The following is a 57,003-nucleotide window of genomic DNA, read 5'->3' as shown; positions in this document are numbered from 1 at the left end:
TCCATAAATAAGCAGTATGAATTCTATCAAAAATAATATCCATACTGGAGTTTCAGGGAGTATCCATCGTTTCAAGGTATCCGCATATATAACGAAGATATAACTAATCATTGTGAGCAGGTAAATAATATATAAAAAATTTAATACAGTTCCAGAAGTTTCTCCCAAAATTACTTTAGAAAAATCAAATAAGGTAAGATTGGGGAAATTCCTGCAAAGTAACCAAATAAGCAGTACAATTAGTTGAATAAAAAATCCAGAAATTAAAATGGAAATCCATCCGTCACTACCTGCTGATTCATGTGTTTGATGAGGTAATGATAACAAGCCTACACCAATCATCGTTTGCACCAGCAGAAAAAATAAATTTACAGAACTAATACGGCTCTTCACTCTCATCTAGTTTCCACTTCCTTGATCGTTTTTCTTGCTTATAATGAGGAGAATTTTCTGAATTTTTATACATCATCCAAGAAGGAACACGAATGATAGTATCTTTAAACTCCTCCATGTTCAATGGAACAAAAGGTGAAAAATATGGAAGACCGAATGAAGTAAGGCGTGACAAGTGAATTAACACAAATAAAACTCCAATGACAATTCCTAAAAAACCAAATGTAGCTGCCAATAGCATTAAAGGAAATCCTAATATACGAATCGAGCTGCTCATTTCTAGATTTGGCTGAACAAATGATGAGACTGATGTTAATGCAACAACTATAAGACCACCATAGGAGACAATTCCTGCCTCAACCATTGCTGTTCCTACAACTAGCCCTCCGACGATCCCAAAAGTCTGGGCAACGGAAGGTGGCAGTCGAATGGAGGCTTCTCTAAGCAACTCTAAGGAAAGCTGCATAATCATTAACTCTATAAATGGCCGAAATGGTACGTAGCTCAACGAAGACTGCAGCGAATAAACAAGCTCCAAAGGAATTGCTTCATAATGGAATGAAACGAATGCAATATATAATGCCGGTAGAATAAGTGCAATGATATAGCTGATTAGACGTATAAATCTAAAAAATGAACCTAACCACCAACGGGTAATATAGTCATCCGGTGTTTGAAAGAAAGTCATAAATGTTGCTGGCAATATAATTACAGTAGGACTTCCATCTATAATTATAGCAACCCTTCCGTCCTTTAAATTTCCTGAAGCTCGATCTGGCCGTTCTGTTAGTAAAAGCTGTGGAAATGGAGTAACTGTATGATCTTCAATGCAATCCTGAATATCTCCTTCTGATCGGATGGAATCAAGCGTAATACTTTTTATACGTTGTTCAACCTTTTTGATTATTTCCGGATCTGTCACATGATCCAAATAGACTAGTGATACATTCGTTGTTGTTGAGGAACCCAATGTATATTTTTTAACCGTGAAATCGGGTGATTTTGTTAGAGTACGGAGTAAAAAAATGTTTTTGTCTAAACTTTCAACAAAACCTACTTTTGCCCCAAGAATTGTTTTTTCTACGATAGGCTCTGAAACATCTCTATCGGTTGATGCGTTCGTTTTCAACAGGAATCCTTCACTATTCCTGCCTTTTTTCATTAACAGACAATAACCGTCTAATAATCCGTTGATGGCTATTTTATTACTTTTGGCACTGCTGATTTCCTGGCAATATAGTTCATTTAAAATATTGTTGTTTTCCATTTTTGTAAGTGGTTTAATTATTTTCGACTCAAGCTTTTCCTGATCAACTAATGAATTGATGTAAAGGATAATATAAGTTTGATTATTGCTATGTATTTCACGGTCTTTTAAATCACTGGTATGATTTAATTGACTTTTGATATTCTCTATGGAGAGATTTGCCTGATTTTTCATAGATTTTTTGAATTTACTTCTTATAAGTCGCATCACTGCACACCCTTTTTACCGCCACTTCTTATTAGTAGTATGTGGAATTTGAATACAATTATGCAATTAGAAGATGGAAGTTTTCAAAGAGAATGCAAGGACATCAGTGGGACAAAACACTTGAACATCAACGCCTCCAAACCTGTTTTTAGGTGGGGATTAAACAAGAAGGGGATCGGTTGAATCAGTTCCTTTATCTCCATTATTTTATAATCCCTTTTGTGTCTGTTCTGTCTTTCCTTTATGTTTATTTTTATTCCAGATAATCTGTATGGAAAGCTTTCTCTTTCTTCGGTTTGCACAGAAATCCATTGGTCGGTAGTAAACACTTCAAGTGACCATTTTCCTACGAATCAGCCTTATCCAGATGCTTTCTCACCTCCGAACGCAATCAATGGCTCATCGTTAACGCTTTGGTCATTCACATAAACCATACCGGAAGTTACTGGTTTCAGTACAAACCCGTTACCGACAGCAAGTGCCGGTGATACCGAACGCATGGCAGGATATATTGGAAAGTTGAATAGCCCGATTACACCAACTAACCCTAAAGGACTTCGGTAAATTCTATTTTCCTTTCCTATTAATGTATTTTCTAGCATAGTAGCAGAAGGATAACAGCAGTGATCAAAGTTCTGCTATCCTATTGCCAAATAAAACTTACTGTTAATTTTAAACACTATTAAATTCGAAAATAAGAAAATTGAAGGGACTGTCCCCAAAGTATTACTTTGGGGACAAAACTCTTTAAGAGTTCAGTAAGGAAAAAATAAATCGGACGAGGTAAAGTGTAGGTTTATTTTAGATATTGAAAAATCACCTAAGAAAAATCGCTTCAGTCCTCTCCTTCATAGTTTAATTTAAGATAGCAATTTCCCTTATCGAATAAAACCAGACTCTCTCTTCTACAGACCAATCCCACTCGCTGGATTGTCTTCAAATAATGTTCCATATTGTTATATTATATTTTTTCCAGTCCTTCTAGACATCACCAATGGTGACTTTAAAGATAGTAATTCCTTTTTGGGTGAGGATATAGTTTGGTGTACATATTAATATATTGGGTTGATTGGGGCGAATTTTGGGGATAAATTCAAACTAAAATTATCAATATATATACAATAAAACATAAACAATATAAACATGATGTAAATAAAACTTATTAAATCAACTTCTTCAGAAAATATCCTGTTACAATCCTATAATTATGTATCCCTGGCAGTGCAAAGGTCAGCGGTTCGAGCCCGCTATGCTCCATTCTTTTCAAACCCTTGTCCAGTATAGGATTATCCACTTTATTTTTTCTCCCTCTTCTACTTAAAAACACTCCTATTCACACACGTACACATTTATTCTTGCTCATTTTCTGTCTCTTTGTTTTTCAGATATTGTTATTCTAAAATTTTACTGGCTTCTTGATCCGCTGTTGGCCACAAATGTCCATAAAACTTAAAAGTCGTCTCGATATCATGGTTAAATGATTTCTACCGGTATTTCTTCCGGTAACATCCTTTGATCAAATATACTATTCTTAGGGGGATTCTTATGAAAAAAAGTGGCTAATTTTAATTATTTTGTTTGTTTTAGGTAGCGCTTCATTTTTTATCTGGAAGAAGGAAAGTAGATGAAGTTATGGGGAACATTATTGATAGTGTTCCAATAATAGATTCTATTACAGCAAAAGATGGCAAAACAAAAGAAGAGATACTAACGGTTACAACTTCAGACGATTCTTTTGACAAAATGGTAGAAATTTATCATTTCTATTATGATTTAAAGTGGTCAGAAAAAGTAATACTGAAAGATGATCCATTTATTGAAATTGACTATATTGAACGCAATGATGTCAAGTTCACCGTAAGTATTTATCAAGTCGAAGATCATCATATTTCATTATTACCTAATGGTTTTTCGACAGAAGTTAGAAACGTTGAATACAGTTACTCACCGGAAGGAAGTAATTCTACATACATTTTTGTAATAGAAGAATTAAATCAACTAATAGATGTGAATGATGGCATGAAAGTACTATATAAATACATTAAATTAAATAGTGATGATTAAAGAAGATGCATTTCATTTAAAGATTTATAAATAACAACTCTGTAAACTCAGGAAGAGGGGAATGGGGATAGATTCATTGATACATTAGAATACGCCAATTTAACTTAATTAAACTTATTTAATTAACTTAAGTTCACTGGCAGTGCATAGGTATAAGATCTACCTTCTATGATAGTTTTTATGAAGGCAGAATCACTAAACATGCATTCTATGGGGCTCCATTCTAAAATAATTCCACCAATTTGGCAAGTAAAGGATGATAAAATGTATGAATTTCTAGAAGAAACAAAAGGGGAAAAATATAAAAATCTATTAGATTTTGCCTGTTCTATTTGTGATAGTTTTCAACTAGTTATCCGAACTGACATGGGAAATCCTAAAGAAATAAGAAAGATTTTAAGAGAAATAGAAGCTCATAAAATTAAAATGGAAGTAACTTCTGAATGGGCAAGTACTATGTTAGATGGTGAAACGGCAGAAGTTTATTTTTACAAAACAAATGAAGATACCCTTACGTTCTTAAAAAATAAGACTAATTCACTTCATGGGTGGATATATCCATATCTACCCGAGGATTTATCTTTCTTTAAAAATAACCAACCATGGTTAATAAATATTTCACATGAAAAAAGCACATATCTCAAAACTGAAAATCCTAGTGAAGTATCATGTATTAAAAATATAGGAATTAAACTTACTTTATGTTAATTGTTATCCTATATTTAATATATTTATATTAATTACTAGATGGGAGAGTCCATTTAATAAATATGGACTCTCCTTAATTTTTTTCTATAACAAAAACCCTACAATTATGAGCCGTACGTTCCTGTATTGGCTATATATTATAATTTACTAATCTATTGAATCCTTCTAATTCTTTTTGTTATGCCTTCTTTTTTGGAAATCAACTACTTAGATTTTATAAACATTAGTCAAAATGGTCAATCCAGAATAAAGGTTAAAGAAATAAATATTTACTAAGTAAATATTAACCTTAAAATATTCCCAATTTACATTCATATCCCTTATGATATAAAATTATATGTATAACAACCACGTGCAATACCTTTATTAAGTTCACAAAAATTCACATTTAACCCAGTTATGTTAAGTTTGCTTATTCAAATACATTAGAATACGCCAATTTAACTTATTTAAACTTATTTAATTGACTTAAGTTCACTGGCAGTGCAAAGGTCAGCGGTTCGAGCCCGCTATGCTCCATTCATCTTTTTTAATTTCCTTTAAAACAAACGTCTCCCGCTTCACCCAATCATTTTTCCCCAAACTTTTTAGTACTCTTTCATTTTGCTTTATCGCTTCATCTATTGGCACCCAAACAGGTGTAAAGTCCTGTTCATATTCATAATCATCTAATTTCTGATTCACTTTTTCATCACTAAATAATTTACATACATAATAATGCGATGTCATTTGAAATATGGCTTCACTATTATAATCATCTATTTTTCGCTCTACTATCGTTCCTATCTTGTCCTTAACTATGCAATGAATATAACCCGTTTCTTCTCTTATCTCACGAATTAAAGCTTCTTTGTGGTTTTCATTATCTTCAACTCCACCACCAGGGAACTTATAGTCGCCTAAATTAGAATGTATTAGTAATAGTTTGTTCTGGTGAAGAATGACCGCTCTAACTGCTATTCGCTCATTAATCAAAGTATGTTGTTCAGTTCCCATCTTTGTCATTACTTTATAAAACAAAATGTCACCTCATTTAATCATGAATAAAGAAAACGTCCAAGCATATACGCTTGAACGCCGTCTTACATTATTGCCTAATAAACCGTATAACCAACGGAATCCGAAATGTCTCCCCTTGATATGCTTTTACTGCTGCAATGATGGTTAATATAATTGCCGTAATTCCTACGATAAAAGCTAATAGGAAGCCGATTAAGATAATCATCAATATACTGCTAATAATCGTGTAAATCGTAAACGAAATAATAAAATTAAAATATTCCTTCCCGTGAAAATCCACAAACGCAGAATTATCTCGCTTAATCAACCAAATTAATAAAGGACCTAGAACTGGAAATGGAAAACTTAAAATATACAAGAGCATGGCAAACAAGCGATCATCTTCAGTAGTAGCCATTATAGTTCCCTCCGATACTGTTTATATATGTATATTCTATCCTTTAAATTGTATAACGTCTATAAATCATATAAGGTTTCATTTACTTCCATTACCGAAATATTTTTCCGAATATAAAAAGGATTTAGACCACATTTCCTCGAATATTATTAAGTATGACATTTTAAGGGGGATACTAGCGTGTTAACAGTTAAAAAGGATACGATTGTAGAAGATTATCATGGAACAAAAGTAAGTGATCCATATAGATGGTTAGAGGACCCAAATTCCACGGAGACAGTAGAGTGGAGTAACTGGATGGGTGAACAGTGTAAGGATTATTTTTCTCACATTAACTCTCGCAATACAGACAGAAAGCGACTAGAGGAACTATGGAACTTCCCTAAGTACTTTGTACCAAAGAAGATTAAAGATAAATTATACATTCAGAAAAATGATGGCTTGCAAAATCAAGCGGTTCTTTTCCTTAAAGACGGTGATGATGAAAAAGTCGTATTAGACCCGAACAAGTTAAGTGAAGATGGAACCGTTGCGATGACGAATTATGCTTTCAGTAAAGATGGAAGGTATTTAGCCTATGCAACGTCTACCCATGGAAGTGACTGGCAAGAGATTCGCCTACTTGACTTATCTACGGGGAAAAACTTAGAAGATCATATCCAGCATGTTAAATTTACAAGCATTACGTGGGCACCGGATAGCACTGGATTTTTCTATAGTCGTTTTCCAGAACCGGGTAGTGTAGCACCTGAAGATGAAAGTAATTATAATAAAGTATTTTTCCATAAAATTGGCGATAAGCAAACTAGTGACCAGCTTATTCATGAACAACCAGAAGATAAAGAATTGATGTTCTCATCCTTTATTAGTGATGATGACAAATACCTCTGTTTATACGTTTTCCTTGGAACAGCAACGGAAAACCAATTCTATTTAAGACCGATTAACTCGGATGAACCATTTACTCGTTTATTAGATAAGTCGGATGCTGAATATCAATATGTCACAAATACAGATACTACCTTTTATTTTAAAACGGACTTAAACACACCAAACGGAAAGATTATCTCAATTGATTTACATAACCCTGATCCGTCTAACTGGAAAGATATAATCCCAGAACCATCAGATGTTATCGATTTTGTTGTCGCACTAAATAACAAATTAGTAATTGGGTTATTGCATGATGCACATCACCAGTTGAAAGTCTACAATCTAGATGGAACTTTTTCTAATGATGTTGCTTTACCAATTCTAGGTTCTCTAACAGATATTTCACGTAGTAAAGAAGATAATGAGATATACTTCGGTCTTACTTCTTTCCTAAGCCCGACGGTTGTTTATAACTATAATCTAGATTCTAAAAAGCTTACTGTGTTTGCAGAGTCGGATATACCGTTTGATATTTCCGACTATGAGACGAATCAAATTTTCTATACATCTAAAGATGGTACTAAAGTACCAATGTTCTTAACGCATAAAAAAGGGTTAGCACTAAATGGGGAGAATCCGGTAATTTTATATGGATATGGTGGATTTAATATTAACATGACACCAGCATTCAACCCTGCCATTTTGCGTTGGCTAGAAAAAGGTGGCATTTACGCCGTAGCAAATCTTCGTGGTGGAACGGAATACGGAGAAGAATGGCATCGTGCAGGTATGTTAGAAAACAAACAAAATGTGTTCGATGATTTTATCTCTGCTGGGGAATGGCTAATTGAAAACAAATATACACGAAAAGAAAAGCTTTCTATTATGGGTGGTTCTAATGGTGGATTATTAGTAGCTGCTTGTATGGTGCAAAGACCAGACCTTTATGGTGCTGTAATCTGTCGCGTACCAGTGATTGATATGCTTCGTTATCACAAGTTTACGATTGGTAGATATTGGGTTCCAGAATACGGAAGTGCTGATAATCCAGAGCAATTCCCATTCCTTTATAAATATTCACCACTTCATAATATTGAAGAAGGGGTGAAATATCCGCCAGTGCTTATTGCCACTGCTGAGAGTGATGACCGCGTTGTTCCAGCACACGCGAAGAAGTTTGCTGCAACATTAATGGAAAAGGCAAACAAAGAGTCTACGGTCGTATTGCGCTTGGAAGCGAAAGCTGGGCATGGATTAGGAAAACCAACCTCTAAATTAATTGAAGAATGGGTAGATTTCTACGCGTTTTTAGATAAAGAATTACAGTAAACCTTATGAAAAGCTAGATCGCGTAGATAGTAGACCAAATCGCAAGGAGCGGTTTGGTTTACTTCTGCTTTCTTGTAATTTGAAAAAATTGAAAGGATGGTGTTCATGATTTATATTGCTTTACTTAGAGGAATTAATGTCGGGGGAAATAATAAGATTGACATGAAGTTACTTAAACAATCGTTTGAAAGAGTTGGGATGAAAAATGTAGTGACTTACATTAATACCGGTAACATAATTTTCACTCAAGATGGTCTATCTAAATCGGAATTGTCAGGTGCTTTAGAAGAAGTAATCTATACTGATTTCGGCTTTCAAATCAGGGTAATTGTTCGTAGCCTAAATGACATTAGGAATATTATTCAAGCTATCCCAGACTCTTGGAAAAATGATAAAGAAATGAAAAGTGATGTCATGTTTTTATGGGATGAAGTAGATAATCAATCTGTACTTGAGCAATTAGTCATCAAACCAGATGTCGACACAGTAAAATATGTTCCTGGTGCAATTCTATGGTCAATTGACAAGAAAAATTTAACCAAAAGTGGTATGTCAAAGATTATCGGAACAAAGTTATATAAACTAGTTACGGTAAGAAATGTCAATACAGCACGTAAAATCTATGAATTGATGCAAGCACAAAATAGCGAGTGAGACTCATCCCACCGATGTGTTGGAAAATATTTGAATAAGACCCGGCTAGTTTCAAAAACTAGACTGAGGTGATTGCTTATGAAAAGGTTAATACTCTGTGTTGTGTCTATTTTTATACTTGGTACATCTTCACCAGTCTATGCCAAAACAGTCAATGAAGCTGATACGGAATTATGCGATACATTTAAATATGCCCTAATCAACCGCTTAAGAGAACCAGTAGACAAAGCGATTACTGAAATTTATAAAGATGATCCAGAAGCACCAGAAGATCTCCACTGGGCAACCTATGATACAGAAATAGTAAAGATTAAGCAGATATATGGTATCGGAGGAGCTTATGAAATTACGCTAAAAGTAAACCCTTATTACCGAGCTCATAATCAATACGGGGAAGACATCGTTGTCGTGAACTCAGATGGAAGGCTAATAACGTACGAGCATCTGAAAACTTATCCAAGAGTGGATTTTTATTAGTTACATAAAAATGGAGTGTAGCTTGGTTCAATTACCTAAGCCACACTCTTCTTAACATGAAGTCTTATTAATCCATTTCCTTCCTCTTATAAACAAACGCCATCAAGATAGCTGTAACTATAGCCCATAGAAGCAGCACTAATAAGTTAACCCAAACATCCCCAAATCCTAATCCAGCTTCCACATCATAAGCAATCTCAACCAGCTGAATATTTGGTAAATACTCAATAAATGATAATGCCGGATACTGTTCAACTAATATCATTAACATCGAACCAAAACCGAATAGAAAAATTACTGGCAAAATAATAACAGATGCTTCTAACACCGATCTGGATAATAGTCCAAGAATCGTTCCTAACGCTAAATAAAACAACATCGATACAATTATCGCAACGGCAATAACCGTAATATTTGTAGGTTCATAGCCGGTAATCATTGCACCTATAACAATTGTAATCACCGTTAAAAAGAAACTAACTAAGCTTTTTCCAGTTAAAATCTCTGATAAAGAAGCTGGAGAGAGCATTAATCCTCGTAATGTATGCTTCTCCTTTTCCTCTGCAATCACAGCACATTGGATAAAAGCAGTAACAGAAGCTAAAGCAAGGTTAATAACCATAAAATGCAAATCAATCGTCGCTTCCCCCATATAACTATAAAGGAAAGCCATAATAATCGGCAAAATAACGATGGAGCTAACATACATGTTTTTCGATAAATCCTTTAAATCCTTATTAAAAATCGCATAAATTCGTTTCCATGAAAATGTCATACTAATTCCCTCCCAGTAATCTCTACGAAAATATCTCCTAATGTTGGCTCATTGGAATGAATAGAAACTATTTCATTTTTAGTCATATAGCTATGAATCTCATCTGCTCCCTCGGCCCCACTAGGAACTTGAACAACGCTACCGTCCTTTAATTCCACAATTAAAGTACCATCTGCAAACTGTCTACGCAGAGCTTTTGGTTCATCTAACAGCTGGATTTTCCCTTTATTTAAAAACGCCACTCGATTACAAAGTGTTTCCGCTTCACTCATGTCGTGCGTTGTTAGGAAAATGGTTATTCCTTTTTCATTTAGGCGACGTAGCCCCTCATGAATTTGTTTAGAGTTTGCGGGATCTAAAGCCGAAGTCGGCTCATCTAAAAACAATAATTCTGGTTCATGAAGTAATGTTCTAGCAAGTAGTACACGCTGCGTCATCCCTTTCGATAACTTCGAAACAATTTTCTTTTTTTCCCCAAGAAGGTTTACTAAATCTAGCATTTCATCTAGTCTCTTTTTCGGAACATCATACAACTCACAATAAAGCTTCAAGTTATCTTCAATCGAAAGTCGTTCATACAGACCACTATTATCTGAAAGTACACCAATTCGTTTGCGATAAGATCCTTTATTTAAGGCTGAATTTTTTACACCGAATACTTCCGCTTCACCAGAAGTTTGTAGTAACTGACCAGTTAAAATTTTTATAGTTGTTGTTTTACCAGATCCACTTGGTCCTAAAAATCCAAACGTTTCCCCTTTTTTTACTTCAAAGTTTACATTTTCTAATGCCATTTGATTCCCAAAAACCTTGGCTAAATTTTTTACTTGAATAATATTTTCCATTTTTCTCCCCCATGCCTGATTGTTTTTTTTGATACTTAAAGATTATTGAAAAATAAGGGTTTGTGCACTATTTTTTCTATGAAAAGAGTATTTTTAGGGTTGAATGGAGCTTATTTAAGTCCCAACATTTCATTAAGTAATGCCATTTTGGCTTTGGAAAGTGGAATCGTTGACTTCGGTTTATCATCTAAAACTAAGCTATAACTATTTCTCGTCCACGTTATAACTTCTCGAACTTTTTGCAAGTTAACAATATAAGAACGATGACATCGGAAAAATCCAAATGGCTTTAATCGTTCCTCTAATTCATTCAATGTAAAAATACTTGGAAATGATTCACCTTTAATAAAGACAATCGACTGCCCATCATTACTCTCAATGTAATCAATTTCGGGTGGGTCAAATAGAATGATTTTATCGTTAACTTTCGTAGGAACTTTATTGAATTTAACAGAGTAGGAGGTTTCTTCTAACTCTTCAACACGTTCACTTTCTTCAACTGGTGCAATGACCTCTTCATCCATTTCTACCTTATGTAAGCCACTATCTCCTAAACGAAAGACATCATTGGACATTGTTATCGCACTTTCCATGTTATTCGTTAACACGAGAACCGCTTTTTTCTTGTTCTTTAATTCCTCCAAGATATTTAGAAATACACGCTTTGTTTCCATATCAACATTTAAATCTGGCTCTTCAAATATAAAAACAGTCGGGTCTTGTATGCAAACACGGGCAAAATGAACCCGTCTCTTTTCAGAAAAGGACAGATGACTTATCTTCTTATTTTTCACCGATGCAAGTTGAACCATATTTAGAATCTCATCGTGTGTAAGAACAGATTGATAAAGCATTGTATAAAATTTAATATGGTCCATTACCGTTTACCTAGGATATAGCCCCTCTTCAAAGAAACATATTCCAACACTCTGATCATACAGTTTCTTGTCATTGGTAATCTTCTGCCCTAATACAGCGATTTCCCCTTTAAAAATCGGTTCCTTACCAAGAAACATTTCTAAAATGGTCATCCTTATATTAAGATTGGAATGAACACCAACTACTTGTCCTTCCGCAACCTCAAGGTCAAAAGCTGGAAATAATAGCAAATCTTTATCTTGTTTTTCTAGATTACGTATAGTTAGAACGCTCATGAAAGATTATCCCCCGTAATTTTTCTAGTTGTTTTATCTAATCTTAGCCTGACCAACCATAATTTTCTAGTTTTTTCTAACATAAAAAAGAAGGAAGCATTAAAATTCCCTTTAGTGCTTCCTTCTTTACTATTTATTTGCTATTCCATTAGTTAATACATCAATAATCCTTTCCACTTCCGCCTCTTCATCCCAATCATTATCAGGGAAAATCACTTGACTTACAATTACGTAAGAAAATATGGAAGAACCTACAATTCGGATAATTGTATCCGGATGCATATCTCTGATTTGGCCTTTCTTCTGAAAATGTCTCACAATTTCTCTTAGCTTTTCAAAAATATCTTTACCGATATGCTGGATAACTTGATTTTTCAATTCTTCATGAAAAGGAAGCTCTTGCACAATAATTCGCAATAGGTGAATATTATTTTTCACGAATTCAATTCGATTGGAAATCATCGCTCGTATAAAATCCTGAAATGTAGGATGATTGGTATCTAATACTTTGTTAATATCTTTCTTAATCAATGGGCTAATCACTTTTACAAGAGTTGGTGAAACAATAGTTAGTAATAAATCCTTTTTCGATTTATAGTGACGGAATATTGTTCCTTCTGCTACCCCAGCTTTTTTCGCAATTTCACTAGTTGATGTTGCGGCGTAGCCTTTCTCTGCAAATAGTTCTGTAGCAGCTTCCAATATTCCTTTTTGCTTTTCGGTTAAGTTCTGATCATCAGTAAACAAGTCTATCTCCTCTTATCTTCCGTTTAAATTGGATAAGCTTTACTGATATGATACGTTATTTCGAATATTTATGACAACTGAAACTCTAAATCTTTCGGTACTTTCGTAAAGCTATAATATTTAATATCATAAATAAAATAGAAAACCCTATTAATATGAGAATCTCTGGATAAATTTCCGCAAAACCATAGCCTCTTACCATGACATCGCGTAATGCCCCTGCAGCATAGTATAGTGGTGTCATTGGGCCAATCCAACTGAGCCAATTTGAAATAGTTTCTAAATTAAATAGTCCAGAAAAGAACACTTGCGGTACAACGATTAACGGAATGAATTGGATCATTTGTAGTTCGTTATTTGCAAATGATGAAATTAATATTCCAAGTGTAAGCGCAGTAAATGAGAGCGCTAAAATGATAAGGATTACATATAGAAACGATCCTTCCATCATCATATCGAGTACGTAAATCGTATAGCTTGCAATAATTGTAGATTGAATCATCGTTACAATGCCAAAGCCTATCACATAACCAATAACGATTTCCCATTTTCTAAGTGGTGTAGAAAGTAATCGCTCTAATGTTCCAGTTGTCCGCTCTCGGATGAAGGATACCCCGGCGATAATAAAGACAAAGAAGAACACAAAGAAACCTAGTAATACTGGACCAAAGTAATCAAATTGCCCCATTTCATCTGATCCATGTAAATAATGAACTTCTAGTTGTTGATTAGTCGTTCCCGCTAAAGAATTTTGCATCCATTTCATCGTATCTCCATTTACTGACGGATCACTACCTTCAAGATAAATCACAAGTTGTTGATTTTCAAATGTAATATAACCATCTAGTTTTTGCTCTGATAAAGCCTTCTTAGCATCTTGAATTTGATCATAGTACGTGATATCAGCATCCGATACATCCAAGTTTTCCTTTATTATCTCCGGACTCCCCACAAATCCAACCTTTGGTACATAATCATCTCCGTTAAAAACGAGGTGAAGCATGGTTAATACTAGAATTGGTGCAAATAGTAACATCCCTAAAGTTCGTTTATCCCTTATAATTTGACGTAATATACGGACCGTTAATGCTTTAATTCGCATTCCCTTCACCTCCAAAAATGAGAAACGCTTCCTCAATAGTGGTAGACTTCGTATGGTTCTTCAATTCCTCTGGCGTACCAACCGCTATAAGCTTACCACCACGCATAAGGCCTAACCTATCACATTTTTCTGCTTCATCCATTACATGCGTTGTTACGAGGATTGTTGTCCCTTGTTTATTTAACTGATAAAAAGCATCCCATATCTTCTTTCGTAAAACAGGGTCTATCCCTACCGTTGGTTCATCTAATATTAACAATTCTGGCTCATGGAGTAGTGCGATAGCTAATGATAATCGCCGTTTCATTCCACCCGAATAATCTTTTACCAATTTATTCATATGGTCTGTTAAATCAACTAGTCCCATTACTTCTTGAATTCTCATTTGTTGTTTCTTCCCTTTTAAACCGTACAATCTAGAGAAAAAGAGTAGATTTTCTTTAGCGGATAAATCCTCATATAATGCATCTGATTGTGCCATGTAACCAATACGATTAATGGTTTCTAATTTGGGCATCTCTTCTCCTAAAACCGTATTAACACCATTTGTCGGGATATCTAATCCAGCAAGCTCCTTAACGAGTGTTGTTTTACCCGCACCTGAAGGACCAAGTAACCCAAAGATTTCTCCTTCGTTAATATCTAAATCAATATCATGTAATACAACATGCTTTCCAAATTGCTTTGAAACAGCTTTAATCGATACAGCATACTCCGTCATTTCGAACACCCTCCTAAGATAATGAGTGATTACTCACTTATAATTTACACGTAATAACCTCTTTTGTAAAGTGAGTAATCACTCATTATTTCTTTTCCTAGGAGTTAGCCCATTTTTCTACATAGACTCCCATTCTAGTCGATTTCCCCATATATTAAATGGAGACTACTTTAAGGAGGAATACGAGTTGAATCATTTTGAACCACCATATGACGATGAGAGACAATTCAATTTACCTGGAAATATATTAGGACAATTATTTGGCAATCAAGGTGGGTTTCCTGGAGGGGGGCAAACTGGAGGATTTTCCCCAGGAGGTGGACAATTCCCTGGTGGATTTCCTGGAGGAGGTTTTCCTGGCCAACCTGGTGGCGGGATAGGTGGCGCCCCAACTACACCACCACCAAGTTTCATCCCCCAACAACCACAATTCCAAACTTTTGCCATTGACCCTGGTGCAATTAGAGGATGCTTATTTCGATTCACTTATATTTGGTTAGTAAACGGCAATTCCTTTTGGTTCTTTCCAATTTTTGTCGGAAGAAATTCCGTTGCTGGATTTAGATGGCAACGAAATCGTTGGGTATACTTTGGCATTGACTTAAATCGCGTTGCCTCATTCCAATGTTTCTAGGTCAGTAGCCTGTTTTATCGGAGTAACATGAATGTAAAAACACTGGTCCCTTCTTTTGCATAAGCTATAGTAAAAGGAGGGATAAGTATGTGGGATAGACTTGTAGGCTTATATCTTGCTGCTATATTAGCAGGCTTTGCACTTGCTAACGTACCTACTTCAAGCATTATTACAACACAAATCGCAGAAGTCCTTCAATTAATAGGTGGACTTGTGATTGTCGTCTTTGCTATTGCAATTGTCTACCTGGCACTTAAAGCACTGGTTAGAAAAAGCACGGATTAGTTATAATTATTCTATTATGATATGAAGAGGCCGTTCTGGTCTCTTTTTCTATCTTTTTGCCGAAGAACCATTTGAAGCCTACTTTTTAAAAGTTTGACTGGGGCTGTAATCACGATCCTTTTAACATTCGGTATGTTTGCCGGAATCTTACTGAAGAAGCATTACTTTAATTAAAACTATATAAAAAACCACGACAAATGGTCGTGGCTTTATCCGTTCTTCAGTATCTCATCTACCGTAGCTTCTACTTCTTGTCGAGATATTTTTTCTTTACCGTTCTTTAGTGCATGAAGAGTTCGATGTGCTAATGCTAGAGGAATCCTACAGAATAGAATAATATTTTTCGTCTTAATAGATCTCATGTATTCATCTGCTTTCGCCAGGTTAAAAGATGCATATTCAAACATGTCTTCTCTCGTCCAATTTTCCGGGAAAAATTGGACACCCCGTTCCTTGTCTTCATCCATATTACGTAATACATTTATTGCTTGAAGACCTCTGCCATAGCCGATTGCTAATTCATGGTCTGTTTCCGTATTATCATACCAACGCCAAAAATCAGAAAGCATCACACCAACTAACCCAGCAACATAATACGTATAATCATCTAAATCTTCTTTTGTTTTAATCTGCCAATTCTTTTCTACCCAATCAGCCATACCATTCGCCATAATCCTAGTTGATTCTAACACTTTATCCACAATATCTCGAGGACAGAATTTAATCCAATCCCCTAGTCGCTTCGTTACTTCAGGTAATAAGTCATGATGAGGTGCAAGTAACTGCGAATACGCATCATAATTAAAATCGGCTTTTAGTAGTTCACTAGTTGAACGTAGTAAATGTTGTTTTGACTCCGAGTCCAGCTGTTCATGATCTTCTATTTCGTCTATTGCTCGCATGCAAAGGTAAGCAGAAGCAACCGTCTTACGTAAGGTTGGTTTTAAAAGCTTTATCGGTATATAGAAAGTTCTACTAGTTTTTTTAAGCATTTGCATTGCTTCTTTTTCTAATCTCGCCACATCATTCAAGCTGGTAAATCCTCCTTAAAAACTAACCCTCAAGTTTGTTTGTGTCAAAGGGATTCCATGAAAGCTATATCTCCTTTCTTAGAATCCCCCTTATCTAAACAGTATATCTCGTACTATTATTTTACGCTTTTCCTATTTAAAGTATAACAAACTTTTCGGGATCTTGCTTGAATATACGTCTAGTAGACAATAATGGTTCGTCATTCTTCAACACGCATATCCTCGCCTGTATTCACAACGAGACCACCTGCTAAAAATCCTCCCCATTTCACCAAAAGACTTCTAAAGCTACGAAACACGTTATCTTCATGGTACCTTTTTACTAGAAATGGACTATTTACTACAATCAAAAATGGCATATTTCTCCTTCTTCCTCTATAATGAAAAGAAAAAAGGAGTCCCAATTATATGAATTCAGATAATAACTTCATCAAATTCCTTGGGGGAAAAAATATAGTATTTGTCCTGGCAGTATTAATCTTGATTGGGATAACAGTCTTGATATATAACAAGATTTCATTTATCTTTTATCCGTTAATCGTAGTCTTATCAACTATTACACCACCAATCATTCTAGCATTTGTCGCCTTTTATCTTTTAAATCCAATTGTTGATTTACTTGAAAAGATAAAGATTAAACGAATTTGGGGAATTGTGATCATTATTATCGGAATTGGCGGATTGCTAACGGGATTAATTCTATTGATTGCACCGGCAATTGAAAAACAAATTTCCGATTTAATCCATACTTTTCCACATTATGTACAAGAACTTTGGGTTGATATAAATGACTGGATTCAAAATAATACGCTACTTGCACCATATTATGATGAGGCATATAACTGGGTAGTTTCTAATTTCAGTAATATTCCAGGCGTTATCGGTACATATGTATTAGATGCCTTTCAAGGTGTACGAAGTTTTGCAGGTACGGTTACGAATTTTATCGTCGCTTTAGTTACTTTTCCATTTATTCTATTTTTCCTATTAAAGGATGGAGATCGTTTCAAAGAATATAGTTTAAAACTATTACCACCAAAATACAGAAAAGATGCAAATCGAATCTTACATACGATGGATGCACAAGTGGGATCCTATATTCAAGGCCAAATTATTGTTGCTACTTGTATTGGTGTACTACTATATATTGGCTATTTAATTATCGGTTTAGATTACGCTATTACACTAGCAATTTTAGCTGGTATCTTAAGTGTTGTTCCATACTTGGGACCTACACTATCCATTATTCCGGCTGTAATCATAGCAATTGTAAATTCACCGTTTATGCTACTCAAGCTCGCCATCGTTTGGGTGATTGTCCAATTCCTAGAAGGAAACCTAATTTCACCTAATATTATGGGAAGAACGATGAAAATTCACCCATTAACTATAATGATTGTATTACTAGTAGCTGGTAATTTATTTGGATTACTCGGGGTTATTCTAGGGATACCAGGATATGCCATTTTGAAAGTAGTAGTTTCCTATATTTATGAAAAATTTAAAGAACGATATAACCGTTTTTATGGTGAGAAATACGGTGCTTATCAGAGTGAAGAAAAATAAAAAGGTTGGCAAAGGGAGCATGCTCCTTAAGCCAATCTTTTTATTTTCCCGTCTTCTTATGCTACATAGTAAAAGTTTTATTGGGGTTCGCTGTTCTCCACAAAAAAGTCCATTAATGCATTTACTAAAACTTTATTCATCTCTGCGAAATACAACCATCGATAAAATCCCTAACCCAAAGCCCACAGCTCCGCCAGCCTCGATATTATGAAAGAATAATCCTACTCCCATTCCAGTAAATAAAAAACCAAAAAAGGCTAGACCACTTTTCACATAATTCATAGTAAGAACCCCCAAACATAATGTCATGTTCATTATATTCAGGGGAAATAATTTGGTTAATTTTTTACTTCTTCTATTGGTAAAGCATACGTATTATCAACCGTTACATTCTCTGGAATTCGAATATAGAAAAAGCGGGACCCAGAATAACCAAAACCTGATTCATATTCTTTTAAGAACTGTACTACAGTAAAATTTGGTTCCGCATATCCTAATTGAATTAAGGTTCTATCCCCTTTTACTTGAAGTGAATTTTGTTCCAATTCAATATTTACATCTGGTATATATTCACTTATGTCGATTGCAATGGAATTCACTTCCATTACTTGCCAATCCGCTATAAAATATAACTCAACCTTATCAACTAAATCATTTGTTCTTTCAATTAAAAAAGGTTCCTCATAATTAAACGATTCCAAAGATAACGTATTACTTGTCAACGGGAATTCCCAACTCTCAGAAATATCTGTGGCATCAAATGTAGAGAAATTGCCGTCAAGAGCTTTTTGATATAAACTGTTTTGCCAATGATTTTCAAAATTCTGATCCACAACTACGGCTTCCGATTTAGGAAGTAGTGATGAAAATAACGTCGATATGAATAAAATAGAAACATAGCCAATGATTATCCACTTCGCCTTGTCAAACGTTACTGGTTTTGTTTTATAACGCTTGTTGAGAAGGATAAAAAAAGTAATAATCCCTATAATGAATAGTATTGGTAGAAAAGAAATCATACCCGTCATCTAACCTCCAATCGATTGGAAAGTAATATTGCTAAACTTCCACAAATAAGGATGGTAATCAGTGATTTAATTACAAATAGAGGAAAGGATTGTTCTAAGAAATAAAACCCAACGATCTCACCAAATCCGAACCCACCTTGCTCTAGGTAGCCGATTGCAAATAGACAAATCGGGATTAATAATAAAAATAACTTGCTAACCTGGACCATCATACCAATTAGATATCCTGTAATGGCAAATAACAAAACATATAAAAACGTAGACACTAAACCTAACCCATGGTGGAAAGGTTCTACGGACTCGCCTAGCGTTAAGAAAAACTCAACATCACTTGTAAAGTAAACAACAATTTGAATTATCCCGTTTGATAAAAATGCGGTAACCGCTCCTACTGTACTTATAGTGATGATAAATAAAATATTGGAAAAATTATAAGACAATCGGTTAGCTACGAATGTAAAATCGTCCTCACGATAGGCTTTCGTTGAAATTAAAATTGCATTCATAAATGCCCAAATCAGTGTAAATCCGATAACTACATTAGAAGAATAAGATTCCACTTCAATGGAATAAAAACCATTTGATACAGACCCTACTGATGCAGCTAAAGTTGCAATAAATATCCCGAGTACCTGTGCAAGAATCAATGCGAGAAGAACACCAATATAAGCCTTTAATTTATATCGAAGTTGCTTCATTACAATATTAACGAGACTAGTGTTTGTTAAAGACATCATCTATTCCCCCTTTCGTTTGATTCGTGAGATAGACGCATAAGTCACTAGGAGTAACTGATGAGACCCCTATTCCTAATCGTTTCATTTCATTATGTGAAAAGTTATTCCGAACCACCACATAGCAATTATCTGATTCCATATTTTGTTTATGGAGAACCTCTTTATTTTCTATTGCTTGTAGCACATCAACAGGTCTCCCACTCAATCCGACCGCATATTCTTTTAATTCATCAACTGGCAGATGTAAAATTGCCTTTCCCTTATCAAGTAATAAGACATCCTCCAATAAATCCTCCAATTCATTTAAATGATGACTTGAAATGAGGATAGTGCGTGGTGATGTTAAATAATCTTTTAACAACGCTCGATAAAAGTCCTTTCTCACCGCCGTATCCATTCCGGTAGTCGGTTCATCTAATATGGTTAACGGGCATTTCGCAGAAAGACCAACTATCACATTGAATGTACTCCGTTTACCTTTTGAGAGACTTTGATGATTATGATTTAAATTAAAATTAAAATAGTCCATCAATCCAAATGCCAGATTCTTATCCCAATTCGGATAGAATTTTCCAGCTTCTTCTAAGAGCTCATTTAATGTCAATGTATTCGTAAAACTCATCATGTCATCTACAAAGATTGAATTTATAGACACATCCAGATTATTAAATGGACGCTTGCCTAATACGCTGACCTCACCTGCTGTTTCACGCCAATAGCCTGCAATTATTTTTAGTAACGTTGTCTTTCCTGCCCCATTTCGGCCAATAAGCCCAGTAATCGTGTTTTCTTTGATAGATAAAGAGAGATGATTTAATGCTCTAAAACTACCATACTGTTTTACTAGCCCATTACATTCCACTACATTCACAACTACTCCCCCTTTTGTTCCTTCATAATATCTTTCAACATGTTTAATAGATCTTCTTCCTGGACTTGCAGTCTTTCTGCCTCTTGAACTGCTTCGATTAGAAGTCCTTTTAATTTTTGATTTTTACGTTTTTCTAGAATAATCCCCATTGCCTCATTAGCTACAAATTTTCCTAAACCGCGCTTGTTATATAAAATACCTTCTTCATAAAGTAGGTTTAACCCTTTTGCTGCAGTAGCTGGATTTATTGTAAACATATCTGCAAGCTTATATTGGGAATATACCCTTTCATCAACTTTCAGGTTACCAATTAATATTTCATTTTCTATCCATTCGGCAATTTGAAAATAGATTGGTGTCGTACTATTCATATTTAAAACCATATCGGACCCCCTAACCAACATAGTGCATTAGTGTTGTAATGTAGTATATATTACATTTAATATTCTGGCAAGAAAAAAATGCCCTCTATTAGATAGAGAGCATCTGCATTCTTTATTATTAGATAACTTGATTATAATGTTGCTGTTACATTGCTTCCTTTTAACTTAGAAGCATTCTCTGTTTGAGCACTGCCCTTTTGCTTCCTCAGCAGTTTTGTGTGAATCGTTAGATACACTTTGTGTGGTTCGGTTAATAGCTTGTATCCCTGTATCAACAAAGTTTATCGCCTACTAGCACCATTTAACCTACCAAAAGTGAAGTTACAATGTCTTTCTTATACTTCTCCCCATATTGTCTTTGTATAAGCAACCCTTAATCCTAAACGTTCCATATTATTCGCACTCGTACTTGCAAATTTAGCTTGTCCTACTATAAATTCTACTTTTTTATTCCATGCTTCTATTATCCTTTCGATAATGAGGGCACGATGAATTCCTCTGTTTCGGTATTCGGGAATGACGGAAGATGCCGCTAGCGTTGCCATCCCATTATGGGTAAACAAAACCCCTATGCCTGCTGGTTCATTATGATAGCTTGCCATATAAAAATCCCAAGCTCCATGAGAATATAAGACTTGATTGTTCTGTGCAATTCCCTCTTTTATAAAGCTAGGTAGCCCAAATCCCTTTACATACAAGTCAGCAAATAATCCAAATTCATCTGCTTTCAATTTTCTAATAGAAATAGATTGGTCTTGCCCTCCAATTACCCCCTTAGCCTCTCCGTATAAAACACTATGAAATCCCTTTTGATAGAATCCCTTTTTAGCTAATGTAAATAACAACTCTTCACTGCTAGATGCAGGTGTTATTTCAAATTGAGCCGGAATATTTTTATCCTTATAATAATCTAGAATCCTATCAATCTCTTGAATGTCTTCCGAGGTAAGCCCTCTTATAGTATTAAATGCTGGGCCAGGAATCCCTTTCGCAATAAATGCAGTTGCATGGCCAAAATCCGTTATTTCAACACCCATTGGATTACCTGGTAAAGATTGAATGGCAGAAAGTCTTGATTTTAGCCCATCAATCTCTGAGACTTCAATTCTTCTCGCTAAATCCTCTGTTAGCACGGAAACCATAACCTATCCCCTTTCTAATCAATCCCTACAACCTTACTTCTTCTTTCTAGAAATACAACATCACGCCAAACACCATGCAGTCTTCCTACCCGTTTCCTTGTGCCAACTACTTCAAATCCTAAACGAGTATGTAGCTTGATACTACTCGTATTTTCAGGGAAAATTAATGCTTGCAATGTCCAAAATCCCGCTTCTTCACTAGACTGAATTAACTTTTCTAATAATGAAGAGCCAATCCCCTTTCCGCCACTTGCACTGGCAACATAAATACTTACCTCAGCCACACCACGATATGCTTCTTTATGAACGGATTGACTTAAAGCAGCCCAGCCAACAACTAGCCCATCTATTCGTGCTACATATCGGCAATTCGTAAGGTGACCATGATCCCATTCCTCCCAAGTTGGCGGTTCCGTATCAAATGTGGCATTTCCCGTGTTAATACCCTCGATATAAATTTCCCGTACAAACTCCCAATCTGCTTCTGTCATTTTGTCAATTACGATATGTTTAGTTTCCATATATTCACCTGATCACTTTCTCCATTTATCCAAAAACGTCTTACTTCTAAATTTCCGCTTAAAAGAGAAACAACGAATTAATTATTCTAATCATAATCAATTCGTTGTTCAATGAAAAGTAAAATTTTATTTTTTTCTTGCCTTTATAAATCCATCTATAACATCCCATACTAAACCAATTAATAGTATGATTACGACAATTCGTGTGCTATTTATCCAGATAGATTCGGCAACAGAATAACCCTCTGAACCTTCTGTTACTACCCCCGCTTGAACTAAGTCGCTCATAAATTCAGGATTCCAGAATGCCTCTCCTGTGATTAAGAAAAGTATGACCGCCATACTAATTAGGTTAATGATAAAAGTATAGGCGACCAATTTCATCGTCCATTTACCTGAAATGAGTTTTATGCATTCCTTTACAATAAGCACAGCAAAGAATAACAAAACAAATGGTAGATAGCTTGAAAAAGTAGATTCATTTAAGAAAGGAACAACCTCTCTAAACTCATCTTGGAAAACATATATACCAAAGAAGTTACTAGAGAAAGCAAAAAACACCATTACGATAACGTAAAAAATTATCCCGATAACTGGCTCTGAACGTTTTATCTGTCTCCTGCGGTCAGGTATTTCTGGAAGTAATGCAGGATTCCAAGTTTTATCCAAAGCTAAATCCTTCGCTTTAATCCCGCCATAGTACTCCGCTAAGGCAAAACCAAGGACAACCCATCCAACAGCCTGTGGTATGGATGTAACCAGAGAAACAATTAATCCAACAAAGCGATCCAAAATCTCAACAGGATTTATGATGGTTTGTATAACAAAAACAAGACCAAGTCCGGCTACTATCGATATCAATACAATCTTTAAGACAATGAGAAATGGTTCAAAAAGCTCTGGACCGATTAAATAGCTTTTCTTTCCTCGGTATTTTTGAGCCATTTCCCTTGGGCTACCTAATTCCAATAAAACCTCTTCTACCACTTTTTCATTTTTATTGTTACCAACGCGCTCCTCCAACATATCCTCAATCAATCCGCGAAGCTCAATAGCGATATCTTCACGCTGGGATTGTGGTAGCTTCTGGGTAACTGCATAAATATAACGTTCAATCATCTCCATTTTCCTTTTCCCCTTTCACACCAATTAATTCCTCCAAACTCTTCACCATGTTCTCCCACTCTTCACATAGTTTTTCGTAAACCGACTTACCCATTTCACTTAACACATAATACTTCCGTGGCCTTGCTTCATTGGTATCCCAGCTACTATCCAAGAGGCCTTGTTTCTCTAGTCTTCTAAGTAGTGGATATAATGTTCCAGGCTCGACTTGAACTCCCTTATCATTTAATCGCGTCACAAGCGAGTAGCCATATTGCGGACTAGAAAGCTGACTTAATACACCAATCGTAATCGTTCCTCTTCGCAACTCTAGCATTAACTTATCGATATGTTCTTGTTCGTTCATCTTGATCAACTCCTATTTTCATTATATTGTATGTCGCACACTATTGTAAAGTGCATATTATTATTTTATGTATTATATCGTTAGTTACATATCAAATTTGTGATAAAGACCGTTTGACAAATCCACAATAATTCGCTTACATGGAAGTAGACATAAAGAAACGGAGAATCATTATGAAAATATATGTAGACGCTGATGCAAGCCCAGTAAAAGATATTGTCATCTCCATTGCAAAGGAATATCAAATCCCGGTAATATTAGTTAAAAGCATTAGTCATTTCTCTCACGATGAAAAAGTCGATGGTGTAGAAACGATATATGTGGACACAGGGGCCGATGCTGCTGATTATCGGATTATGCAGCTTGCGGAAAAATCTGATTTAATTATTACACAAGATTATGGCCTTGCTTCCCTTGGCCTTGGGAAAGGTTGTCTTGTTTTACACCATAAAGGTTTTGCCTATACGAATGAAAATATCGACCAATTATTACAGACCCGTCACTTAAGTGCCAAAGCTAGAAGAAGTGGTCAAAAAACAAAAGGCCCAAAACCTTTTACTGATGAAGATCGTAAAAAATTTAAAGGATTATTGGAATATACGATTCAAAAAAACTTAAATAGAAGGGAGGGTAAGGAGTAAAAATGGAAATTACCACGAAAATGAAAATATCAGCGTCTGCAAACAAGATTTTTGAAGCAATCGTGGACCCTGTTAAAATCGGAAATTACTGGTTCTCATCAAGCTCTGATAAATGGGAAGAAGGCAAAACGATTACATTAAGATATGACGAGTACAAAGCTGAAGGAGTTATACAAATCTTAAACGTTATAACAGATAGGGAAATTGTTTTTTCTTGGGGTAGTGAATCTAATGAAGAGACCATTGTTACTATCAACTTTATCGAGAGCAATCCGACAAGTACCATTATTGAGATTACGGAATCGGGGTTTAGCGAGGAAGATCCTGAAATTGAATCCAAGATGCTCGGTCAAAAAGAAGGCTGGGTTTATATGTTATGTTGTTTAAAGGGCTATGTAGAACATGGCATTCAAGATATGAGGGCTAATTTAATGCATTAAAAAGATGATAAAGCCGTTCACAAGGAGCGTTTTTATCATCTTTTTTCTTATTTAATTCTAATATGACTAATAACAAACCTACTTTTCGGTAAACTCGGAAAACGTCTCATACTAAATCGTAAATCCTGTTTCGGTACGTCATATTCGATATCATTCACTAGGAAATCAATTGTCTCTTTCATTAATTCAATCGTGAGCCATTCCCCTGGACAACGATGACCACGATAGTAATCGCCACCACCTTGGGGGATAAAGTCATATAGATTCTCGTCTCGATTTTTAAATCTTTCTGGGTCAAACGTGTAAGGATGTTCCCAAATGTCTGGGTGATGATTCGTACCGTAAATATCTAGTAATACTAGGTTTCCCTTACGAAAATCATGTCCATTCCAAAGAAAATCATCACGAACTCTCGCAACAAGTATCGGGAAAAACGGGTAATAGCGTCTTACTTCTTGGACAAACAACTCATAATATACACTTGGTTTCGTCCGAAGCTTTTCTTTCTCAGCCGGATGCTCGTATAATGCCAATGCACCAAAGGTAATATATACTGCTACAGCCACAATCGGCCGTAATATATTCAATAATTCCACTGCAACCATTTGCTCATTTAGTAGCTCCCCATTTTTATCCTGATACCAGGACATTTTATATAGTGCTGTATCTTGAGGAGCTTCTATTACTCCATTTCGTACGTCTTGTACCATCTTTTTCAACCAATTTTCCGCACAATTTCTTGCATTTCTTCCCTTCCAATGTCTAGCGCCTAATGCTCCCCCACTATCAAACATTGCTTCAAGTTCATTTGTCCGCTTTTTAACTTCATCCGCACCAAGCGGTACACCAGCCCATTCGCACGCAGCCTTTGTTAATAACTGACACATCTCACCATAAACTTGAACCTCTTTTTCCCGCGTCCATTTTCCTACCGAGTCGTTCAATAGCATCCTCATCATCACCTTTATATCCTCCAGTCGCTCCCTTGTCATGAGCGACATAAACAATTCCTTCCGGTGACGATGATTCTCACCATCCATCGTTTGAATTGCATGCTCTCCAAACAACGTTTGCCTTAACCGCTTCGGTGCAGCACCTTGCCTGATTAACTTTCCCTCGTCGTAGAACATCTTTACCGCTTCTTCTCCAGCAACACAAATCGCCTTCTGCCCACCTAGCATCCGCGTTTCAAATATATCTCTACCAAACCGATTTCTACGGTTGGTTATGTATTGATATCCCTCAAGTAATAATTTAGCCGTATTATCGACACCTTTATCTATGGGGATCTGTTCTCGATATGGCATATGAATCACTCGTTTCTAAATAGTAATTTACCTTGTTAGTCTGTTATCCTGCAAAATCTTTATACACAGTTAATTCATTTTCACTCCAAAGATAACTACTTTATAATAGAAACAGGTGGTGACTGTATGGCACGTGAACGTAAATTTACTAAAGATAATTTATATACTACTTCGAAAAAACTACTATTAAATCATGGCTATGAAGGCTATACCTTTACATTATTGGCTAATGATTTAAATATATCTAGAGCAGCAATATATAAATACTATGAGAATAAAGAAGAACTCCTAAGTGAATATATGCTCTTTGAGTTACGAAACTTTATAAATAATCTTAAGTTGATAAATGAAAAGGATACTTTCTTAGATCAGTTTCATGCATTAATTGATATTCTGTTTCAGGATATGAGTATATATCTTATTCGTGACATTGGTATGCAGATTCAAACAGTTAATAAAAAAGTCGCTAAAAACAAGGAAGAATTAGAAAAATTACATAGGGAACTGTATAGTTCGTTACAAGACTTCATAGATATAGGAAGAAGAGAACAAATGTTAAGAGAAAACATTCCTGACAGCTTAATTCTAGGAATAATTTTCCAAACAGTTAATATTCCGAACACAAGCGGACTTCCTCATCATGAATGGGTGCAGATTCTGAAAGATGTATTAAGTCACGGAATGTTCACTAAGTGTAATTGACACTAGTGTAACTTTGTTGAATTATTAAAAATAACGGGATTTCTCGTTGTTTTTTTCTCTAAAGTCACACTAGTGTTACTTTAATTAAAATAGAAGGAGTTATTCTATGAAAAAAATATTAAAACAAATCACGGATTATGTTTCCACTACAAAAGGTATGTGGGTAACTCTATCAGCTTGGATAATTATGACTCTGATATTAACCTTTGCTGCACCAAGTGTACGGGATTATCAGGTCACAAGTATTGATTCTTTACCTGACGATATGCAATCTGTCATCGCTAGCGAAAAGATTGCTACTTACTTTGGTAATCGTGACATACTTCCAGCAATACTAGTTTTACAATCAAAGGAGCAAGTACAACTACAAGATTTAGTAACCATTACCAATCTGGTTATTGAAGAGGATATAAACGGAATCAAAGAAATTGTTCCGATAGGGATGCTGCCAGAACCCGCAACAGCAAGCTTCTTCTCGGAAGACCGTAGAACTGCCATAATTCCTGTTAACTTGGATTCCGAACTAGATAATCCTGAAATAAAACACACGCTCGAAACAATCACAAAAATTGTTGAAGAGGAAACTGAACTTACCGTATCGATAACAGGTCCAGCCGGTATAGCTGTAGATACAACAGATCTATTTACTAGGGCAGACATTGTATTAATTCTGTCCACAGTAGGGATTATCCTAGTATTATTAATTATCATTTATCGCTCACCTTTAATAGCTTTGATTCCTTTATTGGCAGCTGTATTTGTGTACCAAATTGTCACACAGCTTCTTGGGGCATTCGGTAAAGCAGGACTTTTAATGAGTGCACAATCCGTTTCCATTATGTCTGTCCTGTTATTTGCAGCTGTAATTGACTATTCCTTATTTGTATTCTCTCGATTCAGGGAAGAATTAAAACATTATGAGGATAAGCATACCGCTATGAAAATGGCTATGAGAGGTACTGGTTTACCTGTCTTTTATTCTGGTGGGACCGTATTCCTAGCCATGTTTATACTTATATTTGCGGAACTAGGAGATTATAAAAATTTCGCTCCAATCTTTGGGACTGCTTTATTCGTCATCATGATTGCCTCGGTGACCCTTGTGCCAGCACTATTTACCATTTTTGGACGTAAATCATTCTGGCCGCTTATCCCTAAAGTAGGTGAAGAATCTGTAAAACCAAACTCGATTTGGAGTAAGGTAGGCAAGGCTGTAACGAAAAAGCCAATCGTTTCCATTATTGCTGTTGGATTATTTATTTTAATTAGTGCAAGTTACAATGTGAATCTGAAGTACGAATTTGATCTAATAAAATCTTTTCCGGAAGATATGCCCTCTAGGGTGGGATATGAAATATTAGAGAAAGAATTTGAAGCTGGTGACCTCGCTCCAACGACCGTATTAGTCGAATCCAATAAAGAAGTTACCGAGGATAACACGCAACTCCTCCTTGAGAAGCTTCAATCCCAAGAGCATGTAAGCAACGTTAGGATGGAGAGTCAAACCGATGATCAAAAGGTCATTTCTTATCGTCTTACATTCCAGGACAGTCCTTATTCGATTGAATCTATTAATGCATTAGAAACTATTCGTGAAGAAGCTGATCAGATTTTAGAAGCTAGCAATATCGATGGGACGATCTACTTTGCAGGAGAGACCGCGTCTTCACTTGATGATCGTAATATAAACGACCGGGATCTCTTCGTCATTGTCCTGCTAGAAACACTATTAATCTTTATCATGTTAATCTTCCTAACTAAATCCTTTAAGATGCCTGTCTATATGATGGGAACGATCATCGTTTCTTTCTTTGCGGCTTTAGGGCTAGGTATGTTTTTAACTAATCTACTCTTTCATATTGATACGATTAGTACACGAGTACCAGTATATGCATTTATTTTCCTAGTTGCCCTTGGAATTGATTACAACATTATTCTCGTATCAAGATTTATGGAAGAAAGACAAAAGCACTCGATTAAAAAAGCAACAGAAATTGCTGTTGCAAATACTGGTGGCGTTATTTCCTCTGCCGGGATCATCTTAGCTGCCACATTTGCAGTACTGATGACACAGCCAATCCAATTATTATTTGTATTTGGGTTTATTGTTGCAGTTGGAATTTTGATTGATACATTCCTAATTAGAGGGGTATTGCTACCGAGTTTGATTGTTCTGTTTGAAAAAGATAAGACGGAGGAAGAGGAAACGAATAAGTAACTGGCTTTATAATTGGATACACACTCCCCCTTTGATAAAATTAACTTATATCAGTTATTCAAAGGGGGATTTTTTTATGAAAATCGTATCAATCGAACCGACACCAAGTCCTTATTCGATGAAAATAAATGTAGATGAAGTGATGCCTGATGGTAAAACGCAAAACTACAAGTATGGTGATGATTTAACCAATGCCCCTTCCTATATACAAGAACTATTTACCATTAACGGGGTGAAAGGAATTTATCGTGTGATTGACTTTCTTGCACTAGAGCGTGATGCACGAACACCATGGGAAGAAATTTTACCAGAAGTCAGACGCACGCTTGGTTCAGTGGAGGAAACGGAAATCAACACGAATAAAACCCAAGCTTCAATTGATGACCATTATGGTGAGGTAAAAGTTTACATCCAAATGTTCCGCTACATCCCAATGCAAGTAAAACTGGAAGAAGGAGATACCGAGGCACGATTCGGTTTACCTGAAAGGTTCATGAACGCCGCTATGGAAGCATCTATAGCATCGGACAATATGTTATTGGAACGTAAATGGGTCGAACAAAACCCGAGATATGGTGACATGAAGGAAATTGGTAATGATGTAGTAGAAGAAATCTCTGCTTCTTATGACGATGACCGTTTAAAAGAACTTGTCAAATATGCACTCGATAATAAAACAGCTCCAACCCCATGGAAAAAGGTTACACTCGAAATGCTTGATAACCCGGATTGGCGTGAACGCTATGCCGCGCTTGACCGAATGGATCCAACTATCGATGACTTAGCCGTTTTAGATAAAGCTTTAGATGATGAAAAAGCATCCATTCGTAGACTCGCAACGGCATATCTCGGCATGATTGACGATAAGCGAGTACTCCCTTTTTTATATAAATCACTACAGGATAAAGCGGTAAACGTACGGCGTACCGCTGGGGATTGTTTATCTGACTTAAGTTTTATAGAGGCAATGCCGGAAATGATTCAAACATTAAAAGATACAAGTAGATTAGTACGCTGGCGAGCAGCGATGTTCTTATATGAGTTAGGTGATGAAACTGCTATTCCCGCCCTTCTTGAAGCACAAGATGACCCAGAGTTCGAAGTCCGAATGCAAGTTAACATGGCTTTAGCCCGAATTCAAGGTGGAGAAGAAGCGAAAGGCTCGATATGGCATCAAATGACACAAGTGATTAATAAAGATAAACAGTGAGGAGCAGAAATTATGAAAGTTAGAGAGGCAATTCCAAATGATGCCAAAAAACTTGCAGAACTTATTTTACAAGTAGAGGCTAGTTCGGAATATATGCTTTGGGAGCCTTATGAAAGACAAATTTCTCCAGACAGTCAACAAAAAATGATCGAACGCCTTCAGGAGTCTGAGAATTCTACTATTCTAATCGCGGAACATGAAGAGCAGTTAGTCGGTTATCTATTTGCAATTGGAGAAGATGCAAAGCGAAAGAAGCACTCCGCTTATCTCGTTGTCGGCATTCACCAAGATTATAGAGGAAAAGGTGTTGGAAGTTTGTTGTTTGAAACGCTCAACCAATGGGCCAAGGAGCAAAAGCTTCATCGTTTAGAATTAACGGTTGTAACAGAAAACGAAGCTGGGGTATCCCTTTATAAAAAAATGGGGTTTGAAGTGGAAGGTACGAAAATAGATTCTTTATATGTAAATGGATCTTACTTAAATGAATACTATATGGCAAAAATTTTATAATCAAAGCAAGCAGACTCATTCTCTACTAGAACATAAGTCTGCTTGTTTATTTACTTATCTATTATCTCCTTTATGCGTTTCTTTTCCTCTGTTTTATCCAAATACTCAAAGAACCCAATCAAATTCCCCCAAGGGTCAGCAAAAGTGCACCACTTAACAGGAACCTCTTCCCTCGAATGAATCTCCACACCTTCAATCCCTAACTGCTTCCATTTTGCACGACACGTTTCTAAATCTTTTACACCAAGTCTTATCGGTCCACTACTTTCAGCAGGGGTTCCTTCCCCTACTTGTAGCCAGCTTCCAGGAACAAGCTCCCATTCGGCAAACCCTTCATGGGGTATAAAGTCAGGTTCCTTGTCTAATAATAATTGGTACCACTGAAGTCCTTTTTCAAAGTCAGACACGCGAATTTGGACAGTCATTTCAAATATCATTTTATCCACTCCCATTTCTTAATCTAAGCGAGGTTATAACAATGAGGAAATATATACTGATGATACTTAGTTTCTCTGTTTTATGCTTTGGAATAGCAAGCTTCCATACACCACTAGAGGAAATATCTGCTCAAGAAGAGCCTTCCTATGCAAAATGGGGACGTCTCGCTATGCAAAAGGTGAAAGAAAAGTATCCAGATGCTAACATCGTGGATTACTTACATGTTGGTCGAAAAAAAGGCATTGAAAACTCAACAGAAACATTTAAGCTATGGCTTGAGACACCTAAAACTGAATTCGGTGTTTTTATCGATATAACCTTTGATAATAACACGGAAGAAATAGTTGATATTAAATATAGGGAAGTCTCTAGTTGATAATCATCCAATTAAATGGCCCGTTCTAAATGACTGGGCCATTTATTGAACAATTCTCATCACTTATTTTTTATGTTCAACCTTTACAATCTTTCCTACAATGTCTTCTTTACTTATAAAACCCAAATGACGACTATCTATCCCAATAGCTATATTGTCGCTCAACACAAAATACATTTCTTCCGGAACTATAACTAATGGTGAATTTGGAGTTATAATTTCCCCTATATAATCTTTACTCACGTCAATACCATCAACTAATACTTGATTATCTTTAATCTCAACTGTTTCACCTGGAAGTCCTATGACTCTTTTAACATACATATCCTTTTGGTCAACATAAAAGGCTATCATATCACCTCTTTGGACAACCTGATTTTCATAGTATTTCTCATCAATATAAATGATATCTTTATGGCTAATAGTTGGTTCCATAGAATTACCTTCTAACTCCGCTTTCACATAGGAAAGGTTTTGACAACCACTTAGTATTATGAATAACAAAGCAAATCCGATGAATTTCTTCATTCTCATATAAACAGACTCTCTTTCCTTTATTAGTTAACCTATATATCGACTTTAAATCTCTTGTGTTAATAATTTTTCGACAATTAACCTCTCTATGTTATCTTTTTCTATCTCTACGTATCTACCGGAGACATACTCTAAACAGAAAAAAATGATTCTGCTATAATTAACAGAATCATTTTGGAATATATATTAAACAACCCATTCATTTAAGGAGACTTCATTATCTCCGAATACCTTTACTATCTCCTTGATAAATATTTCCTTCTTGAAATCTGGAAAAAGCTCATCGACAAAACACAGTTCGGAGTTGGAAGACTGCCACATTAAGAAGTTACTTATACGTCTCTCGCCACCTGTCCGAATAACCATATCAGGATCTGGTAAATCCTTTGTATACAAGTAATTTGCAAAAGTCTCCTCATCTAACTGCTCAATGGAAATCTTATGATCTTTCGCATCCTGTAAAACCCGACTAATTGCTTGAACAATTTCACTTCTACTACTATAGTTTAAGGCAAAATTCACAATCAGCCCCGTATTATTTTCTGTTTCTTCCATCGCTTTGATTACCGCTTTTTTCGTTCCTTTTGGAAGGTTTTCTATATCCCCAGAAATTAGTATCTTGATATTCCGCTTCATAAATTCAGGAAGCTTTTGATTAAAAAATTTAATCGGCAAGTTCATCAAATAATTTACTTCATCCTTTGGTCTCTTCCAATTTTCCGTTGAAAACGCATATAGCGTTAAAATTTTTATCCCCATTTCAGCACTCGCATCAATCAACTCTTCCATCGTTTGCGAGCCTGCATAATGCCCTTCACTTCGACTAAGCCCTCTAAGTTTTCCCCAACGACCATTTCCATCCATAATAATAGCGACATGATTAGGAATAGTATTCATTTGGCTCCTCCTTACTTTAATTCAAGCTCTTGAAGTCTTTTTACCACTTGTTGTTTCTTGAAATTAAATGATTGCCATGTATCTAAACGAAGATGTTCGATCATTTCTTTTCTGTGCTCTAACATAACGCTTAATTCTGGATAATTCGGGTCTTTTTCATATAAGGTAATTAAACCATCAATACCTGAGTAGGAAAGTGAATCTAAGTAGTATATATCGATTTTCCCTGTTTCCTCATATCGATTTAAATTGTTATCCACGATGACCTCTTCCAAGTTGATCGTATTCAGACCCGTGTAAAACAACAATCCTGCGATAATATAGAAGTGGGCAATAGATATCCCTTCTAACCAAACGCGAATTAATGTATAAGCAAAAATAACCATTAAGAACAGCATAAATGTATGAGCTAAAATTCGGTCCAATGTGAACCCATAAGCTGCTTCATAGGCACTTAAACGAATATATGCTGAAGCAAGCATGAACCCACTAGCTACAATTAACAAAGAATACATTGCCTTCATAAAAAAGCCATACCCTTTTTTCCCAGCCTTCACAAGCTTCAAGCAAATTAATAATAGCGTCCAGTTAATTACCGTAACTAATACTAACTCAAAAAAACCTCTTCTGGCATACTCCGCATACGTATAATCTTCATGAAGTGCATCTCCAAAGAAATACGTAAATTGAATCACTACAAACAATAAATAGATCGCATTTAGCAACACTAAAATAGTTCCAGCAATTACACTATCCCATGTAACTTTTTCCGATTGAACTGTTTGTCTTCCTAAAGGTAGAACATACCGTTTCTTTAATGTTTGGAAAGCCCCAAAGAACAATAAGGATAACATTAACGCTGCGCCAAAGCGGAAGAAATACTCCAGAAAGTTTAACTTCAATATAAATTCTGGGATTTCCATCATAATATTAGCAAATTTCTCATCCGCTGATATTAATAATATGGTTATAACGATTAACAAAGGTACTCCAACAAATAGCCCTTTTACAATTCTTTTTATCGTATTACTAGTTTCGTTACTCATTTGTCTAAATAACGTTCGTTTGAAACTAATCTTCAGCCATCTTTTAACATAACTAAATGTTTGCGATATCTTTTGTACAACTCGGTTAAAGAAAACAAGTGATACCCAATCCACATGGTTCGGGGTCGTAATTAAAACAATATGAACAAATACGAAAACCGGAATCACGAAAATATTTATACCGTAAAAAAATTCATTATCATAGAATAAAAATGACGCAGATAAGACCCAAATCATGACCATAAGTAGCAAGCCAATTCGTCGATGGGACACTTTAAATCCTAAGCGATAATACAGGACTGCATAAAATGCTGCGATAAAAATCGGATAGGATATTCCAATTACACCATGGAAGAAGCACAGTTCAGCCAATATACCGAGTCCTAAACAAATTAATAAAAATAAAAAAGTTCTTTGCCGTTGCTTCATTTATTTCACCACCATTTAGCCTTTCTATATACATAGTTTTTCTAGGTATATAAACATAAGAATTTGTTGATACCACTAGGTTAGGTGCTAAACCGAAGCTTTCCTCCCCCAGCGATATCCAATCCAACTTATCGGATACAACACAATCGTTAAGACAATACACGCTACAATAAATGGTCCACTCAGTAATGGCTGAAACCAGTCACGGGGGATAAGCTTAAATACGATTAAATACATTAACACAAGATTTGGGATGATTGCATATGTAAAGGTTCTGCGAAGTATTTTCAATCCACCGCTACCAAATTCTTTTCCAATCTCATACCCGAGCAAGCCCCAAAATGCCATATACACCATAATAATGATGGAAGGTACTGCCGTTAATCTCTTCCACAAAACTTCTATCCACTCAACGTGATACACATTATAAATGATCGTAAGGATAATTCCACCAAGAAAAATAAGAACATTTAATATAACAAACAACAGTTGCATCTTCTTTGGCGTTACTTTAGCTTCATCTTTCCAAATTGCTGCAATCTCTTCAGGTGTTCCTAATCGCTTTACAATTTCATGATAGACATCCTGAATATCCTCTTCGCTCAGAAGTTCATAAACATGGGACCTGTATTCCGCGATGATTTCCTCTTTTTCAGGATGTTTTCCAAGAACTTGATCAAGCTCTTGGAAAAAACGTTTATCACTGGTCGTCACGATTCACTTCTCCCAATTAGACTATTCATCACCTGAACATATCGATGCCATTCATTTGTCTTCGCTTCTAATATTTTCTTTCCTTCAAGCGTAATACGGTAATATTTACGTGCAGGACCCTTTTCTTGATTTTGCCAGTAGCACTCAATATATTCCTGCTTTTCTAGCTTATGAAGTGCAGGGTATAGCGTTCCTTCCTTCATCTGCAAGTTATGGCCGCTGCGATGATCCATTTCCTTAACAAGCTCATACCCATACATATCACGTTCATTTAATAACTGTAGAACAAGAAGCGATGTGCTTCCCTTTACTAGTTCACGATCAAACATTTTTTCACCTACCTAGAATTATTAGGTAACTATACTATATAGAATTCCGAGGTATATGTAAAGTCTAAAATTGAATTTATTTTACCTTTGCATATATACATGTATCTCGAAGCTCTTTCCCATACGCATCTAGACTATCCTGACGTAATATACCTTCTAATTCAAACCCAAGTCGCTCCGCAATGGCACGACTTTTTACATTTTTTACGTCACAACGAATCTCTACACGGTTTGCTTTTAGTTCACGAAAAGCAAACTCTGCAATACCTTTTGCAGCCTCTGTCATATAGCCTTTCCCGCTATAGCGCGTATCAATCCAGTAACCAATCTCGAATTTACGCACATCCCAGTCAATGCGATGCAGTCCCGAATTAGCGATTAAAACACCTGTTTCTTTATGAAAGACTAATAATCGCAAATCCTCCCGATTTAAAAAATTCACATGCGCTTCCCGGATATTAATTTCGGCATCCTCTTCACTTTCTTCACGCTGTGCCCATGGCATCCAAGGTAAAAGCTCATTCTTTGAAGCTTGCTTCGATTCATGAACTACCTTCCCGTCACCAGGCATTGGCATCCGAATGTGTAGTCTTTCTGTTTCAAATTCACTAGGAAAATCAATTAATATTGGATTCATGAAAGTACCCCCTATAGGTTATAGTATGGTTGATTAATAGATTTCAGCGCACTCCTCAGGTGCTCACATAATTTTTCCTGTTTATTCAAAACTTCTAAATGTAACAGGAGACTTCTTAGAAATTGTTTTAAATTAGTTCTTTGGATGAACGGCTTTGTATTATTTTGGGAATAATTCTGCTGTAATTCAATCACGATATTGTCTATCTGTCCATATAAGAAAGATGGATCAATCCCCTTTTGAAGTACAGAAATAATGGGAATAACCATCCGCTCATCTTCTTCAAATAAGAAATAATCTTTATCAAAGCTCATTTTCTCCAATATAAGTAGAGCAATTTCTTCCAATCTACTTTCTTTTAATTGCGGCTGTTTCACCAGTTCATCGAGCGTATCTGCAATATGGGCAATACTATGTGCCCATCCCTTTTCTTCCACAAACCCACGAACATCTTCTTCCTTTTTTACATAGTCGATGATTTTCCTAGCGACGACATCCATTTCCTCATCTGATATAAAGGTCTCTTTCACATTAACAAACAACAATACCGCTATGATGAGGGAAGAAAAGGACCTTGTGAAAACCGCATCCTCATCGTCTTGATTAATCCGATAAAATAAATGTTTTTCATCTAAACAAACGGTTACTATTCTATTCAATTCTGGACGTGGATAATGCCCATTTATGATTAGGTTTGTAAAACAAGGATAGATTAAGGAATCACGCAAGATTGGATCCGTGTTACCAATATGCTCAAGCATTGCCTCGGTTATGATTGGTACCGGTAAAGAACTTAGGTTTTGAAAGTTGGATTCCTTATATTGGCTAAGTATTGATTTTAATTCATTTGCTTTCATCGAATTCACCTAACTTTCATTATGGTGCTACTATCTCCACTTTTATTCGGTCTGGGTCCTCAAAGAAAACCGCATAATGATTTGGTCCACCAGCATGCGGATGCCTATCGGAATAGAGAATTGAGACATCCTTTTCTTTTAGTTGATTTGTAATCTCATCCACATGCTCTCTTGAGTCCGCATAAAATGCTAAATGGTTTAACCCAACCTCTTTTCTATGGTAGGAGGATTCCAAGAATTTCTTTTCTGTCTGAACAAAAACTAAATACGTATCCCCTAGCTTAAAGCTTCTCCCCGATTCCCAGGATTGAAAAGGTTCATAGCCCAATTCTTCTAGAAGTTCACCCCAAAAAGCAGTACTTTTTTCTAAGTTAGATACATTCAATTCAATATGATGTAACATTCCTCGCATGATTTATCCCCCTATTTTGTATTAATCTTATACAATTCTATTTTCCGTTATGAAAATCCTTTTTTTAAATGGAATTTAATACGGCTTTTGGAGATATCAGCGATTTATTCCGTTTTATTAGTGCTTTATGGCTTATATCAGCGGAAATTTTTTATTTTGCAGCGCTCACAAAAATTAATCAGCCGTTCTTCCCAAAATATCAGCGAACGCAAAAAGAGAGTTAACCTAAGTTAACTCTCATCCTATTTAGTGACTAGCAGCTTTTTCCAATCCACCTGGCTTGTTGTAATTTGCAAGCTTATCCACTAATTTATTACTTTCATCATTCAATCCAACGACTTCTACTGTCACACCATTTTGATGATATTTCTGTGCAACCTTGTCAATTGCACCAACACCAGAATCATCCCAAATATGTGCATTGGATAGGTCTAATTTTACTTCCTTTACATCTTCTTTGTAATTAAAGCTCTCCACAAAGTCGGTAACAGATGCAAAGAATAGTTGTCCAGAAACTCGGTAGACTTTAACTTGACTCTCATTACTTACTAAAGTAGAAACTTTCACTTTAGAAATCTTAGAGGCAAAGAAAATGGCACTTAATATAATACCTACAAGAACACCTTTGGATAAATCATGTGTCAATAATACAGTAACGACTGTAGCAACCATGACAATCGTATCCGTAACTGGTGTTTTAGCAATATTTTTAATCGATGACCAATCAAATGTACTAATAGAAACCATGAACATAACCCCAACTAGAACTGCCATTGGAATTTGAACTAGTAGTCCATTAAATACTAGAATAAGTGTCATTAAAAAAGCACCGGCAACAAAAGCAGATAGTCTACCACGCCCACCAGATTTCACATTAATAACAGACTGTCCAATCATGGCACAACCAGCCATACCACCAAATAACCCAGACACAATATTCGCGATACCTTGTCCACGAGCTTCTTTATTCTTATCACTCTTCGTATCCGTCATATCATCTACAATAGAAGCGGTTAGGAGTGACTCTACTAAACCAACGATCGCAATCGATAATGCATACGGGAAGATAATTTGTAGTGTTTCAAAGGTTAGTGGAATATCTGGGAATAGGAAAATTGGTAAAGTTTGCGATAGCTCACCCATATCTCCTACTGTTTTCACACCACTTCCAGTGAACATCGCAATAGCCGTAATAACCACAATAGCTACTAATGGTGCCGGAATTACTTTTACAAATCTCGGTAAGATATAAATAATAGCTAATGCTCCTGCTAGCATCGCATACATTTCCCAATTAGCACCTGTAAAATGCTCTAACTGAGCCATAAAAATCATAATCGCTAGTGCATTCACAAAACCGATCATAACCGAACGGGGAACGAACTTCATTAAACGCCCTAACTTTAAGACACCCATTACAATCTGCAGAATACCCGTCAAAATCGTTGCTGCTAATAAATATTGCAAGCCATGTTCTGCTACTAACGTCACCATTAATAATGCAGTCGCACCTGTTGCAGCGGATATCATACCGGGACGTCCACCAACAAATGCTATCGTCACCGCAATAGCAAAGGAAGCATAAAGCCCAACCATTGGGTCTACACCAGCAATAACAGAAAACGCAATAGCCTCCGGAACTAGCGCAATAGCAACTACGATACCTGCAAGAATATCACCTCTGATATTTCCAAACCATTCATTTTTAATACTTGCTAAATTCATGATACACCTCTTTTTCCTTATTATTTTATTGACTTTCGACTCTCACGAAAGCCGGGGCCGTAACAAACAAGAGGTATTATAACGAAATATGACAGTTTTGTGAAATAGCCAAGAAAGCGGAAACATGCTACCTTATCTTCATTTTCCTCAAAATATCTTTGAATTAGATAGGGATATGCTATAATAGAAAATAATTTCTAATAGCCTATGTAAATATTAGGAAATTCAGCATTTCAATAGTTAAATAGAGTGGTAGAGGAGCGTTCCTATGTTTAAAAAAATCCTTTGTGCGGCAGATGGTTCAGACCATTCATTACGAGCAGGCGAAAAAGCCTTTGAACTTGCAAGTCTTAGCCAGGAGTCAAAAGTTGATATTATTTATGTCGTGGATCCGAAGCACTCTAAAGAAGAGGTACTGAATAACTGGGGGAAAGATACGGAAGATGCACGGAAAGAAAAACTCGCTCTAATAATTCAAAAAGCGAAAAAATCTGGTATAGACTTTGAGGTCGTTTTCTTAAATGGAGATCCTGGCCCTACTATCGTTAATCATGCAAATAAACATGACTATGACATGATTGTCATTGGAAGCCGTGGGTTAAATTCCTTCCAAGAAATGGTGTTAGGTAGTGTTAGTCATAAAGTAGCGAAACGAGCAAATAGTCCAGTCTTAATTGTAAAATAACAAATTAAAACTTCCATTTCTGGGAGTTTTTTTGATTCTTTGCATATACATATCTTAATCCCGAGTTATTTGGTAGGATAAGATTAACAAAAGGAGAAAGCGAGGGTATAGTATGTCCAACAAAATTTATATCATTCACGAAAATAGCGAGTGGACTGACCATCTCACCAAACGATTAGATGAACTAAACTTACCTTTTGAGGAATGGTTTCTAGATCAAGGTATGGTTGACTTAAGCTCAATCCCGCCAGATGGTGTCTTCTATAACCGGATTAGCGCATCATCTCATACGAGAGATCACCGTTATGCACCAGAGCTGACGGAAGCAGTACTTGCTTGGTTAGAACGTCATGGTCGTAACGTGGTGAATGGAACCCGCGCACTTAGGCTTGAAGTAAGCAAAGTAAATCAATATATGGCCTTAAATGCCGCAAATATACAAACCCCTAAAACAATAGCTGCTGTTGGAACGAAACAGATCATAGAAGCAGCTAAAAAGTTAAATACGACTCCCTTTATCACGAAACATAATCGTGCAGGAAAGGGTCTTGGTGTTCAACTTTTCCATACGATTGAAGCATTAGAAGCTTATGTAAATGGCCCAACGTTTGAAAAGCCTGTTGATGGAATAACATTAGTGCAAGAGTATATCCAAGCCCCTGAACCATTTATCACTCGTTGTGAATTTGTTGGAGGAAAATTTGTATACGCCGTTCGAGTGGATACGTCTGAAGGATTTGAGCTGTGCCCAGCGGATGCATGTACTATTGAAGACTTATTCTGTCCGGTTGGGGAAGAAGTTGAGAATAAGCCGAAGTTTCAAATTATCGAGGACTTTAATGACCCAATTATCGCTAAATACGAGCATTTCTTAAAGGAAAATAAAATCCAGGTTGCTGGAATAGAATTTATCAAAAGTGAGAACGGGGAAATCTATACGTATGATGTGAACACAAATACGAACTATAACTCGGAAGCGGAGAACCAGGCTGGTAAGTACGGAATGCTTGAGCTAGCGAAATACCTTGGTGGACATTTAGGGCTTGTAAAGCTATAACAAAAAGCAGTTCATTCCTTAATGACGAGGAGTGAACTGCTTATATCGTTATTCCACTTTACTCGTTTTCACCATTTGTCTAGCAACTAAATAAAGGACAAGCGTTAGGACGATTATAATCGGAATCCCTTGATACCAGACATTGCCGTTTTGGAATAGGATTATCTCTTCCGGAAGTAAATATTGGAATGGGTTAAACCATGCGAGTGGATTCCAAGAAACAAACACAGTTAGGAAATAACCTAGGACCAATATAACCAACAAAGCAAACAAAGTAGGTAATATATTTTTAAATAACAAGCTAAATAATAAACAGAGCGAGATAATCAAAACTACTGTAACCGTAGTAACCAGAAGCGATAGTGTCATGTATTCCGATATTGTCATAAATCCAACCACCTCATTCTTTTCGGCAATTAAAGGGTATTCAAATGTACCTTTTTCCCCAAAGAACAATCCGATAAAATAGGCAGCTATAAACATCACAAAGGTTGTTAACAAGTAGACAATGACGGAACTTAAAAACTTACTCGTAATAATATGCGTTCGTTTTAATGGTTGTGTAAATAATAAATTAGCTGACCGATTCTCGAATTCGGAAGCTAGAATGTCACCTACCAAAAGCACCACTATAAGAACTGCCCCTAGATTAACATACAAATCGACCAATTGTTTCATGAAATTCGGCAAGGCAATACTGAATGTTTCATGTTCTGGCGGGATATTTTCAGCAATCAGCTTCTCATTTAAGGCGATCATATGATGTATCTCTCTAAAAGTGAGAGGATGTTCTCCTTCTGCCTCTTTGTATTCTATTAGCCTATTTAAATATTGATTTTCAAGTGCTAGCTTAGACTGCCAGTCATCTGATTCAATCATGGAACGCATCTCATAGAGCGTATTTACCATAGAACTATTAATTAGTAAACGTTCCTGTTCTTCCTCATTTTCAGGGTCATCTTTCAATATGGCATTATGTACCCTTGAATTCCCATAACTTATTTCTAACAGCTCATCTACTTTCTGACGTGCCTCTTTTTGAATATACGATTCAAACAAAATATTTTTAAAAAAGAGAAACGCTATCACTAACACTAGCCCAACCATCACATACCAGAACTTTTTACTAAAGATTATCTTTTTCAACTCAAAAGCTAATAATCTCATAAAGAAAGCTCCTGTTCAAACAATTCTCGGTAACGCTTCTCTGCCCCAACCTTCTGATTCTCAATATCTTGAATAGCAATATTATGTTCATATAATTGATTGATAAATGTCTGAATATCCACTTCATTTTCTTCAAATTCTAGTTGGTTTTGCTCGTTTACTGTAAATAGCACCTTCTGTTCATTCAAAATGGTTTTCGCCTTTTCTACATCATCAACGGTAATTAAATATTTTTTGGTTGCAAAGTCTTGTAGCGATTCTTTCAGTAATGCTCCGTCTTTCATAAAGTAAATCGTATTCGTTAGCCGGTCAATCTCATCTAAATTATGGGAAGAGACGATAATCGTTGTTCCTTCCTTATATAGCTCAAGTAAAATTCTCCGCATATTAATGGCACTTGTTGGATCTAAACCATTCAGTGGTTCGTCCAATAATAATAGTTTCGGTTCATTAATAATTACCATAGCTAATAACAGATGCTGCTTCATCCCAAGAGAATAATTGCGAACCCTTTTTTTCAGATAGCTTTCCATCCCAACCCGCTTTGCTACTTCTCTTATTTTAGAGGTTGGTAGTTTTTGAACATTGCAAATAAATTTCAAATGGTCATAACCTGTTAAACTTCCATATAAAATACGATTGTCCTGCAAATAGGAAACATCATGAAACAAGGAAGCATCTGTATGTTTTTTACCGAGTAGTTTTACTTCTCCTTCATTAAAAGCAAGTAGATTTGTCATACAGTTTAGTAACGTAGTTTTCCCTGATCCATTAGGTCCTACTAAGGCAATAATCTGAGGTGTCTCTAATTGAATATTAATTCCCTTTAGAACCAATTGCTTCTTATACCGTTTTTTCAAATTATTTACTTCTACAATCATGATACACTCCCCCTCACTTCTCTAATTACCAAATTTCGCTTGCACGACCGAAATAATATAGGTCACCAAGATAAGAATTAAACTGGATATCCCTAATGAAACCATGCCGCTCGCAAATGAGATTTGAAAGTTTTCTATACTTAGAGCCAATTCATTCGTGAGTATTTTCGAAACGGAAAAATATTGAAAAGGGATATACTGCGCAATCCCAGATATTGCAACTTCACTCCCTATTCGAATCCCAACATATAAGATGACAAGCGTTAATCCTAGAGCAATTAATACCCTTCTCGTAATGACTGAGAACAAGAATAAAATAGAATAGCAGAATAATAGAAGCATGAAAAACAACCCCGATGCTTTAATCAAATACGTCCCCATTCCTATTAAGGTAAATGAACGGTCTTCCCCATAAACTAGTACCGGGTACTCCCAGTCACCGATTCGATCAAATATTGATCCCATTAATAGTGAAATCACGACAGAACCGAAAAGAATAAGTACCGTTAAAAGCATGACCGTTATAAATTTGCCGATTAGAATATTGTCCCGATGGATTGGTTGGGTACGTAATAAATAAATCGGACCATTTCTACCTAGCCCTTCTTTTGTTACTACATCACCAAAAAGAAACAAGAAAAATACAGCACCTGCAATTCCAAATAATAAATTAAAAAAATGATAGATAAAATGGACTCCGGTAGAGGAATATTCCGTACTTCTCTCCTCCTGAAGTTCTATCGCATCCTCAGGCTCCATCCCCTCCACACTAGAAATTCCCTGATCATAATAGGTCATCCAACTATATAGATCAAGGGGAAGTATTGGTGTTACTTCTTTCTCCTGCATCCATTTACTACGCTCCACAAATGTGTTCGCTGAAAAATGCGTAGGATATGTATAAGTGTGAGTTTGATTACCATATTCTAGTTTGCCAATTAGTTCTTCTCCACTAATAATTTCAAGCTGCATAAGCTCATTCCAGTTATCTTGTTCATATAAAGCAAGTTTGTGTTTGTCCTTTTCCAGCCATTCTTGCCAAAACTCCAAATCACTTCTTAGAGCAGATGATTCTGACTCGTCGTTAGACTCTTCCAATTGATCTTCTATTTGTTGGATATATGATTCGGTCGTCTTTATGGTGGCCTCTAGCGATTGTGTAATATCCTCCAGACGAGTTGTATTGATGTAAATATAGATGTAATACATAACAAGCAATAATAAAAAGCCCAACATTAACAAGCGAAAAAATGTTGATTTAAATACTTTTATGATTTCAAATTGAATCAAGCGAAACACGATACCACCTTCCTCTATTTTAATTACCGTACTTTTTATGAATTTAATTTCCATTTTAATGGTATTATAACATATTGTAGACAATATTTTGAATTGTATTTAAAATTATACTATAATAAATTTAATAATTTTGAAAACCATGAAAGGAGGAGAACAATGAAGAAAGTATCGTTAATTTTAGCTTTACTATTATTGTCACTAATCTTAATTGGCTGTTCGAACGAAGAGAATGAGGCATCGGAAAGTCAGGCACCTAAAAACGAAAAATCGGAATCCGAAAACGAAATTTCCGAGAATGAATCAATCGCAGATTCTGAGGAACCATCACAAGACGAATCTGATAGACCACTTGTACCTTTACTCCTTAGTTTATCTAGTGAATCTAGCGACAGAGGTACTGCAGGAATAGTAGATGTGTGGTGTTTTGGAGAATCTGAAGATCCATGTAACCTTTCCCCAAAGCCACCTAACGAAATCCTGTCAGGCGTCCCTCCCCTTTCTACAATACCTGAAGAAATAGTTAGTCTTGCTTGGGCATTTGAGGGTCCAACCCCAGACGGTAGATTATTTAATCCGGATGATATGGAGCTTAAACAGATTAGACTAGGAGAAGAAGAAATGGTAGAAGTAAGAAATAGGCAATTTACAGCACCTACTGAGCCTGGAAGATATTATTACTCGCTAACTGTAAAATGGAATAACGATTTAAAAGGAGCAGCTCATTATGCTTTTTCTGTGTCAGTTCGTTCACAATAGGAAGGATGTATTTGTCACTTATTAAAATAAGTGTCAAATTTATACAGATAATAGATTTACGACCATAGAAAGGGGAGAGCGATGAATAAGAAAGTATGGTTAATCTCAGCTTTGCTTATGATGTCAATTATTTTAATTGGATGTTCTAGCGAATCGGATGAGGCATCGGAGAATGATATATCAGAAAATGAATCACCCACAGATCAACCAGAACAAACAGAAGCTACAAGTTTTAAAGTAATTACCCCTCCAGACCTTTATTTAGTCTATGACGGAAGGATCGACGCTGCAGGAAAGGTAGACCAGTGGTGTTGGGAAAAATCTGGAGAACCATGTAACATTACTCCAAATCCACCAAATGAAGTTCTGCAAGGATTTAAAGCTCTTTCCATAAAACAAGGAGAACCATTTAAGCTTTCCTGGACATCCAATGATTCATCTCCAGACGGGCGAATATTTAGCTTTGATTCCATTGAAGTTGAGCAAATTAGAATGGGCGAAGAAAAAATGATTGAGGTTAAAAATAATCAAATAATAGCCCCTACTGAGTCTGGAAGATATTTTTACTCTGTTACTTTAAAATGGACCGATAGCTTAAAGGGAGAAGCACATTATGCATTTTCACTTGCAGTGCATCAATAAGAATTAATAAATTATTTGTGTCACTTATAAGTAAGTGGCTTTTTTCTTTTGCATTAGGGCAAAAGCAGTTCATTCCTCTAAAAGAAGTCTGAACTGCTTCTCGTATTTATTCTACTTTACTATTCTTCACCATCTGCCTAGCAACGAAATAAAAGACAAGCGTAAGGATAATCATAATTGGTATTCCTTGATACCAGACCCGTCCATTTTGAAACAGGATAATCTCTTCCGGAAGTAAATACTGGAATGGGTTAAACCAAGCGAACGGTCCCCATGTGATGAATGTAGTTAATCCATAACCAAGCAATAACGTAACCAAGATACTAAAGAGTGTAGCTAATGTATGTTTGAAGAACAAACTATACAATAAACAAAGAGAAACCACCATGATTACACTTATAGAAACTACCGTAAGTGCTATCTGTATATACTCTGCTACTGTTAAAAATTCTATCGATTGATTGACTTCCATTAAAATAGGATAGTTAAATGTCCCTTGATATCCAAAAACATACCCAATTATGGCGGTTACTACTAATAAAAATAAGGTTGTGATGACATAAAGAATAATGGAACTAAAGAATTTACTTGTAATTATTTGTGTACGTTTCAATGGTTGAGTAAACAATAAATTGATAGTTCTATTCTCAAATTCCGAAGACATAATTTCTCCGATTAATAATAAGAAAATAATAATGACTCCCAAATTAACGAACAAATCGACTACCTGTTTAATAAAATTCGGAAAGGCTCTACTATACGTTTCATGTTCGGGTGGAATATCAGAGTCGAGCAGCTTTTCGTTTAATGCTAAGGAATGGGAAATTTCCTGAAAGGTTATCGTGTGCTCCCCACCTTTTTCTTTATACTCTTTTGCAATTGAATAATACTCATTCTCTAGTCTTAGTTTTTCCCGAAATTGATTTGGAGCTAGAAAATTCCTTGTTTCATATAGATTGTTTACCATAGCACTATTCAAACGCCTGAGTTCTGCTTCCTCTTCGTTATCAGGGTCATTATCAAGGATGGCTTGGTGAATCTTTGCATTAGCAAAATTAATCTCTAATAGCTCGTCGATCCGTTCACTAGCATCCTTTTCTATATACGATTCAAAAATAATATTTCGCGCCATTAAAAAAGCTACACCAATCACTATTCCAAGTAATATATACACGAACTTTTTGCTAAACAAAATCTTATTAAGTTCAAATGACAGCAGTTTCATGAGGAAAGCTCCTCTTCAAACAATTCACGATAACGCTTTTCAGCGCCTACTTTTTGCACTTCAATATCTTTAATCGTAATAGCATTGTCATTTAAACTATTAATGAAACTTTGCAGATCCACATCTGTTTCTTCAAATCCTAATTGATATTGATCCGTTACGGTAAAAGGAATTACTTTTTCGTGTAATACCCTTTTAGCCTTTTCTATGTCATTCACTGTAATAAGGTATTTTTTTGATGAAATATCTTGAAGTGATTCTTTTAATAGAGCACCGTCCTTCATGAAATAAATTGTATTCGTTAATCGATCAATCTCATCTAAATTATGTGAGGATACGATAATGGTAGTTCCTTCCTCATATAATTCTAGTAAAATCTTACGCATATTAATCGCACTTGTTGGGTCCAGTCCATTTAGTGGTTCATCCATTAGTAAAAGCTTTGGCTCATTAATAATTACCATAGCCAGTAACAAATGCTGTTTCATTCCAAGAGAATAATTACGAACACGCTTTTTCAAATATTTTTCCATCCCAACCCGTTCTGCAACCTCTTTAATCTTAGAAATATCTATTTTTTGCACACTACAAATAAATTTCAAATGATCATACCCAGTTAGATTTCCATAAAGGATACGGTTATCCTGTAAATAGGATACATCACGAAATATCGAAGCATCTGTTTGTTTTTTCCCTAATAGCTTAACTTCTCCTTCCTGAAAAGAAAGGAGATTTGTCATACAATTGAGTAAAGTAGTTTTCCCAGAACCATTCGGACCAACCAATGCGATAATCTGTGGTTCCTCCACTTGAATGTCGATTCCTTTTAGCACCATTTGTTTTTTATACCGTTTCTTTAAATTATTTACCTCTACAATCACGTCACCACTCCCCTTTCTTTAATTACCAATTTTAGTTTGAACAATAGAGATAACATACGTTACAACGAATAGGATCAAACTAGCAATACTTAACGAAATCAATCCGTTCGTATAGGTGAGGTTAAAATTCTCTAAGGTTAATGCTAATTCGTTAGTTAAAACATCAAAAACGGAAAAATATTGAAATGGAATGAAGTGTGCAAAGCCCGAGGTTACTAATTCCTCGCTCAATTTAATCCCAATAAACAATGTTGCCAGGGTTAATCCTATTGCCACCAATACACGTTTAGTTAAGATGGAAAATAGAAATAGAATAGAGTAGGAGAATAATAGAATTAATAGAAACATTCCAATTGCTTTAACTATTAACACTCCCATACTCATTAGCGTAAATGTTCTTTCTTCCCCATAGATGACTACTGGATAATGCCAGTCACCAAATCGATCAAAAATACTACCAACTACAACCGAAAAGACAACGGCACTTATCAATAGGAAGAAACTAACTAAAATTGTTGTTAAATATTTGCTAGCTATAATTTTATGTCGTCCGATTGGTTGAGTTTGCAATAAATGGATCGGCCCATTCCTCCCTATTCCTTCCTTTGTAACGATATCTCCAAATAAGAAAAGGAAGAAGACTACGCCTATAAAACTGAACAATAGACCTAACAATCGGAAAAGGTAATGAATACTTGTTGATGAGTATTTGTTACTATTTTCTTTAATATATTCCATGATGTTTTCAGCATCTGTTGCACTAGTACTTCTAACTTCTCTATCGTACAATGTCATATATGAAAAATATCTATCCCACGGCAATAGAGGTGTAATATTCCTTTCTTGCATCCATTTACTCATCGCTACATAAGTTTCTAATGTAAATAAGGTCGGATGTGTATAAGTATGGGTCTCATTCTGATAAAGCATTGTACCAATTTGAGGTTCAGTATCCTTAATCTCTATCTGTAGAATTTCATTCCAATTTTCTTCTTCTAATAATTCTACTTTTGATTGTCTATCTGCTAACCAGTTCTCATAAAACTCGATAGATTCTTCAATTGCTTCCACCTCTGAACCTTCAGCAGATTCTAAGGCAATTCTTTCTTCTGCAAGTGCTTGTTCCGTACTTTGAATGTCCTCTTTTAATGGTTTAATTTCATCCTCAACACGAGTTGTGTTGACATAAACAAATACATAATATGCAATAAAAAATACGAGTAATGCCACCAATAATATGCGAAAAAAGGTGGTATTCCACACCTTCTTTATTTCAAATAAGATTAGCTTTAACAAAAAATCACCCCCTTAATTCTAATTACTGCACAATGATCCCAAATACATAGTAAGCCTGACCTACTACATCACCGTCCCATTTCAGTTTCATGGAGTAATAATATCTACCTTTTTCCATAGGGGCGGTTATGTTACTATTATTAACTTCTACTTCATTCTCCTCACTTAACCTAATCTGCGTTAATTCAATTTCATCAGGAGAGTAAATATGATCGGATTCGGGTATCCCAGTGGTGGCTATTGCAAAGCTAAATTCCTCACCCGGCTTTACACGTAAAGGCGGTGACCCATACAACTGTTCTTGTGGCGGATTTGGCTCTAAATTACAAAGGCTTTCCTCTTTCCAACACCAAACATCGAGAACGACCAACGTTGACTCTTCATCTATTCCTACATGAACATCTGGAGGTCCACTCACACTGTGACTCTCTCCAACTGCAGGTTCACTTTCATTACCATCAGGTGACTCTTGGACTTCTTCATTCAATCCTATTAATGCTGGGTTTTCCGCACATCCGACCAAAGTAACTACTATGATAAACAAGAGAAAAAGGTAACATTTTTTCACTTTAAACACTCCCATAATTAACTGGCATTTAGTTATATTCTGAACCTTTTAAAAAATAGTAACATAATCTTAATATTTTTGAAATATTGTTCTCCATTTAATTAGCTTGTTATGAGGAGAAAGAATGTTATCTTTATTAATATGGAACATTAAAACAGTAAAGCACAAAAGGAAGTGACTGACATGAATCAAGCTGAGGCTGCTATAGAATTCCAAAACGTAAATTACTCTACAGATGGGTTACATATTTTAAAAAACATCACAGGGTCTTTTCCTGATGGTAAAATCACCACACTTGTTGGACCCTCAGGTGCAGGTAAATCTACTCTATTTAAACTTTGTAACGGATTACGTTCTCCTGATTCTGGAGAAATTTTTATTAAAGGAAAATTAATAAATGAATATAACCCCATAGAATTGCGAAGAAAGGTTGGTATTGCTTTACAAAGTGCCACCATGATTAAAGGAAGTGTCTTAGAAAACTTAGAACTGCCACTTACACTACAAGACCAACACATTGAAAGAAATTTTGCGGAAGAATTATTGCATGACGTGGGACTAGGGGGAGATTTGATCGAGCGAAGTGCAAAGGATTTATCAGGTGGACAACGACAAAAGCTATCTATTGCACGTACTTTGGTGAATAAGCCAAGTGTATTATTACTTGATGAAATTACTTCTTCTCTTGACCGAGTGTCTCAACATGATATTGAGGAACTAATAGAAAAAATAAACCGAAAATACGGGACAACCATGATTTGGATTACCCATAACTTAGACCAAGCATTACGAATTGGCCATTATACATGGGTGATGATGAATGGGGAGTTAATTGAATCAGGAGAGAGCTCTCTGCTAAGGTCCCCTGAAGATAAACGGGTTCAGGAATTTGTTAAGGGGGAAATAGAATGAGCTATCTTACACTAGCATTGACGCTTATTTTCGTTCTAATCCCGCTTCTCTTATCTCGCACATTAAAACTTGAGTTAGAAAAAGATACCCTGATTGCAACGGTAAGATCTATCATACAATTACTTGCAGTAGGATATATTCTGCAATATGTATTTGATGCGGATCATTTTATATTCATTCTACTCATGGTTCTCCTAATGATAGGCGCTGCAACTCAAAATGCTCGAAAAAAAGGCTCTTCTATTCGCGGAATTACGTGGAAGCTTATCGTCACATTCGTTTTCATTGAAGTACTAACGCAAAGTATCTTACTAGGTCTACACATCGTACCACCAACACCACAGTACATTATCCCGATTAGTGGGATGGTTATTGGAAACTCAATGGTCCTTGGAATCTTGTTTTTAAATAGATTTACGGCTGAGGTTGAGAATCGACAGGATGAAACCGAGCTTATTTTATCTTTAGGTGGGACACCAAAACAAGCCATTCATACTCAATTAACTACAGCTATAAAAGCAAGTACTATTCCGACAATTGAAAGCCAGAAAACGATTGGACTTGTGCAACTTCCAGGAATGATGAGTGGCCAAATTATTGCAGGGGCTGATCCTGTTCAAGCCGTACAATTTCAATTATTAATCCTGTTTTTACTATTAACTACTGCGGTGGTTACGAGTATTTCACTTGGTTTTTTATCTTACCCAGCCTTATTTAATAAACGAATGCAATTCTTGAAATTTAATAGTTAACAATATAGGGAATCCTAGTCGGGATTCCCTTTACTTGTGTTTACGATTTGTTTTCCAATAGAATAAACATAACGAAATTTAAGGAGGTAGTCATGATGTCCAAAAAGATTCGAATTGGCAGAACTGACCTTGTAGTAAATCCTATTGGTTTAGGAGCAAATGCTATTGGGGGTCATAATCTTTACCCAGAAATTGATGAGCAGGTGAATAGAACTTTATTAAAAACAGCTTTTAACGAAGGGCTAGACTTTATTGATACTGCATTTACATACGGCATGGGGCGTTCCGAGGAAATCATCGGAGAGGTTGTGAAAGAATTAGGCAATCGCCAGGAGGTTATTATCGCGACTAAAGGGACGCAAAAGCTTATTGACGGAGAAACAATCGTTGATAATTCGCCTGAATATCTACGTGAAACCGTTGATGCAAGCTTAAAAAGACTTCAAACAGACTATATTGACCTATTCTACATTCACTTCCCAGACAAAAACACACCAAAATACGAAGCGGTTGGCGCATTAAAAGAACTAAAAGACGCAGGAAAAATTAGAGCCATTGGGGTATCTAATTTTTCACAAGAACAGTTAATTGAAGCAAATCAAGATGGATATGTTGATGTGTTACAAGGTCACTATAATTTGTTGAATCGCCAAGCAGAAAAAGACCTGTTCCCTTACACAATAGAACATGGAATCTCCTTTGTACCATATTTCCCGTTTGCTTCCGGGTTGCTTGCAGGAAGATACACGAAAAAAACAACCTTTAACGATTTTCGTGCTAACATGCCTCATTTCCAAGGTGAAGCATTTGAACAAAATCTTCAAAAGGTAGAGACACTAAAGGAAATTGCTAACGCGAAGCAAACAGAAGTATCCAACATAGTCCTAGCCTGGTACTTAGCCCAGCCCGCAATTGATACGGTAATTCCAGGAGCCAAAAAACCAGAACAGGTCATCCAAAACCTAAAAACACTAGATGTACAATTATCTAAGGACGAAATTGAAACTATCGATCGTACTTTTTCATAAGATTGTATCAACCATGTTCAAAGGTAAACGAAATACCCTATCACTTTTAAGTGGCAGGGTATTTTTTTCAATTAACCGGGGGCAGAGAAATAAAATATATATTAGCTAAGAAAATAAATGTGCTTAGAATCTCAACAATAGTTAAAGCTAATATAAGCTAATTTGACAATTCCAGACTTACCAGATAAAATATACTTAATTAAAGATGTTTTAATTCATAATAATCAAATTAAACATAAGAAGGTGTAAATATGAGCGAGAATCTTTCATTAAAAGCATTTGTTGTGCTAATGAAGGCTTCCAAGTCTCTACAAGAGGTCATCAAACATGACATTAGCAATCACGGAATGCGTACCTCTGACTTTGAAATTCTAGAAGCACTTTATCATAAAGGCAGACTTACCGTGAAGGAAGTTTCTGATGCCGTACTCATAAACACAGGTTCCATTACCTATGTGATTGATAAATTAGAGAAAAAAGGGTTGCTTGAAAGAAGCCATTGTAAAGACGACAGAAGAGTAGTTTATATTCATATAACAGACGAAGGAAAAAAGCTGATGGATGAAGTTTTCCCACAGCATCAACAAGTTATCGAAAATTTATTCGAAGATATTTCAGACGAAGACAAAGAAACTCTGATCAGAGTATTAAAACAAGTTGGGCAAAAAGCAGTCCAATAAAAGGCGGATGATTAACGATGAAACAGACAACAGGGATTCACCATATTACAGCAATCGTAGGTCACCCACAGGAAAATGTTGATTTTTATGCTAGTGTGCTCGGCTTACGATTAGTTAAAAAGACGATTAACTTCGATGACCCAGGTACCTACCACCTCTATTTCGGTAATGATGGTGGTCGACCTGGTTCTATTATTACGTTCTTCCCATGGGCAGATGCTTATCAAGGAAAAATTGGTGATGGACAAGTTGGTGTTACTTCTTATGCTATTCCTGAAGGGTCCATGGACTTCTGGGAAAAGAGACTTGCTAAATTTAATATTGCATTTACTAAGTCAGAAAGCTTTAGCGAAACAATTCTTGCATTTGATGATGTCCACGGGTTGAAGCTTGAGTTAGTAGAACGTGTACTAGGCGAAGTCAATAACTGGTCAATAGGAGATGTTACTCCTGACGTGGCAATTAAAGGTTTTGCAGGAGCAACACTTCTATCTGCCCGCCCAGAAGAAACAGCCCGCTTACTTGTTGATGTCATGGGACTTAAAGTGGTCGGTGAAGAAGGAGATCTCATCCGATTTAAATCTCTCGGAGATATAGGAAATACCATTGATTTGAAAAGGACGACATCTGGCAGAGGACAAATGGGTGTCGGAACTGTACACCACATTGCATGGCGAGCAACAGATGATGAAGATCAATTGGATTGGAAAAATCATGTTGAGAATAACGGTTATGGGGTGACCCCAGTACGTGATCGCAATTACTTTAATGCCATTTATTTCAGAGAGCATGGAGAAATTTTATTCGAAATCGCAACAGACCCACCAGGCTTTGCTCATGATGAGTCGTACGAAACTATGGGAACGGAATTAAAGCTTCCTTCTCAATATGAAATATACCGGGAAAAACTAAACGATCATTTAATCCCAATTGAAGTTCGAAATTTAGATAATTAGATCGGGGGTATTCAGAATGCTTTCCTTCCATCCAGAAAACCAAACAGAACGAGAAAATTATAAGTTGCTAGTCGGATCCATCATCCCAAGGCCAATCGCCTTTGTCACAACACAAGCTGCTGATGGGACATTAAATGGAGCTCCATTTAGTTACTTTAATATTGTTTCCTCTAATCCCCCTTTGGTTTCTTTAGCCATCCAGCGAAGGAATGGCATCATGAAGGATACAGCTAGAAATATATCCGAAACACGGGAATTTGTAATTCACATAGTGGACGAACAAAATGTGAATAGCGTAAATAGAACTGCTGCCACTCTTCCGGCAAATGAGAGTGAGATTACTTTAGCTAGCCTTACCCCTGTCCCAAGTAAGGAAATCTCTGTACCTGGCGTGCAGGAGGCGAAAGTTAGATTTGAATGTATGCTTGAACAAATGATTTCATTAGAGGGTACTGATGGTGAACCAGGATCCGAGCTAATTATTGGTAGAATCATAACCTACCATATTGACGAAGATATCTATGAAGATGGGAAAATAAATCCAGAGAAGTTAGCAGCTGTTAGTCGTTTAGCAGGTTCAAACTATGCTAAAGTCGGAGAAATTTTTTCTATCGAAAGGCCAAAATAAAAAGGAGCTTTTCATATGAAGCACATTTTTCAAAAGGGAACAAATCCCAATAAACCAACACTATTATTATTGCATGGCACTGGTGGAACAGAACAAGATCTTCTTCCACTAGCAGAAATGATTGATAAAGAAGCGAATATGTTAAGTGTTCGTGGTAATGTCTTAGAAAATGGTATGCCACGTTTCTTCAAACGTTTAGCAGAAGGTGTCTTTGATGAAGAAGACCTAATTTTACGCACTAAGGAATTAAATGATTTCTTAGATGAAGCTGCGGAGAAATATGCATTTGACCGCAACAATATCGTAGCTGTCGGATACTCCAATGGTGCAAACATCGCAGCAAGCCTGATGTTTCATTATCAAGACGCCTTACGCGGTGGTAGCCTGCATCATCCAATGGTACCGAGAAGAGGAATTACATTACCTAACTTAAGTGGTAAAAAAGTATTTATATCCGCAGGTACTAACGACCCAATCTGCCCAGCCCAGGAGTCAGAAGATCTTAAAGCTTTATTAGAAGATGCCGGTGCTAATGTTGAAATACATTGGGAAGATAGAGGTCATCAGCTAACTATTAATGAAGTGAAGGCAGCTCAGGAATGGTATAAAGGGTTGTAATATAAGAAAAAGAAGTCTTAAATGGGCTAACTAAGTACTCCCCCATAAGACTTCTTTTAATTTCGAACAATGATATAAATCATATAAACTACATAACTCAAAGCTAACAACAATCCCTCTTTCTTCCCCACTTTGTAATGTGTTACAGAAAAAAGCAATAAGACGAATGTTAAGGCAATCATAATGACTACATCAGTAAACACCTTATCATTTATTGGCAAAGGTGAGATTACAGCTGATGCCCCTAAAACAAATAAGACATTAAAAATATTACTCCCTACAATATTACCTAAGGCGATTTCACTTTCCTTCTTTAACGCTGCAGATATGGAGGTGACCAATTCGGGAAGTGAGGTACCAATCGCAATAATCGTTAGCCCAACTAATGTTTCACTCATGCCTAACGAGTACGCAATTACCGTACCATTATCTACTACCAAATCCCCTCCAACTACAATCATCCCTAAACCAATCAGTGTAAATATTATATTCTTACCCCACTTGAGGTCTTTTGGAATTGCTTCAGAAGTATTTTCCTTCCTATTTTTCAAACCAAGTTCGATGATGTAATACATAAATATCGATAAAAATAACAAAAAGATTAACCCATCACTTCGCGTTAATAAATTCGAATCTAGTCCCTGTAAGGCGAAATCACTCATTAAGATCAGCAACGCTCCACTAGCCAATAATGTGAATGGAATCTCCTTTAAGATTGTCTCCGTCTCAACCTTTAACGGAAAAATAAATGCGGCCACACCAACAACTAGGGATAAATTAAATATGTTGCTCCCTACAACGTTCCCTAATGAAACATCTGCACTTCCTTCTAAAGAAGCTATAATACTTACCGTAGCCTCAGGAGAACTCGTTCCAAAAGCTACAATCGTCAAGCCAATTAATATCGGCGGGACTCTTAATAGTTTGGCAATATTGGAAGATCCGGAAACAAAAAAATCCGCTCCTTTAATCAGTAATAAAAATCCAATTAATAATAGTATGTATTCCATCTTTTCATCCTTTGTATAAGTAATTAATCATTTCAATACTTCCCATTTATTATTCATCATAAATCAAAACCACCAGTGTGAACTGGTGGTTTGCTCTGCGGCTGGAAGCCTCTATTACCGGCCTCGGCCTTAAAGGCC

At 36.0% G+C, this 57,003-nt stretch carries 67 protein-coding genes and 2 pseudogenes (1 of these 69 only partly in view); 26 read left to right on the top strand and 43 right to left on the bottom strand.

Annotated features, from left to right (window positions below):
- The 4 genes and pseudogenes from AB1K81_RS16080 to AB1K81_RS16065 all read right to left on the bottom strand — a co-directional run.
- On the bottom strand, window positions 1-399 hold the 5' end (the start) of the coding sequence (locus tag AB1K81_RS16080; RefSeq protein WP_412977697.1) for a GerAB/ArcD/ProY family transporter. Its footprint begins 705 nt before the window's first position; the window shows 399 of its 1,104 coding nt (coding positions 1-399); its start codon is at window positions 397-399; its stop codon lies off the left edge, out of view.
- Window positions 377-1,867, bottom strand: a complete 1,491-nt coding sequence (locus tag AB1K81_RS16075; RefSeq protein ID WP_412977696.1) for a spore germination protein — start codon at window positions 1,865-1,867, stop codon at window positions 377-379. The genes AB1K81_RS16080 and AB1K81_RS16075 overlap by 23 nt, the downstream gene beginning before the upstream one ends.
- A 269-nt stretch (window positions 1,868-2,136) precedes the next feature.
- Window positions 2,137-2,319: pseudogene (locus AB1K81_RS16070) on the bottom strand (aldehyde dehydrogenase family protein); the annotation flags it as partial.
- A 51-nt stretch (window positions 2,320-2,370) separates the two neighbouring features.
- Window positions 2,371-2,469, bottom strand: a pseudogene (locus AB1K81_RS16065) (hypothetical protein); the annotation flags it as partial.
- Window positions 2,470-3,499: 1,030 nt separating this feature from the next.
- Here AB1K81_RS16065 and AB1K81_RS16060 point away from each other — a divergent pair.
- On the top strand, window positions 3,500-3,931 hold the full coding sequence (locus AB1K81_RS16060) for a hypothetical protein (protein ID WP_412977695.1): 432 nt from the start codon (window positions 3,500-3,502) through the stop codon (window positions 3,929-3,931).
- A 180-nt stretch (window positions 3,932-4,111) separates the two neighbouring features.
- Window positions 4,112-4,639 carry a stage III sporulation protein AH gene (locus tag AB1K81_RS16055; protein ID WP_412977694.1) on the top strand — a complete coding sequence of 176 codons (528 nt, stop codon included), beginning with the start codon at window positions 4,112-4,114 and terminating at the stop codon, window positions 4,637-4,639.
- Window positions 4,640-5,131: 492 nt separating this feature from the next.
- Here the strand turns inward: AB1K81_RS16055 and AB1K81_RS16050 are convergent, their stop codons facing one another.
- Complete coding sequence (locus AB1K81_RS16050) at window positions 5,132-5,659, bottom strand: NUDIX domain-containing protein (protein ID WP_412977693.1); 528 nt, start codon at window positions 5,657-5,659, stop codon at window positions 5,132-5,134.
- Window positions 5,660-5,726: 67 nt separating this feature from the next.
- Entirely contained in the window at window positions 5,727-6,056 is a 330-nt protein-coding gene (locus AB1K81_RS16045) for a DUF4870 domain-containing protein (RefSeq protein WP_412977692.1), read from the bottom strand.
- A gap of 180 nt (window positions 6,057-6,236) precedes the next feature.
- Between AB1K81_RS16045 and AB1K81_RS16040 the strand changes: the two genes are divergently transcribed.
- From AB1K81_RS16040 to AB1K81_RS16030, 3 genes are all read left to right on the top strand, one after another.
- Window positions 6,237-8,258 (top strand): prolyl oligopeptidase family serine peptidase, encoded by a 2,022-nt coding sequence (locus AB1K81_RS16040; RefSeq protein ID WP_412977691.1) that lies wholly within the window; start codon window positions 6,237-6,239, stop codon window positions 8,256-8,258.
- A 105-nt stretch (window positions 8,259-8,363) separates the two neighbouring features.
- The gene (locus AB1K81_RS16035; RefSeq protein ID WP_412977690.1) at window positions 8,364-8,912 is read left to right on the top strand and encodes a DUF1697 domain-containing protein; all 549 of its coding nucleotides are present in this window, start codon (window positions 8,364-8,366) and stop codon (window positions 8,910-8,912) included.
- 78 nt (window positions 8,913-8,990) lie between these two features.
- Window positions 8,991-9,389: a DUF3888 domain-containing protein gene (locus AB1K81_RS16030; protein ID WP_412977689.1), complete on the top strand. Its 399-nt coding sequence runs from the start codon at window positions 8,991-8,993 to the stop codon at window positions 9,387-9,389.
- A 67-nt stretch (window positions 9,390-9,456) separates the two neighbouring features.
- On the opposite strand, the gene AB1K81_RS16025 is transcribed toward AB1K81_RS16030, so the two are convergent.
- From AB1K81_RS16025 to AB1K81_RS15995, 7 genes are all read right to left on the bottom strand, one after another.
- A complete protein-coding gene (locus AB1K81_RS16025) occupies window positions 9,457-10,164 on the bottom strand; it encodes an ABC transporter permease (RefSeq protein ID WP_412977688.1) in 708 nt (235 codons plus the stop codon).
- A complete protein-coding gene (locus AB1K81_RS16020) occupies window positions 10,161-11,009 on the bottom strand; it encodes an ABC transporter ATP-binding protein (protein ID WP_412977687.1) in 849 nt (282 codons plus the stop codon). The genes AB1K81_RS16025 and AB1K81_RS16020 overlap by 4 nt, the downstream gene beginning before the upstream one ends.
- 110 nt (window positions 11,010-11,119) lie before the next feature.
- Complete coding sequence (locus AB1K81_RS16015) at window positions 11,120-11,887, bottom strand: LytTR family transcriptional regulator DNA-binding domain-containing protein (protein ID WP_412977686.1); 768 nt, start codon at window positions 11,885-11,887, stop codon at window positions 11,120-11,122.
- A 6-nt stretch (window positions 11,888-11,893) separates the two neighbouring features.
- Window positions 11,894-12,163, bottom strand: a complete 270-nt coding sequence (locus AB1K81_RS16010) for a hypothetical protein (protein ID WP_412977685.1) — start codon at window positions 12,161-12,163, stop codon at window positions 11,894-11,896.
- A 129-nt stretch (window positions 12,164-12,292) separates the two neighbouring features.
- Complete coding sequence (locus AB1K81_RS16005; RefSeq protein ID WP_412977684.1) at window positions 12,293-12,910, bottom strand: TetR/AcrR family transcriptional regulator; 618 nt, start codon at window positions 12,908-12,910, stop codon at window positions 12,293-12,295.
- A gap of 85 nt (window positions 12,911-12,995) precedes the next feature.
- Window positions 12,996-14,012, bottom strand: a complete 1,017-nt coding sequence (locus tag AB1K81_RS16000) for an ABC transporter permease (protein ID WP_412977683.1) — start codon at window positions 14,010-14,012, stop codon at window positions 12,996-12,998.
- Window positions 14,002-14,733, bottom strand: a complete 732-nt coding sequence (locus tag AB1K81_RS15995; RefSeq protein ID WP_412977682.1) for an ABC transporter ATP-binding protein — start codon at window positions 14,731-14,733, stop codon at window positions 14,002-14,004. Before AB1K81_RS15995 ends, AB1K81_RS16000 begins: the two co-directional genes overlap by 11 nt.
- A gap of 187 nt (window positions 14,734-14,920) precedes the next feature.
- Between AB1K81_RS15995 and AB1K81_RS15990 the strand changes: the two genes are divergently transcribed.
- The gene (locus tag AB1K81_RS15990; RefSeq protein WP_412977681.1) at window positions 14,921-15,367 is read left to right on the top strand and encodes a hypothetical protein; all 447 of its coding nucleotides are present in this window, start codon (window positions 14,921-14,923) and stop codon (window positions 15,365-15,367) included.
- An 87-nt stretch (window positions 15,368-15,454) separates the two neighbouring features.
- Window positions 15,455-15,652: a hypothetical protein gene (locus AB1K81_RS15985; RefSeq protein WP_412977680.1), complete on the top strand. Its 198-nt coding sequence runs from the start codon at window positions 15,455-15,457 to the stop codon at window positions 15,650-15,652.
- Between the two features lie 209 nt (window positions 15,653-15,861).
- Here AB1K81_RS15985 and AB1K81_RS15980 read toward each other — a convergent pair whose 3' ends face one another.
- On the bottom strand, window positions 15,862-16,683 hold the full coding sequence (locus AB1K81_RS15980) for a squalene/phytoene synthase family protein (protein WP_412977679.1): 822 nt from the start codon (window positions 16,681-16,683) through the stop codon (window positions 15,862-15,864).
- A 200-nt stretch (window positions 16,684-16,883) separates the two neighbouring features.
- Window positions 16,884-17,042 carry a hypothetical protein gene (locus AB1K81_RS15975; RefSeq protein ID WP_412977678.1) on the bottom strand — a complete coding sequence of 53 codons (159 nt, stop codon included), beginning with the start codon at window positions 17,040-17,042 and terminating at the stop codon, window positions 16,884-16,886.
- A 49-nt stretch (window positions 17,043-17,091) separates the two neighbouring features.
- Here AB1K81_RS15975 and AB1K81_RS15970 point away from each other — a divergent pair, with 49 nt between their 5' ends.
- The gene (locus tag AB1K81_RS15970; RefSeq protein WP_412977677.1) at window positions 17,092-18,249 is read left to right on the top strand and encodes an AI-2E family transporter; all 1,158 of its coding nucleotides are present in this window, start codon (window positions 17,092-17,094) and stop codon (window positions 18,247-18,249) included.
- Between the two features lie 132 nt (window positions 18,250-18,381).
- On the opposite strand, the gene AB1K81_RS15965 is transcribed toward AB1K81_RS15970, so the two are convergent.
- From AB1K81_RS15965 to AB1K81_RS15925, 9 genes are all read right to left on the bottom strand, one after another.
- Window positions 18,382-18,531 (bottom strand): hypothetical protein, encoded by a 150-nt coding sequence (locus AB1K81_RS15965; protein ID WP_412977676.1) that lies wholly within the window; start codon window positions 18,529-18,531, stop codon window positions 18,382-18,384.
- Window positions 18,532-18,587: 56 nt separating this feature from the next.
- Window positions 18,588-19,277 (bottom strand): hypothetical protein, encoded by a 690-nt coding sequence (locus AB1K81_RS15960; protein ID WP_412977675.1) that lies wholly within the window; start codon window positions 19,275-19,277, stop codon window positions 18,588-18,590.
- On the bottom strand, window positions 19,274-20,011 hold the full coding sequence (locus tag AB1K81_RS15955; protein ID WP_412977674.1) for a hypothetical protein: 738 nt from the start codon (window positions 20,009-20,011) through the stop codon (window positions 19,274-19,276). The genes AB1K81_RS15960 and AB1K81_RS15955 overlap by 4 nt, the downstream gene beginning before the upstream one ends.
- Entirely contained in the window at window positions 19,992-20,885 is an 894-nt protein-coding gene (locus AB1K81_RS15950; RefSeq protein WP_412977673.1) for an ATP-binding cassette domain-containing protein, read from the bottom strand. Before AB1K81_RS15950 ends, AB1K81_RS15955 begins: the two co-directional genes overlap by 20 nt.
- A 2-nt stretch (window positions 20,886-20,887) precedes the next feature.
- A complete protein-coding gene (locus AB1K81_RS15945) occupies window positions 20,888-21,268 on the bottom strand; it encodes a GntR family transcriptional regulator (RefSeq protein ID WP_412977672.1) in 381 nt (126 codons plus the stop codon).
- Window positions 21,269-21,603: 335 nt separating this feature from the next.
- Window positions 21,604-22,410, bottom strand: a complete 807-nt coding sequence (locus AB1K81_RS15940) for a GNAT family N-acetyltransferase (protein ID WP_412977671.1) — start codon at window positions 22,408-22,410, stop codon at window positions 21,604-21,606.
- Between the two features lie 14 nt (window positions 22,411-22,424).
- The gene (locus AB1K81_RS15935) at window positions 22,425-22,931 is read right to left on the bottom strand and encodes a GNAT family N-acetyltransferase (protein WP_412977670.1); all 507 of its coding nucleotides are present in this window, start codon (window positions 22,929-22,931) and stop codon (window positions 22,425-22,427) included.
- Between the two features lie 126 nt (window positions 22,932-23,057).
- Window positions 23,058-24,056: an HAAS signaling domain-containing protein gene (locus tag AB1K81_RS15930; protein ID WP_412977669.1), complete on the bottom strand. Its 999-nt coding sequence runs from the start codon at window positions 24,054-24,056 to the stop codon at window positions 23,058-23,060.
- Complete coding sequence (locus tag AB1K81_RS15925; RefSeq protein WP_412977668.1) at window positions 24,043-24,402, bottom strand: PadR family transcriptional regulator; 360 nt, start codon at window positions 24,400-24,402, stop codon at window positions 24,043-24,045. The genes AB1K81_RS15930 and AB1K81_RS15925 overlap by 14 nt, the downstream gene beginning before the upstream one ends.
- 173 nt (window positions 24,403-24,575) lie before the next feature.
- Between AB1K81_RS15925 and AB1K81_RS15920 the strand changes: the two genes are divergently transcribed.
- Together AB1K81_RS15920 and AB1K81_RS15915 are read left to right on the top strand one after the other, a co-directional pair.
- Window positions 24,576-25,043 (top strand): YaiI/YqxD family protein, encoded by a 468-nt coding sequence (locus AB1K81_RS15920; RefSeq protein WP_412977667.1) that lies wholly within the window; start codon window positions 24,576-24,578, stop codon window positions 25,041-25,043.
- Window positions 25,044-25,045: 2 nt separating this feature from the next.
- Complete coding sequence (locus AB1K81_RS15915) at window positions 25,046-25,483, top strand: SRPBCC family protein (protein WP_412977666.1); 438 nt, start codon at window positions 25,046-25,048, stop codon at window positions 25,481-25,483.
- Window positions 25,484-25,530: 47 nt separating this feature from the next.
- On the opposite strand, the gene cypC is transcribed toward AB1K81_RS15915, so the two are convergent.
- A complete protein-coding gene (cypC, locus tag AB1K81_RS15910; protein WP_412977665.1) occupies window positions 25,531-26,790 on the bottom strand; it encodes a CYP152 family fatty-acid peroxygenase CypC in 1,260 nt (419 codons plus the stop codon).
- Between the two features lie 126 nt (window positions 26,791-26,916).
- On the opposite strand from cypC, the gene AB1K81_RS15905 reads away from it, so the two are divergent.
- From AB1K81_RS15905 to AB1K81_RS15890, 4 genes are all read left to right on the top strand, one after another.
- Window positions 26,917-27,492 (top strand): TetR/AcrR family transcriptional regulator, encoded by a 576-nt coding sequence (locus tag AB1K81_RS15905; protein WP_412977664.1) that lies wholly within the window; start codon window positions 26,917-26,919, stop codon window positions 27,490-27,492.
- Window positions 27,493-27,598: 106 nt separating this feature from the next.
- A complete protein-coding gene (locus AB1K81_RS15900; RefSeq protein ID WP_412977663.1) occupies window positions 27,599-29,710 on the top strand; it encodes an MMPL family transporter in 2,112 nt (703 codons plus the stop codon).
- Window positions 29,711-29,786: 76 nt separating this feature from the next.
- Window positions 29,787-30,920, top strand: coding sequence for a conserved virulence factor C family protein (locus AB1K81_RS15895; RefSeq protein ID WP_412977662.1), 1,134 nt, complete (start codon window positions 29,787-29,789; stop codon window positions 30,918-30,920).
- 12 nt (window positions 30,921-30,932) lie between these two features.
- Window positions 30,933-31,430, top strand: coding sequence for a GNAT family N-acetyltransferase (locus AB1K81_RS15890; protein WP_412977661.1), 498 nt, complete (start codon window positions 30,933-30,935; stop codon window positions 31,428-31,430).
- A 50-nt stretch (window positions 31,431-31,480) separates the two neighbouring features.
- On the opposite strand, the gene AB1K81_RS15885 is transcribed toward AB1K81_RS15890, so the two are convergent.
- Window positions 31,481-31,867, bottom strand: coding sequence for a VOC family protein (locus AB1K81_RS15885; RefSeq protein WP_412977660.1), 387 nt, complete (start codon window positions 31,865-31,867; stop codon window positions 31,481-31,483).
- Window positions 31,868-31,908: 41 nt separating this feature from the next.
- Between AB1K81_RS15885 and AB1K81_RS15880 the strand changes: the two genes are divergently transcribed.
- A complete protein-coding gene (locus tag AB1K81_RS15880; RefSeq protein ID WP_412977659.1) occupies window positions 31,909-32,244 on the top strand; it encodes a DUF3889 domain-containing protein in 336 nt (111 codons plus the stop codon).
- A gap of 63 nt (window positions 32,245-32,307) precedes the next feature.
- Here the strand turns inward: AB1K81_RS15880 and lepB are convergent, their stop codons facing one another.
- The 9 genes from lepB to AB1K81_RS15835 all read right to left on the bottom strand — a co-directional run bounded on the left by lepB (window position 32,308) and on the right by AB1K81_RS15835 (window position 39,824).
- Complete coding sequence (lepB, locus tag AB1K81_RS15875; RefSeq protein ID WP_412977658.1) at window positions 32,308-32,778, bottom strand: signal peptidase I; 471 nt, start codon at window positions 32,776-32,778, stop codon at window positions 32,308-32,310.
- Between the two features lie 186 nt (window positions 32,779-32,964).
- A complete protein-coding gene (gene uppS, locus AB1K81_RS15870) occupies window positions 32,965-33,675 on the bottom strand; it encodes an undecaprenyl pyrophosphate synthase (RefSeq protein ID WP_412977657.1) in 711 nt (236 codons plus the stop codon).
- Between the two features lie 11 nt (window positions 33,676-33,686).
- A complete protein-coding gene (locus AB1K81_RS15865; RefSeq protein ID WP_412977656.1) occupies window positions 33,687-35,150 on the bottom strand; it encodes a DUF4153 domain-containing protein in 1,464 nt (487 codons plus the stop codon).
- Between the two features lie 87 nt (window positions 35,151-35,237).
- A complete protein-coding gene (locus AB1K81_RS15860) occupies window positions 35,238-35,864 on the bottom strand; it encodes an HAAS signaling domain-containing protein (protein ID WP_412977655.1) in 627 nt (208 codons plus the stop codon).
- A complete protein-coding gene (locus AB1K81_RS15855) occupies window positions 35,861-36,193 on the bottom strand; it encodes a PadR family transcriptional regulator (RefSeq protein ID WP_412977654.1) in 333 nt (110 codons plus the stop codon). The genes AB1K81_RS15860 and AB1K81_RS15855 overlap by 4 nt, the downstream gene beginning before the upstream one ends.
- Before the next feature lie 76 nt (window positions 36,194-36,269).
- Complete coding sequence (locus tag AB1K81_RS15850; RefSeq protein WP_412977653.1) at window positions 36,270-36,830, bottom strand: GNAT family N-acetyltransferase; 561 nt, start codon at window positions 36,828-36,830, stop codon at window positions 36,270-36,272.
- An 11-nt stretch (window positions 36,831-36,841) separates the two neighbouring features.
- Window positions 36,842-37,687 carry a DUF2785 domain-containing protein gene (locus AB1K81_RS15845; protein ID WP_412977652.1) on the bottom strand — a complete coding sequence of 282 codons (846 nt, stop codon included), beginning with the start codon at window positions 37,685-37,687 and terminating at the stop codon, window positions 36,842-36,844.
- 19 nt (window positions 37,688-37,706) lie between these two features.
- Window positions 37,707-38,099, bottom strand: coding sequence for a VOC family protein (locus AB1K81_RS15840; RefSeq protein ID WP_412977651.1), 393 nt, complete (start codon window positions 38,097-38,099; stop codon window positions 37,707-37,709).
- Between the two features lie 246 nt (window positions 38,100-38,345).
- On the bottom strand, window positions 38,346-39,824 hold the full coding sequence (locus AB1K81_RS15835; protein WP_412977650.1) for a SulP family inorganic anion transporter: 1,479 nt from the start codon (window positions 39,822-39,824) through the stop codon (window positions 38,346-38,348).
- A 268-nt stretch (window positions 39,825-40,092) separates the two neighbouring features.
- On the opposite strand from AB1K81_RS15835, the gene AB1K81_RS15830 reads away from it, so the two are divergent.
- Together AB1K81_RS15830 and AB1K81_RS15825 are read left to right on the top strand one after the other, a co-directional pair.
- On the top strand, window positions 40,093-40,509 hold the full coding sequence (locus tag AB1K81_RS15830) for a universal stress protein (RefSeq protein WP_412977649.1): 417 nt from the start codon (window positions 40,093-40,095) through the stop codon (window positions 40,507-40,509).
- A 112-nt stretch (window positions 40,510-40,621) separates the two neighbouring features.
- Complete coding sequence (locus tag AB1K81_RS15825) at window positions 40,622-41,566, top strand: ATP-grasp domain-containing protein (protein ID WP_412977648.1); 945 nt, start codon at window positions 40,622-40,624, stop codon at window positions 41,564-41,566.
- Between the two features lie 48 nt (window positions 41,567-41,614).
- On the opposite strand, the gene AB1K81_RS15820 is transcribed toward AB1K81_RS15825, so the two are convergent.
- Genes AB1K81_RS15820 through AB1K81_RS15810 form a run of 3 tightly spaced genes read right to left on the bottom strand, consistent with a single transcriptional unit; the run spans window position 41,615 to window position 44,913 of the window.
- Window positions 41,615-42,733 (bottom strand): ABC transporter permease, encoded by a 1,119-nt coding sequence (locus AB1K81_RS15820; RefSeq protein WP_412977647.1) that lies wholly within the window; start codon window positions 42,731-42,733, stop codon window positions 41,615-41,617.
- Window positions 42,730-43,614, bottom strand: a complete 885-nt coding sequence (locus AB1K81_RS15815) for an ABC transporter ATP-binding protein (RefSeq protein ID WP_412977646.1) — start codon at window positions 43,612-43,614, stop codon at window positions 42,730-42,732. The genes AB1K81_RS15820 and AB1K81_RS15815 overlap by 4 nt, the downstream gene beginning before the upstream one ends.
- A gap of 21 nt (window positions 43,615-43,635) precedes the next feature.
- Entirely contained in the window at window positions 43,636-44,913 is a 1,278-nt protein-coding gene (locus AB1K81_RS15810) for an ABC transporter permease (protein ID WP_412977645.1), read from the bottom strand.
- A 156-nt stretch (window positions 44,914-45,069) separates the two neighbouring features.
- Here AB1K81_RS15810 and AB1K81_RS15805 point away from each other — a divergent pair, with 156 nt between their 5' ends.
- Both AB1K81_RS15805 and AB1K81_RS15800 read left to right on the top strand, forming a co-directional pair.
- Window positions 45,070-45,669, top strand: coding sequence for a hypothetical protein (locus tag AB1K81_RS15805; RefSeq protein ID WP_412977644.1), 600 nt, complete (start codon window positions 45,070-45,072; stop codon window positions 45,667-45,669).
- Between the two features lie 81 nt (window positions 45,670-45,750).
- Entirely contained in the window at window positions 45,751-46,311 is a 561-nt protein-coding gene (locus AB1K81_RS15800) for a hypothetical protein (RefSeq protein WP_412977643.1), read from the top strand.
- Window positions 46,312-46,417: 106 nt separating this feature from the next.
- On the opposite strand, the gene AB1K81_RS15795 is transcribed toward AB1K81_RS15800, so the two are convergent.
- The 4 genes from AB1K81_RS15795 to AB1K81_RS15780 are packed head-to-tail and all read right to left on the bottom strand — an operon-like array spanning window position 46,418 to window position 50,281.
- Window positions 46,418-47,536 carry a DUF2705 family protein gene (locus tag AB1K81_RS15795; RefSeq protein ID WP_412977642.1) on the bottom strand — a complete coding sequence of 373 codons (1,119 nt, stop codon included), beginning with the start codon at window positions 47,534-47,536 and terminating at the stop codon, window positions 46,418-46,420.
- On the bottom strand, window positions 47,533-48,417 hold the full coding sequence (locus AB1K81_RS15790) for an ATP-binding cassette domain-containing protein (RefSeq protein WP_412977641.1): 885 nt from the start codon (window positions 48,415-48,417) through the stop codon (window positions 47,533-47,535). The genes AB1K81_RS15795 and AB1K81_RS15790 overlap by 4 nt, the downstream gene beginning before the upstream one ends.
- An 18-nt stretch (window positions 48,418-48,435) precedes the next feature.
- On the bottom strand, window positions 48,436-49,713 hold the full coding sequence (locus AB1K81_RS15785; RefSeq protein ID WP_412977640.1) for an ABC transporter permease: 1,278 nt from the start codon (window positions 49,711-49,713) through the stop codon (window positions 48,436-48,438).
- Window positions 49,714-49,735: 22 nt separating this feature from the next.
- Window positions 49,736-50,281, bottom strand: coding sequence for a hypothetical protein (locus tag AB1K81_RS15780; RefSeq protein WP_412977639.1), 546 nt, complete (start codon window positions 50,279-50,281; stop codon window positions 49,736-49,738).
- Window positions 50,282-50,464: 183 nt separating this feature from the next.
- On the opposite strand from AB1K81_RS15780, the gene AB1K81_RS15775 reads away from it, so the two are divergent.
- The 7 genes from AB1K81_RS15775 to AB1K81_RS15745 all read left to right on the top strand — a co-directional run bounded on the left by AB1K81_RS15775 (window position 50,465) and on the right by AB1K81_RS15745 (window position 55,855).
- On the top strand, window positions 50,465-51,193 hold the full coding sequence (locus AB1K81_RS15775) for an ABC transporter ATP-binding protein (protein WP_412977638.1): 729 nt from the start codon (window positions 50,465-50,467) through the stop codon (window positions 51,191-51,193).
- Window positions 51,190-51,945, top strand: coding sequence for an ABC transporter permease (locus tag AB1K81_RS15770; protein ID WP_412977637.1), 756 nt, complete (start codon window positions 51,190-51,192; stop codon window positions 51,943-51,945). Before AB1K81_RS15775 ends, AB1K81_RS15770 begins: the two co-directional genes overlap by 4 nt.
- A gap of 95 nt (window positions 51,946-52,040) precedes the next feature.
- Window positions 52,041-52,973, top strand: a complete 933-nt coding sequence (locus AB1K81_RS15765; protein WP_412977636.1) for an aldo/keto reductase — start codon at window positions 52,041-52,043, stop codon at window positions 52,971-52,973.
- 251 nt (window positions 52,974-53,224) lie between these two features.
- Complete coding sequence (locus AB1K81_RS15760) at window positions 53,225-53,653, top strand: MarR family winged helix-turn-helix transcriptional regulator (protein ID WP_412977635.1); 429 nt, start codon at window positions 53,225-53,227, stop codon at window positions 53,651-53,653.
- A gap of 17 nt (window positions 53,654-53,670) precedes the next feature.
- Window positions 53,671-54,609: a ring-cleaving dioxygenase gene (locus AB1K81_RS15755; protein WP_412977634.1), complete on the top strand. Its 939-nt coding sequence runs from the start codon at window positions 53,671-53,673 to the stop codon at window positions 54,607-54,609.
- 16 nt (window positions 54,610-54,625) lie between these two features.
- The gene (locus tag AB1K81_RS15750) at window positions 54,626-55,237 is read left to right on the top strand and encodes a flavin reductase family protein (RefSeq protein WP_412977633.1); all 612 of its coding nucleotides are present in this window, start codon (window positions 54,626-54,628) and stop codon (window positions 55,235-55,237) included.
- 15 nt (window positions 55,238-55,252) lie between these two features.
- A complete protein-coding gene (locus tag AB1K81_RS15745; protein WP_412977632.1) occupies window positions 55,253-55,855 on the top strand; it encodes an alpha/beta hydrolase in 603 nt (200 codons plus the stop codon).
- 56 nt (window positions 55,856-55,911) lie between these two features.
- Here AB1K81_RS15745 and AB1K81_RS15740 read toward each other — a convergent pair whose 3' ends face one another.
- Window positions 55,912-56,865 carry a calcium/sodium antiporter gene (locus AB1K81_RS15740; RefSeq protein WP_412977631.1) on the bottom strand — a complete coding sequence of 318 codons (954 nt, stop codon included), beginning with the start codon at window positions 56,863-56,865 and terminating at the stop codon, window positions 55,912-55,914.
- Between the last annotated feature and the right edge of the window lie 138 nt (window positions 56,866-57,003).

This window comes from Ornithinibacillus jepli, assembly GCF_047228935.1.
In the GTDB taxonomy this organism is placed as follows: Bacteria; Bacillota; Bacilli; order Bacillales; family Amphibacillaceae; genus Ornithinibacillus.
The sequence above is the reverse complement of the archived record's forward strand: the minus strand, read 5'-3'. Positions and strand labels throughout refer to the sequence as shown.

Coding starts and splice junctions, on each gene's coding strand:
- AB1K81_RS16075 (WP_412977696.1), bottom strand. CDS start 1,867: ATGCGACTTATAAGAAGTAAATTCAAAAAATCTATGAAAAATCAGGCA.
- AB1K81_RS16060 (WP_412977695.1), top strand. CDS start 3,500: ATGGGGAACATTATTGATAGTGTTCCAATAATAGATTCTATTACAGCA.
- AB1K81_RS16055 (WP_412977694.1), top strand. CDS start 4,112: ATGAAGGCAGAATCACTAAACATGCATTCTATGGGGCTCCATTCTAAA.
- AB1K81_RS16045 (WP_412977692.1), bottom strand. CDS start 6,056: ATGGCTACTACTGAAGATGATCGCTTGTTTGCCATGCTCTTGTATATT.
- AB1K81_RS16035 (WP_412977690.1), top strand. CDS start 8,364: ATGATTTATATTGCTTTACTTAGAGGAATTAATGTCGGGGGAAATAAT.
- AB1K81_RS16030 (WP_412977689.1), top strand. CDS start 8,991: ATGAAAAGGTTAATACTCTGTGTTGTGTCTATTTTTATACTTGGTACA.
- AB1K81_RS16025 (WP_412977688.1), bottom strand. CDS start 10,164: ATGACATTTTCATGGAAACGAATTTATGCGATTTTTAATAAGGATTTA.
- AB1K81_RS16020 (WP_412977687.1), bottom strand. CDS start 11,009: ATGGAAAATATTATTCAAGTAAAAAATTTAGCCAAGGTTTTTGGGAAT.
- AB1K81_RS16015 (WP_412977686.1), bottom strand. CDS start 11,887: ATGGACCATATTAAATTTTATACAATGCTTTATCAATCTGTTCTTACA.
- AB1K81_RS16010 (WP_412977685.1), bottom strand. CDS start 12,163: ATGAGCGTTCTAACTATACGTAATCTAGAAAAACAAGATAAAGATTTG.
- AB1K81_RS16000 (WP_412977683.1), bottom strand. CDS start 14,012: ATGCGAATTAAAGCATTAACGGTCCGTATATTACGTCAAATTATAAGG.
- AB1K81_RS15995 (WP_412977682.1), bottom strand. CDS start 14,733: ATGACGGAGTATGCTGTATCGATTAAAGCTGTTTCAAAGCAATTTGGA.
- AB1K81_RS15985 (WP_412977680.1), top strand. CDS start 15,455: ATGTGGGATAGACTTGTAGGCTTATATCTTGCTGCTATATTAGCAGGC.
- AB1K81_RS15975 (WP_412977678.1), bottom strand. CDS start 17,042: ATGCCATTTTTGATTGTAGTAAATAGTCCATTTCTAGTAAAAAGGTAC.
- AB1K81_RS15970 (WP_412977677.1), top strand. CDS start 17,092: ATGAATTCAGATAATAACTTCATCAAATTCCTTGGGGGAAAAAATATA.
- AB1K81_RS15965 (WP_412977676.1), bottom strand. CDS start 18,531: ATGAATTATGTGAAAAGTGGTCTAGCCTTTTTTGGTTTTTTATTTACT.
- AB1K81_RS15960 (WP_412977675.1), bottom strand. CDS start 19,277: ATGACGGGTATGATTTCTTTTCTACCAATACTATTCATTATAGGGATT.
- AB1K81_RS15955 (WP_412977674.1), bottom strand. CDS start 20,011: ATGTCTTTAACAAACACTAGTCTCGTTAATATTGTAATGAAGCAACTT.
- AB1K81_RS15945 (WP_412977672.1), bottom strand. CDS start 21,268: ATGGTTTTAAATATGAATAGTACGACACCAATCTATTTTCAAATTGCC.
- AB1K81_RS15940 (WP_412977671.1), bottom strand. CDS start 22,410: ATGGTTTCCGTGCTAACAGAGGATTTAGCGAGAAGAATTGAAGTCTCA.
- AB1K81_RS15935 (WP_412977670.1), bottom strand. CDS start 22,931: ATGGAAACTAAACATATCGTAATTGACAAAATGACAGAAGCAGATTGG.
- AB1K81_RS15930 (WP_412977669.1), bottom strand. CDS start 24,056: ATGGAGATGATTGAACGTTATATTTATGCAGTTACCCAGAAGCTACCA.
- AB1K81_RS15925 (WP_412977668.1), bottom strand. CDS start 24,402: ATGAACGAACAAGAACATATCGATAAGTTAATGCTAGAGTTGCGAAGA.
- AB1K81_RS15920 (WP_412977667.1), top strand. CDS start 24,576: ATGAAAATATATGTAGACGCTGATGCAAGCCCAGTAAAAGATATTGTC.
- AB1K81_RS15915 (WP_412977666.1), top strand. CDS start 25,046: ATGGAAATTACCACGAAAATGAAAATATCAGCGTCTGCAAACAAGATT.
- cypC (WP_412977665.1), bottom strand. CDS start 26,790: ATGCCATATCGAGAACAGATCCCCATAGATAAAGGTGTCGATAATACG.
- AB1K81_RS15905 (WP_412977664.1), top strand. CDS start 26,917: ATGGCACGTGAACGTAAATTTACTAAAGATAATTTATATACTACTTCG.
- AB1K81_RS15900 (WP_412977663.1), top strand. CDS start 27,599: ATGAAAAAAATATTAAAACAAATCACGGATTATGTTTCCACTACAAAA.
- AB1K81_RS15895 (WP_412977662.1), top strand. CDS start 29,787: ATGAAAATCGTATCAATCGAACCGACACCAAGTCCTTATTCGATGAAA.
- AB1K81_RS15890 (WP_412977661.1), top strand. CDS start 30,933: ATGAAAGTTAGAGAGGCAATTCCAAATGATGCCAAAAAACTTGCAGAA.
- AB1K81_RS15885 (WP_412977660.1), bottom strand. CDS start 31,867: ATGATATTTGAAATGACTGTCCAAATTCGCGTGTCTGACTTTGAAAAA.
- AB1K81_RS15880 (WP_412977659.1), top strand. CDS start 31,909: ATGAGGAAATATATACTGATGATACTTAGTTTCTCTGTTTTATGCTTT.
- lepB (WP_412977658.1), bottom strand. CDS start 32,778: ATGAGAATGAAGAAATTCATCGGATTTGCTTTGTTATTCATAATACTA.
- uppS (WP_412977657.1), bottom strand. CDS start 33,675: ATGAATACTATTCCTAATCATGTCGCTATTATTATGGATGGAAATGGT.
- AB1K81_RS15865 (WP_412977656.1), bottom strand. CDS start 35,150: ATGAAGCAACGGCAAAGAACTTTTTTATTTTTATTAATTTGTTTAGGA.
- AB1K81_RS15855 (WP_412977654.1), bottom strand. CDS start 36,193: ATGTTTGATCGTGAACTAGTAAAGGGAAGCACATCGCTTCTTGTTCTA.
- AB1K81_RS15850 (WP_412977653.1), bottom strand. CDS start 36,830: ATGAATCCAATATTAATTGATTTTCCTAGTGAATTTGAAACAGAAAGA.
- AB1K81_RS15845 (WP_412977652.1), bottom strand. CDS start 37,687: ATGAAAGCAAATGAATTAAAATCAATACTTAGCCAATATAAGGAATCC.
- AB1K81_RS15840 (WP_412977651.1), bottom strand. CDS start 38,099: ATGCGAGGAATGTTACATCATATTGAATTGAATGTATCTAACTTAGAA.
- AB1K81_RS15835 (WP_412977650.1), bottom strand. CDS start 39,824: ATGAATTTAGCAAGTATTAAAAATGAATGGTTTGGAAATATCAGAGGT.
- AB1K81_RS15830 (WP_412977649.1), top strand. CDS start 40,093: ATGTTTAAAAAAATCCTTTGTGCGGCAGATGGTTCAGACCATTCATTA.
- AB1K81_RS15825 (WP_412977648.1), top strand. CDS start 40,622: ATGTCCAACAAAATTTATATCATTCACGAAAATAGCGAGTGGACTGAC.
- AB1K81_RS15820 (WP_412977647.1), bottom strand. CDS start 42,733: ATGAGATTATTAGCTTTTGAGTTGAAAAAGATAATCTTTAGTAAAAAG.
- AB1K81_RS15815 (WP_412977646.1), bottom strand. CDS start 43,614: ATGATTGTAGAAGTAAATAATTTGAAAAAACGGTATAAGAAGCAATTG.
- AB1K81_RS15805 (WP_412977644.1), top strand. CDS start 45,070: ATGAAGAAAGTATCGTTAATTTTAGCTTTACTATTATTGTCACTAATC.
- AB1K81_RS15800 (WP_412977643.1), top strand. CDS start 45,751: ATGAATAAGAAAGTATGGTTAATCTCAGCTTTGCTTATGATGTCAATT.
- AB1K81_RS15795 (WP_412977642.1), bottom strand. CDS start 47,536: ATGAAACTGCTGTCATTTGAACTTAATAAGATTTTGTTTAGCAAAAAG.
- AB1K81_RS15775 (WP_412977638.1), top strand. CDS start 50,465: ATGAATCAAGCTGAGGCTGCTATAGAATTCCAAAACGTAAATTACTCT.
- AB1K81_RS15770 (WP_412977637.1), top strand. CDS start 51,190: ATGAGCTATCTTACACTAGCATTGACGCTTATTTTCGTTCTAATCCCG.
- AB1K81_RS15765 (WP_412977636.1), top strand. CDS start 52,041: ATGTCCAAAAAGATTCGAATTGGCAGAACTGACCTTGTAGTAAATCCT.
- AB1K81_RS15760 (WP_412977635.1), top strand. CDS start 53,225: ATGAGCGAGAATCTTTCATTAAAAGCATTTGTTGTGCTAATGAAGGCT.
- AB1K81_RS15755 (WP_412977634.1), top strand. CDS start 53,671: ATGAAACAGACAACAGGGATTCACCATATTACAGCAATCGTAGGTCAC.
- AB1K81_RS15750 (WP_412977633.1), top strand. CDS start 54,626: ATGCTTTCCTTCCATCCAGAAAACCAAACAGAACGAGAAAATTATAAG.
- AB1K81_RS15745 (WP_412977632.1), top strand. CDS start 55,253: ATGAAGCACATTTTTCAAAAGGGAACAAATCCCAATAAACCAACACTA.
- AB1K81_RS15740 (WP_412977631.1), bottom strand. CDS start 56,865: ATGGAATACATACTATTATTAATTGGATTTTTATTACTGATTAAAGGA.